Source organism: Pseudomarimonas arenosa, assembly GCF_014841215.1.
Taxonomy (GTDB): Bacteria; Pseudomonadota; Gammaproteobacteria; order Xanthomonadales; family Xanthomonadaceae; genus Pseudomarimonas; species Pseudomarimonas arenosa.
In genome coordinates this window covers 1-44653 of record NZ_JACYTR010000038.1, presented here as the reverse complement: position 1 = coordinate 44653, position 44653 = coordinate 1, and the positions used below count along the sequence as shown (strand labels likewise).

At 63.5% G+C, this 44653-nt stretch carries 37 protein-coding genes; 21 read left to right on the top strand and 16 right to left on the bottom strand.

The genetic code is table 11. The features are described from left to right. Positions 1–195, bottom strand: a 195-nt coding sequence (locus tag IFO71_RS15025) for a transposase (RefSeq protein WP_192030471.1), incomplete at its 3' end; no start/stop codon positions are given. A gap of 37 nt (positions 196–232) precedes the next feature. Between IFO71_RS15025 and IFO71_RS15020 the strand changes: the two genes are divergently transcribed. Continuing rightward, the gene (locus IFO71_RS15020) at positions 233–697 is read left to right on the top strand and encodes a DUF11 domain-containing protein (RefSeq protein ID WP_192030474.1); all 465 of its coding nucleotides are present in this window, start codon (positions 233–235) and stop codon (positions 695–697) included. Positions 698–736: 39 nt separating this feature from the next. On the opposite strand, the gene thrC is transcribed toward IFO71_RS15020, so the two are convergent. From thrC to thrA, 3 genes are read right to left on the bottom strand one after another with little or no spacing between them, the layout of a single operon-like run. Next, complete coding sequence (gene thrC / locus IFO71_RS15015; RefSeq protein WP_192030470.1) at positions 737–2032, bottom strand: threonine synthase; 1296 nt, start codon at positions 2030–2032, stop codon at positions 737–739. A gap of 56 nt (positions 2033–2088) precedes the next feature. Next, on the bottom strand, positions 2089–3030 hold the full coding sequence (locus IFO71_RS15010; RefSeq protein WP_192030469.1) for a homoserine kinase: 942 nt from the start codon (positions 3028–3030) through the stop codon (positions 2089–2091). Positions 3031–3050: 20 nt separating this feature from the next. Beyond that, the gene (thrA, locus tag IFO71_RS15005) at positions 3051–5543 is read right to left on the bottom strand and encodes a bifunctional aspartate kinase/homoserine dehydrogenase I (RefSeq protein ID WP_192030468.1); all 2493 of its coding nucleotides are present in this window, start codon (positions 5541–5543) and stop codon (positions 3051–3053) included. Positions 5544–6014: 471 nt separating this feature from the next. Here thrA and trmL point away from each other — a divergent pair, with 471 nt between their 5' ends. Then, positions 6015–6476, top strand: a complete 462-nt coding sequence (gene trmL, locus IFO71_RS15000) for a tRNA (uridine(34)/cytosine(34)/5-carboxymethylaminomethyluridine(34)-2'-O)-methyltransferase TrmL (protein ID WP_192030467.1) — start codon at positions 6015–6017, stop codon at positions 6474–6476. Between the two features lie 9 nt (positions 6477–6485). Here the strand turns inward: trmL and IFO71_RS14995 are convergent, their stop codons facing one another. From IFO71_RS14995 to speE, 4 genes are all read right to left on the bottom strand, one after another. After that, positions 6486–7508 carry an NAD(P)H-dependent glycerol-3-phosphate dehydrogenase gene (locus IFO71_RS14995; protein WP_192030466.1) on the bottom strand — a complete coding sequence of 341 codons (1023 nt, stop codon included), beginning with the start codon at positions 7506–7508 and terminating at the stop codon, positions 6486–6488. A gap of 2 nt (positions 7509–7510) precedes the next feature. Continuing rightward, entirely contained in the window at positions 7511–8017 is a 507-nt protein-coding gene (secB, locus tag IFO71_RS14990) for a protein-export chaperone SecB (RefSeq protein ID WP_192030465.1), read from the bottom strand. Between the two features lie 88 nt (positions 8018–8105). Next, entirely contained in the window at positions 8106–8543 is a 438-nt protein-coding gene (locus IFO71_RS14985) for a rhodanese-like domain-containing protein (RefSeq protein ID WP_192030464.1), read from the bottom strand. Between the two features lie 63 nt (positions 8544–8606). Next, a complete protein-coding gene (gene speE, locus IFO71_RS14980; RefSeq protein ID WP_192030463.1) occupies positions 8607–9461 on the bottom strand; it encodes a polyamine aminopropyltransferase in 855 nt (284 codons plus the stop codon). Positions 9462–9622: 161 nt separating this feature from the next. Here speE and speA point away from each other — a divergent pair, with 161 nt between their 5' ends. The 5 genes from speA to IFO71_RS14955 all read left to right on the top strand — a co-directional run bounded on the left by speA (position 9623) and on the right by IFO71_RS14955 (position 17494). After that, positions 9623–11509: a biosynthetic arginine decarboxylase gene (speA, locus tag IFO71_RS14975; protein WP_192030462.1), complete on the top strand. Its 1887-nt coding sequence runs from the start codon at positions 9623–9625 to the stop codon at positions 11507–11509. A gap of 238 nt (positions 11510–11747) precedes the next feature. Then, positions 11748–14495, top strand: coding sequence for a bifunctional diguanylate cyclase/phosphodiesterase (locus IFO71_RS14970; RefSeq protein WP_192030461.1), 2748 nt, complete (start codon positions 11748–11750; stop codon positions 14493–14495). Beyond that, entirely contained in the window at positions 14492–14935 is a 444-nt protein-coding gene (locus IFO71_RS14965; protein WP_192030460.1) for a hypothetical protein, read from the top strand. The genes IFO71_RS14970 and IFO71_RS14965 overlap by 4 nt, the downstream gene beginning before the upstream one ends. A gap of 212 nt (positions 14936–15147) precedes the next feature. Beyond that, positions 15148–16020, top strand: a complete 873-nt coding sequence (locus IFO71_RS14960; protein ID WP_192030459.1) for an NAD(P)-dependent oxidoreductase — start codon at positions 15148–15150, stop codon at positions 16018–16020. 163 nt (positions 16021–16183) lie between these two features. Next, complete coding sequence (locus IFO71_RS14955) at positions 16184–17494, top strand: PQQ-dependent sugar dehydrogenase (protein ID WP_225444681.1); 1311 nt, start codon at positions 16184–16186, stop codon at positions 17492–17494. Between the two features lie 291 nt (positions 17495–17785). Here IFO71_RS14955 and IFO71_RS14950 read toward each other — a convergent pair whose 3' ends face one another. After that, positions 17786–18373, bottom strand: a complete 588-nt coding sequence (locus tag IFO71_RS14950; RefSeq protein ID WP_192030458.1) for an SPOR domain-containing protein — start codon at positions 18371–18373, stop codon at positions 17786–17788. Continuing rightward, complete coding sequence (argS, locus tag IFO71_RS14945; RefSeq protein ID WP_192030457.1) at positions 18373–20133, bottom strand: arginine--tRNA ligase; 1761 nt, start codon at positions 20131–20133, stop codon at positions 18373–18375. The genes IFO71_RS14950 and argS overlap by 1 nt, the downstream gene beginning before the upstream one ends. A 372-nt stretch (positions 20134–20505) precedes the next feature. Here argS and IFO71_RS14940 point away from each other — a divergent pair, with 372 nt between their 5' ends. The 8 genes from IFO71_RS14940 (at position 20506) to IFO71_RS14905 (ending at position 30779) form a co-directional block, all read left to right on the top strand. Further along, positions 20506–21288, top strand: a complete 783-nt coding sequence (locus IFO71_RS14940; protein WP_192030456.1) for a DUF3450 family protein — start codon at positions 20506–20508, stop codon at positions 21286–21288. Continuing rightward, a complete protein-coding gene (locus tag IFO71_RS14935; protein WP_192030455.1) occupies positions 21288–22709 on the top strand; it encodes a MotA/TolQ/ExbB proton channel family protein in 1422 nt (473 codons plus the stop codon). Before IFO71_RS14940 ends, IFO71_RS14935 begins: the two co-directional genes overlap by 1 nt. A 33-nt stretch (positions 22710–22742) precedes the next feature. Then, entirely contained in the window at positions 22743–23360 is a 618-nt protein-coding gene (locus tag IFO71_RS14930; protein WP_225444680.1) for a MotA/TolQ/ExbB proton channel family protein, read from the top strand. A gap of 4 nt (positions 23361–23364) precedes the next feature. After that, entirely contained in the window at positions 23365–23778 is a 414-nt protein-coding gene (locus IFO71_RS14925) for an ExbD/TolR family protein (protein WP_192030454.1), read from the top strand. Between the two features lie 3 nt (positions 23779–23781). Beyond that, a complete protein-coding gene (locus IFO71_RS14920; RefSeq protein WP_192030453.1) occupies positions 23782–24414 on the top strand; it encodes an energy transducer TonB in 633 nt (210 codons plus the stop codon). Further along, complete coding sequence (locus IFO71_RS14915) at positions 24411–25556, top strand: tetratricopeptide repeat protein (RefSeq protein WP_192030452.1); 1146 nt, start codon at positions 24411–24413, stop codon at positions 25554–25556. The genes IFO71_RS14920 and IFO71_RS14915 overlap by 4 nt, the downstream gene beginning before the upstream one ends. A 23-nt stretch (positions 25557–25579) precedes the next feature. After that, positions 25580–28672: a TonB-dependent receptor domain-containing protein gene (locus tag IFO71_RS14910; protein WP_192030451.1), complete on the top strand. Its 3093-nt coding sequence runs from the start codon at positions 25580–25582 to the stop codon at positions 28670–28672. 406 nt (positions 28673–29078) lie between these two features. After that, positions 29079–30779, top strand: coding sequence for a hypothetical protein (locus IFO71_RS14905; protein WP_192030450.1), 1701 nt, complete (start codon positions 29079–29081; stop codon positions 30777–30779). Between the two features lie 117 nt (positions 30780–30896). Here the strand turns inward: IFO71_RS14905 and IFO71_RS14900 are convergent, their stop codons facing one another. Then, positions 30897–31949 carry a hypothetical protein gene (locus IFO71_RS14900; RefSeq protein ID WP_225444679.1) on the bottom strand — a complete coding sequence of 351 codons (1053 nt, stop codon included), beginning with the start codon at positions 31947–31949 and terminating at the stop codon, positions 30897–30899. A 70-nt stretch (positions 31950–32019) separates the two neighbouring features. Further along, positions 32020–32685 (bottom strand): RadC family protein, encoded by a 666-nt coding sequence (gene radC, locus IFO71_RS14895; protein ID WP_192030448.1) that lies wholly within the window; start codon positions 32683–32685, stop codon positions 32020–32022. A 117-nt stretch (positions 32686–32802) separates the two neighbouring features. Between radC and coaBC the strand changes: the two genes are divergently transcribed. Genes coaBC through IFO71_RS14880 form a run of 3 tightly spaced genes read left to right on the top strand, consistent with a single transcriptional unit; the run spans position 32803 to position 36838 of the window. Then, positions 32803–34017 carry a bifunctional phosphopantothenoylcysteine decarboxylase/phosphopantothenate--cysteine ligase CoaBC gene (gene coaBC, locus IFO71_RS14890; protein ID WP_192030447.1) on the top strand — a complete coding sequence of 405 codons (1215 nt, stop codon included), beginning with the start codon at positions 32803–32805 and terminating at the stop codon, positions 34015–34017. Continuing rightward, the gene (gene dut, locus IFO71_RS14885) at positions 34014–34472 is read left to right on the top strand and encodes a dUTP diphosphatase (protein ID WP_192030446.1); all 459 of its coding nucleotides are present in this window, start codon (positions 34014–34016) and stop codon (positions 34470–34472) included. The genes coaBC and dut overlap by 4 nt, the downstream gene beginning before the upstream one ends. 50 nt (positions 34473–34522) lie before the next feature. Then, positions 34523–36838 (top strand): phosphomannomutase/phosphoglucomutase, encoded by a 2316-nt coding sequence (locus IFO71_RS14880; RefSeq protein ID WP_192030445.1) that lies wholly within the window; start codon positions 34523–34525, stop codon positions 36836–36838. A 123-nt stretch (positions 36839–36961) separates the two neighbouring features. Here the strand turns inward: IFO71_RS14880 and IFO71_RS14875 are convergent, their stop codons facing one another. Both IFO71_RS14875 and pyrE read right to left on the bottom strand, forming a co-directional pair. Then, complete coding sequence (locus IFO71_RS14875) at positions 36962–37588, bottom strand: DUF4124 domain-containing protein (RefSeq protein WP_192030444.1); 627 nt, start codon at positions 37586–37588, stop codon at positions 36962–36964. A gap of 35 nt (positions 37589–37623) precedes the next feature. After that, a complete protein-coding gene (gene pyrE, locus IFO71_RS14870; protein ID WP_192030443.1) occupies positions 37624–38283 on the bottom strand; it encodes an orotate phosphoribosyltransferase in 660 nt (219 codons plus the stop codon). A 223-nt stretch (positions 38284–38506) separates the two neighbouring features. On the opposite strand from pyrE, the gene IFO71_RS14865 reads away from it, so the two are divergent. Both IFO71_RS14865 and IFO71_RS14860 read left to right on the top strand, forming a co-directional pair. Next, on the top strand, positions 38507–39274 hold the full coding sequence (locus IFO71_RS14865) for an exodeoxyribonuclease III (RefSeq protein WP_192030442.1): 768 nt from the start codon (positions 38507–38509) through the stop codon (positions 39272–39274). Next, on the top strand, positions 39264–40595 hold the full coding sequence (locus tag IFO71_RS14860; protein WP_192030441.1) for an AmpG family muropeptide MFS transporter: 1332 nt from the start codon (positions 39264–39266) through the stop codon (positions 40593–40595). The genes IFO71_RS14865 and IFO71_RS14860 overlap by 11 nt, the downstream gene beginning before the upstream one ends. On the opposite strand, the gene IFO71_RS14855 is transcribed toward IFO71_RS14860, so the two are convergent. Both IFO71_RS14855 and IFO71_RS14850 read right to left on the bottom strand, forming a co-directional pair. Then, positions 40583–41719 (bottom strand): anhydro-N-acetylmuramic acid kinase, encoded by a 1137-nt coding sequence (locus IFO71_RS14855; RefSeq protein ID WP_425502901.1) that lies wholly within the window; start codon positions 41717–41719, stop codon positions 40583–40585. The genes IFO71_RS14860 and IFO71_RS14855 overlap by 13 nt on opposite strands. After that, positions 41697–43046, bottom strand: a complete 1350-nt coding sequence (locus IFO71_RS14850; RefSeq protein WP_192030439.1) for a peptidoglycan DD-metalloendopeptidase family protein — start codon at positions 43044–43046, stop codon at positions 41697–41699. Before IFO71_RS14850 ends, IFO71_RS14855 begins: the two co-directional genes overlap by 23 nt. A 166-nt stretch (positions 43047–43212) precedes the next feature. On the opposite strand from IFO71_RS14850, the gene tyrS reads away from it, so the two are divergent. Continuing rightward, positions 43213–44424 (top strand): tyrosine--tRNA ligase, encoded by a 1212-nt coding sequence (gene tyrS, locus IFO71_RS14845; protein WP_192030438.1) that lies wholly within the window; start codon positions 43213–43215, stop codon positions 44422–44424. Positions 44425–44653 lie beyond the last annotated feature (229 nt).

The window sequence follows — 44653 nt, the reverse complement described above, 5'->3', positions numbered from 1 at the left end:
CCGCACCCGATTCGGATCACGATCGTCTGGCAAACACTTGGCGGCCGCCGCCAGCAACCCTAGGCGCCGCTCGACCTGTCGCAACAGCAGCGCACCGCCCGCATCCGAGCTGATATCGCCACCGTCAAACTCGGCCTCGATCCTGGCGCGGCCAAGATGCCCAAAAAGTTCGCCTTGAACGGTACACTCTGTCATGACGGCGTGGTCCTTGTTATTCAGCGTAGACAACTGAATCTTAAGGGAAAACCACGCCGTCACTCATTCTTCTGATGAAATATCCGGGATAGCTCGTCTGCAGCCGACCGCCAAGCAGCTCAGCGCGGCCCTAAAGGGCGGGGCCAGCCAGGCCCGCTACCTGATCGAAGTAACCAACTATGGGCCGGATGACGTTGCCGATCTGCTGCTCAGTGCGCCACTACCGACAGGGTTGAACAGCGTGTTGTGGAGCTGCGCCGCGCCCAGCCCGTGTCGCCCCGGCAACGGCATTGATGCGGTCTCGACGCGCTTTGATCTGTCCGCCAGTGAAAGCGCAACGATTGAGCTGTTGGCGGAAATCGATAGCAGTCAGCGCTTCGTGGAGATCTCTGCCAATGCGACCCTGCCGGCCGGGGTCAACCTGATCAGCACCGGTGAGGAGCGCCGCGTACTGATCGAGCCGATCAGCGCCGAGGCGGTGTATCGCAGCAGTTTTGAATAAGGGCGGCGTTCAGCCATCGCGCCGCTGCGGCGCGATGGCCTAGCCGAGCTGCACTAGTCGCTGACGCAGCTCAGCGTACTCCGCCGCCAGCGGTTCGGCCTGGGCCGGCCGGCGCAGCAGTTCATCCAGCGCCGCCGGCACCGCTACCGGGTGGCCGATGCAGGGTTCGACCACGCTGTCGAACTTGGCCGGGTGGGCGGTGGCGACGGCGATATAGCTGCGCTGATCGCCGGCCTGCTGGCGACGCTGGATCAACGCCAGAGCAGCGGCGGTGTGCGGACAAACGATATGGCCGTAGCGTGATTCGGCGGTGGCCATGATCTGACGCAGTTCGCCATCGTTGACGCTGGCTGCGCTGACCTGCTGGGTGAGATCGCTATGCTGAGGAAACAGCGCGCGCAGTCGCTCAAGGTTGCTCGGCGCGCCGACGTCCATGGCATTGGCCAAGGTCTGCACCGAGGGGCGCGGTTGGTAGTCGCCGCTGTCCAGGAACTCGGGCAGCACCCGATTGGCATTGGTAGCCAGCAGGATGTCGCCGATCGGCAGGCCAAGCTTGCGCGCCAGCACGCAGGCCAGGGCATTGCCCAGGTTGCCGGTGGGAATGACGAAGTTGGCCAGCGACTGGTAGATCTGTTCCCAGCGCAGAGCTGCCGCCGCGTAGTAGCTCATCTGCGGTAACAGCCGGCCCAAACTGATCGAGTTGGCCGAAGACAGCGGCACCTGCTGGCGCAAGTCGGTATCGGCAAAGGCCTGCTTGACCATCGCCTGGCAATCGTCAAAGGTGCCGGCCACCTTAAAGGTGTGCACGTTGTCGCCGAAGGCCGCCAGTTGATGTGCCTGACGTGGCGAAACCTTGCCATCGGGATACAGCACCACCACGCGGAAACCGGGGCGACGATGGAATGCGGCGGCCACGGCTCCGCCGGTATCGCCGCTGGTGGCGACCAGAATCGTCAGGGTGGGGGCGTTCGGCCGCAGCAGGCGAGCGAAACAGGCGGCTAAGAAGCGCGCGGCAAAGTCCTTGAACGCGGCAGTGGGGCCGTGGAACAGCTCGAGCAGGAATACGTGCGGATCACGGCTGGGCACCACCGGCGCTGGCAGGTCCAGTGCCTCCCGGCAGATATCACCTAGGGCTGATTCCAGCTGGTCGCCAGCAAAGAACGGCTGCAGCAGTCGCTCGGCCGCTTGCGGCACCGACATCGGCTCGTTCCAGGCCAGGCTGGCGGCCGGCCACTCGGCCGGCAGGTACAGACCGCCGTCAGGGGCCAGCCCTTGGGTCAGTGCTTCAGACAGTGAAACGGCGGGCGACTGATGGCGCGTGCTGACGAATTGCATAGACCCTTAACCAAGAGAATGATCGACGCTGGAGGGCGCTGTCGTCGCTCTGCGTGCTAGTGGGCAACGCTGAGCAGCTTGGCGCCTGGTGTTTCGACCGGGCCGACCAATAGATCGGCCTTGAGATCGGCCACGGCGAAAGCCTCTACCATAGCGCGGCCGACCCGCTCTGCGCTCGCTTTGCCCCAGCACCAGGCAAAAACGCTGGGGCCGGCGCCGGAGATCGACGCGCCCAGGGCGCCCGCTTCGAGCGCGGCCTGCTTCACGCCGGCAAAGCCCGGGATCAATGGTGCTCGGCGCGGCTCGACCAGGACATCGTTGAGCCCGGCAGCGATCAGTTCGCGCTCGCCCCGCGCCACGCCGGTAAGAAACAGCGCCAGATGACCGCTTTGCTGCACGAATTCACCCAGCTCGTAAGCGCCTTTCAGCGCGGCTCGGGCGGCGCGGGTCTCGACCACGCAGTGTGGATGGGCGTGGGCACAGTACAGCTCGGCCTGCACCGGCAGTTTGATCGGCGCGCGCTCGCCCACCGCCAGCACCAGACCGCCGAGTAGCATCGGGGCGACGTTGTCGCCATGTCGGCTGCCGCTGGCCACGGCCTCGCCGCTCAGGGCCATCGGGTAAAGCTCGGCAAGCGGCAGCGGCTGGCGCAGCAGCCCATTGGCGGCGACCAGGGCCGCCACGGCCGAGGCCGCCGAGCCGCCCATGCCGGAGCCGAACGGGATGCCCTTGTGGATCTCGATCTCAAAGCCTTCAGCGCAGCCCAGCGAGTCACGCAGAGCGATCAGGGCGGCGCCGGCGGTATTGCTGGCGGCATCCAGCGGCAGCTCACGGTCGGCGCCATGGATTGCCGAAATCCGCACTTCGGGCGCGTCGATCAGGCGTACGTGCACCCGATCACCGGCGCCGCTCAGCGCATGGCCAAGAATATCGAAGCCGATGCCGACGTTGCCGACACTGGCCGGGGCGAAGGCGATAGCTGAGCGATGGGCAAACATGCTGCTAAGTCCGGCAGGGCTCAAAAGCGTGCCCCCAAGGCCTGGGCGATGCGCAGCAAATCGGCAAACACGCCGGCGGCGGTGACATCCGGGCCGGCGCCGGGACCCTGCACCACCATCGGGTTGTCGCGGTAACGGGTGGTGGTGAACTGCACCACATTGTCGGTCGGCTTGAGATGGGCGAAGGCGTGATTGTTGGGCAGCTCGACCAGGCCGACACTGGCGCCGCTATCATCGACCTTGGCAACAAAGCGCAGTACCTTGCCGCGCTCGCGGGCGCCGCCGATGCGTTCATTCAAGGTCTCATCCAGCTCGCTGATACGACCGAGGAACTCCTCGCGCGACAGGCTGGCCAATGACTCCGGCACCAGACCGACCAGATTGACATCCTGCAGTTCAATGTCCTTGCCCCACTCACGGGCCAGGATCACCAATTTGCGGGCGACATCGAGACCAGACAGATCGTCACGCGGATCAGGTTCGGTAAAGCCGCGCGCCCGCGCATCCAGAACCAGCTCGGAGAACGGCGTGCTGCCATCGAAGTTGTTGAACAGGTAGCTAAGGGTGCCGCTGAAAATGCCTTCGATGGCCAGGATCTGGTCGCCGGTATCGATCAGGTCACGCAGTGTGCCGATCACCGGCAGACCCGCGCCCACCGTGGCCTCATAGCGCCAATGGGCGCGCTTGCAGGCGTCGCGGGTAGCGCGGTACTGCGGCAAGGGCGCGCTGCCGGCCTGCTTGTTCGGGGTGACGATATGAATTCCGGCGGCCAGCCAGTCGGCGTAGTGTGCGGCGACCTCGGCGCTGGCCGAACAGTCGATGATCATCGCATGCGGCAGATGCGAGGCACGGATGTGCTGCGCGAAGGCCTCGAGATTCAACGGTTCGGCTGCTTCCAGGTACTGCTCGCGCCACTGGTGCCACTCAACACGGCGTTCCGCCAGATGCATGCGCGTGCTGCCGGCAATGCCGCGCAGGCGCAGATCGAGCTGGTTTTGCGCCAAGAGCCGGTCAGCCGATGCAGCGAGTTGTTCAAGCAGAGCGGAACCGACCTGGCCCGGGCCGATCACGCCGACGCTGATGGTTTGCGGCGACAGCCAGAATCCCGAGTGCACCGCACGCAGGGCGCGGGTGGCATCGGCCTCCTTGATCGCTACCGAGATATTGCGCTCGGAGCCGCCTTGCGCAATCGCCCGCACATTGACTTCGGCATGCGCCAGACCGGCGAACAGGCGCGCGGCGACACCAGGGTGCCCGGCCATGCCATCACCGACCGCGGCCAGCACGGCGACGCCGGCTTCGGCCTCGATCGACTGCACCAGGCCGGCGCTGAGCTCGCGGGCAAACGCCTCGCGCAGCACGTCAACGGCGCGCGCCGACTCGCTGGCCTTGACCGCGCAACAGATCGAGTGCTCGGAGCTGGCCTGGGAAATCATCACCACCGACACATTGGCCCCGCGCAGCGCACCGAACACGCGCTCGGCGGTGCCGGGCACGCCGATCATGCCAGTGCCCTCGACCTGCACCAGGGCCAGGGCCGGGGCGATGGTCAGACCCTTGACCGGCCCTTGTTCCTGCGCCGGGTCATGCTCCGGACCGATCCGCGTGCCGGCGACCTCAGGCTTGAAGGTATTGCGCACCCAAACCGGGATGCCGGCTTCCAGCACCGGGCTCATGGTGCCCGGGTGCACCACCTTGGCGCCGAAATAGGCCAGCTCGAAAGCCTCGTCATAACTCATTCGCGGTAGCAGCACGGCATCCGGCACCAGGCGCGGATCGGCGCTGAGCACGCCGTCGACATCGGTCCAGATATGCAGCTCGGCCGCTTCGAACAGGCGGGCGAAGATCGCTCCGGAGTAATCGCTGCCATTGCGACCGAGGGTGGTCGGCCGGCCATCGCGGGTGCGGGCGACGAAGCCGGTGACGATGATGATCGATTCACTATGCGACTCGCGCCAGCTCAGCAGTCGCTGCTGACTGCTTTTCCACTCCACCGCCATACCCAGCTGACCGGGCTCGACCACCAACACCTCGCGTGCATCGAGCCAGGTGGCTGAATGGCCGCGTTCGCGCAGCAGGGCAGCCAGCATCTGCGCCGACCACACTTCGCCCAGGCCCTGCACGTAGTCGAGCAGATCGGCCGAGGGGTGGCCGAGCAGGTTGACTGAGCGCAGCAGGGCGGCCAGATCGACCCAGTCGCGCTCCATGTCCGCCAGCGCCTGACTGCTCTGCACCCCGAGCAGGGTGGCAGCGGTCTTGCGATGGCGGTTGATCAGATCATCGAGATCGGCGCGGGCGCGCTCGGCATCCTGGCTGGCCACATGCACCAGACCGATCAGCGCATCGGTCACCCCTTGCATGGCCGATACCACGGTCATCTGCATGGTCTCTCCGCGCGCAATCAACACGTCGGCGACATGGGCGATGCGTTGGGCATCGGCCAGGCTGGAACCACCAAACTTATGCGCGATGTAACGGGCAGAGGCAGACACGGCAGCGGACTCGAGAGACAAAGGGTTCCCGAGTGTGCCTCAAATGCCGCGGTGCAGCATAGCGATTGGTGATGAGGAGATAGTGCTCTCGGTCTGCAAGCGCCGTCCGACCCCCGGCCCTGTCCCTCTCGTACTTCGAGAGGGAGTTTTCACGATGTATTTAAAGATCGGCTCCCTAACCCCACCCCGACCCTCCCCGAACATCGGGGAGGGAGTTCCGGGGCACCCGCCGGCGCGCGAAAACCAGTGCGAATCGATCTACCCAGGAACCTCGCTATGCGAGGCCCCTGGGCAGGCAAAGATCGGCTCCCCAACCCCTCCGACGCCAAGGGGGAGGGGCTAAGCTTGCCCCGAATCACCAATCACCAATCACCAATCACCAATCACCAATCACCAATCACCAATCACCAATCACCAATCACCAATCACCAATCACCAATCACCAATCACCAATCACCAATCACCAATCACCAATCACCAACACGGCTCTCCATGCACGTCATTCTTTACCAGCCCGAAATTCCGCCCAATACCGGCAATGTGATCAGGTTATGCGCCAATACCGGGGCCGAGCTGCATTTGATCCGGCCGTTGGGCTTTGAGCTTGAGCATGCCAAGCTGCGTCGCGCGGGGCTCGACTACCACGAGTTTGCCCGACTGCAGGTACACGATTCGCTGGATGACTGCCTCGCCGGGATTGCCGGTTCGCGGCTGTTTGCCCTGTCCACGCGCGGTCGCCAGCGCTACGACGAGGTGCAGTTTCGCGACAGTGATGCCTTTCTGTTCGGCCCAGAGACCCGTGGTCTGCCGCAGGCGCTGCTGGATGGTTTGCCGGCCGAGCAGCGATTGCGTCTGCCGATGCGGCCGGACAACCGTAGCCTCAATCTGTCGAATTCAGTCGCCGTGCTGGTCTACGAGGCCTGGCGTCAGCAGGGATTTGCCGGCGCCGGCTAAACGATATGTTCAGGCGCCAAACAAACCGGCCGGATACTCGGGCTTCTGCTCGCGTGAGAGCAGGAGTTTAAGGCCTTCCTGCGGGGTGATCTCGCCGTGCAGTACCCGTGCCACCAGGGCACAGATCGGTAGTTCGAGCTCATGGCGGGCGGCCAATCGAGCCACTTCGTCGGCGGTCTGAATCGACTCTACGACCTGGCCGATCGCGGCAACGGCCTGTTCGATTGACTTGCCTTTTCCGAGGGCCAGGCCGAGTCGCCGATTGCGCGACAGGTCGCCGGTGCAGGTCAGTACCAGATCACCAAGCCCGGCCAGGCCCATCAGGGTTTCGGCGCGGCCGCCGAGCGCCTGATTCAGCCTTAGCATTTCGTTCAGCCCTCGGGTGATCAGGCCGGCGCGAGCATTGAGGCCAAGCTCCATGCCGTCGGCAATGCCGGTGGCGACCGCCAGCACGTTCTTCATTGCGCCACCCAGCTCAGCGCCCAGCATGTCCGAGCCGGTGTAAACGCGGAAGGTCGGCCCGTGCAGGGCGTCTGCCACGCTTTGCGAAAACGCTGCGTGTTCGCCGTGCACAGTGACCGCGGTCGGCAGGCCCTGGGTGACTTCTCGGGCAAACGAGGGTCCGGTGACCACGGCCAGCGGAGTGTCATGGCCGAGCAGGGCTTCGGCGACCTCGTGCAGGAATCGACCCGAGCCGAGCTCAAAACCCTTGGTGGCCCAGGCCAGTCCGGCGCCGGGCCGGCGGTGCGGCGTCATCTCGGCCAGCACCGACGGGAAAGCATGGCTGGGCACCACGGCCAACAGCAGATCGCTGTTGGCGGTGACTTCTTCCAGCTGATCACTGAACTGCAGGTTGGCCGGCAGCTCGAGATCGGGCAGATAGCGCGTATTGCGATGCGTATCGCGCATCGTGCGGATCTGCTCGGCATCACGTCCCCACAGGGTGGTGACGTGGCCGTTGCGCGCCGCTTGTGCGGCCAGCGCAGTGCCCCAGGAACCGGCGCCGAAGACGCCCACCCGGAGCGCGTTCATGATCAGGCGTTGCCCTGGGTCGGGGCGTCAGCGATGGACGGCTGGCCCTGCTCGGCACGACGACGCATCTGTTCGGCGTACAGCTGCTCGAAATTGATCGGCTGCAGGAAGTACGGCGGGAAGCCGCCGTTCTGCACCAGGTCGCTGATCATCTGGCGGGCGTAGGGGAACAACACATTCGGGCAGTAGGTGCCGAGCACCGCTTCCAGGGTGCGCTGATCGAAGCCGGCCAGACCGAAGATGCCGGCCTGATGCACTTCGGCCAGATAGGCAGTCTTTTCGCCCACGGTGCAGGTCAGGGTCACGGTGAGCACGACTTCATAGACGTTCTCACCGATGTTGGCGACCTTCTGCGCCATGTTCAGCTGCAGCTGCGACTGACTCTCTTCAGAGAAGATCTGCGGGGCGCTCGGCGCTTCGAACGAAGCGTCCTTGACGTAGATCTTCTGCAGGGCGATCTGGGCATTGGCCTGCGGCGCAGCGGCGCCGTTGCCGGTTTGGTCAGTCATGAAGCTCTCCAAGAATGAATGAAAACTAAGTCGTGCCCCGATGCATGCGGGCGGCGTGCCGGCAATTCAAGGCCCGGCTGCCGAACGGTCAAGCCTTGCCTTTGGCCAGCGGCAGCTCGGCCTGCTGCCAGGCAGCGATGCCGCCGTCGAGCCAGAACACCTTGCCGAAACCGGCCTTGACCAGCTTCTTGGCAGCGCCGCCGGCGGTCATGCCGGTGCGGCAGACCAGGGCCACCGGTGCATCCTTGGCCTTGGCCAACAGCTTGCTCTCCGGATCGAACTGACTCAAGGCGATGTGCTTGGAGCCAACGATATGCCCTTTCTCATAGTCGTTCAGCGAGCTGACGTCGACCACCAAGGCGTCTTCGCGGTTGATCAGTCGGGTTAGCTCGGCCGGGCTGATGGCCTGATAGCCACGGGTGAAACGGCTGAACTCATTGACGATCAGGGCAACGCCGATGCCGACGAACAGCACGCTGAGCAGCATGTTGTTGGCCAGGAATTGGGTGAACTCTTCGGAGAACATGTGACGCACTCATGACTCGGCCGGGTGGCCGGGAAAGCTCGGCGGCATCAGCCGCCACCGCGGTTATTCGCCCAACGCTTCGCGCAGGAACTCCGGCAGGATCATCGCTGCCTTGTGGATGTCGGCACTGTAGTAACGGGTAGCGAACGGCTTGGAATAGGCGCCGCGCTCGCGGAACCCTGACAGATCGGCGCCCTTGCGTGCCATGGTGCAACTCCACCAGCCGGTGGGGTAGGCCGGCTGCGGGAACGGAATGGTCCGCACTGCGGCAAACCCGACCTGCCGCATCAACTGGCGCATCGATTTGATCAGGGCCAGCTGGGTCAGCGGCGGCTCGCTCTGCTGCACCAGGATGCCGCCCGGCCGCAGGGCCTTGTAACAGGTCTGGTAGAAGGCTTCGTTGAACAGGCCTTCTGCCGGGCCGACCGGGTCGGTCGAGTCGACGATGATCACGTCGATGCTCTCAGCAGCAGCGTCGCGCATGTAGGCAATGCCGTCGTCGAACAGCAACTGGGCACGCGGATCGTTGTTCGCCTCGCACAGCTCCGGGAAGTACTGCTCGGCCATGCGGGTGACCCGCTCATCGATCTCGACCTGCACCGCAGACTCGACCTCACGATGGCGCAGCACTTCACGCAAGGTGCCGCAGTCGCCGCCGCCGATCACCACCACCCGCTTGGGGTTGCTGTGACTGAACAGCGCCGGGTGCGCCATCATCTCGTGATAGAGGAAGTTGTCGCGGCTGGTCAGCATGATGCAGCCGTCAAGCACCATCAGGTTGCCCCAGTCGGTGGTTTCCCAGATCTCGATCTTCTGAAAAGCCGACTGTTCTTCGTGCAGTTTCTTGGTCACGCGGAAACCGATCGAAGAACCGGAGTAATCGACCTGCTCGTTGAACCAGGAAGGGGCGTTAGTCATTAGCGGTGGCTGACAGACATCTAAGGGGCGGCAATTGTACCCGAAGCCGGGCCGCTGCCGGTTACCGATTCGCATTGGCAACCGGCAACCGGCCGGGAGCGCTGCGATTCTGCCGCAGGGGCGTACAATGCGCCCCCGCATTTCCTGGACGGAGCCACGCCATGAGCGCCTGGACAATCGATCGCGCCCGCCGTACCTACAGCGTGCCGCATTGGAGCGACGGCTACTTCGATATCGATGAGCAGGGCCGGGCCGTGGCGCAGCCGCTGGCCGAGGCCGGGCCGCGCATCGTGTTGGACGAGGTCATCGAGGTGGCCCGTGCCGAGGGACTGCGGCTGCCGATCCTGCTGCGTTTTTCCGACATCCTGGGTGATCGACTGCGGCGCCTGCAGGGCGCCTTTGCCGCCGCCATGGCCGAAGCCAACTACGCGGGCGGCTACACCGCGATCTATCCGATCAAGGTCAACCAGCACTACGGCGTTGCCGGTGAACTGGCCGCCGCCGGCGAAGTGGACAGTTTTGGCCTGGAGGCCGGCTCCAAGCCCGAGCTGATGGCCGTGCTGGGCCTGTCGCGCCCAGGTGGCGTGGTGATCTGCAACGGCTACAAGGATCGCGAATACGTGCGGCTGGCCCTGATCGGCCGCAAGCTCGGTCTGAACACCTTTATCGTCATCGAGAAGGCCTCGGAACTGGCCTCGGTAATCGAAGAGGCGCGCCGCCTGGGCGTTCGGCCCGGTTTGGGCGTGCGCATGCGACTGGCTTCGCTGGGTGCTGGCAAGTGGCAGAACTCCGGCGGCGACAAGGCCAAGTTCGGCCTGTCGCCGCGCCAGTTGCTCGATCTGATCGAGCGCCTCAAGCAGGAAGGCATGAGTGACTGCCTGCAGCTGCTGCATTTCCACATGGGCTCGCAGATTTCCAACGTACGCGACATCGCCAACGGCATGCGCGAGGCGACCCGTTATCTGGTCGAAGTCAGCCAGCTGGGCTGCCCGATCCGCTACATGGACGTCGGTGGCGGGCTCGGTGTGGACTACGAAGGCACCCGCTCGCGCGGCTACTGCTCGATCAACTACAGCATGGAGCAATACGCCAGCACCATCGTGCAGCCGCTGGCCGATGCCTGCGCCGAACACGGCATCACGCCGCCGCGCGTGCTGACCGAGTCAGGTCGGGCGATGACCGCGCATCACGCGGTGCTGGTGGCCAATGTCAGCGAGGTCGAGCCGGCACCGATGGGCGGCTTGCCGGCGCTGGCCGAGCACGAGTCCAGCGCACTGCGCCATCTGCGGCAGCTACACGCCGCGCTTGACGAGCGTGCCGCGGTGGAGCTGTTTCACGATGCCCAGCACTATCTGGCTGAAGCACAGGCGGCCTACGGCCTGGGGCAGCTGGACCTGGCTGAGCGCGCCCGCGTCGACGATGTGTTCTATGCCATCGCCCATGGCGTGCGTGCCCGCCTGAATGCCGAGGAAAAGAGTCATCGGCCGCTGATCGACGAACTCGACGAGCGTCTGGTCGACAAGTATTTCGTCAACTTCTCGGTGTTCGAGTCGGTGCCCGATGTCTGGGCGATCGATCAGGTGTTCCCCATCATGCCGATCCATCGGTTGAACGAAGCGCCTGATCGACGCGGCATTCTGGCCGATCTGACCTGCGATTCCGATGGTCAGATCGACAGCTATGTTGACAATGGCGAGCTCGATAGTGCCTTGCCGCTGCACCGACCCAAGCCCGGCGAGAGCTATCGCATAGGCTTTTTCATGGTCGGCGCCTACCAGGACACTTTGGGCGATATCCACAACCTGTTCGGTGACACCGCGGCGGTCAATGTGTCGGTCGACGGCTCGGGCTACAAGCTGACTCGCTCACGCCGAGGTGATACCTCGGACGTGATGCTCGACTATGTCGGCTATAGCCTCGAGAGTCTGCGTCAGCGCTATCAGTCCCTGGTGTCCGCCGGTGATCTGGCCGCCGACGAACAGGCCCAACTTCTGGCCGATTTGGAGCAGGGCTTGATCGGCTATACCTATCTGGAAGACAGCGCCTGACGGCCGGCCGGGACCGCGAGCGGACACCCGAGGCCAGGCGTTGGATGGCGGCAAGGCAGCCGCATCAGCGACCTGCTTGCCTCGGAATTGTGCATCGCTTTGCAGTTCAGAGGGCGCGATAGAAACAAAGTGTAGGCTGCTGTAGCGTACAGGCGGCGGGCGAAGGTTCCACGGTCTGGCGCCCATATTGAGGTTTCTCCGTTTCCTTGGCCGATCACTGAAAGGAAGGCCGCCTGACTTGAGCACGCCGAGCCCTGCCGCCTCCTCTGCGCCGACACCGCGCGCAGCCGCCGTGCCCGGCGGCCTTGCCCGCGCCGGCTGGCTGCGCTCGCCCACGCTGGCGGCTGCCGCCGTGTTGGCGCTGTCCCTGGCCATCATGCTGTCGGCGGCCATACCGTATCGGGAAGCTCTGCTGCGCGATCGACTCAGCTTTCTGCCAGCGGCGGCGGGTCGGGTCGGGCTGAGTGTGTTGAGTGAGCTGAAAGCGCTCGGTCAGGCCGCACGCTCGGTGCAGGTCGGTCTGGAGAATCACCCTGACATGACCCAGGCCGAGTTCGATCGCCTGGTTGATCAGCTCAAGGTGCGGCAGAATTTCGCCAGCGTGATGGCGGTCGCTTTTGCCCGCAAACAGGTCGATGAGTTCGGTCGCGATCATTACTACACCGAGTTGATCGCCCCCGAGGCTGGCAACGAACGCCTGCGCGGCCTGGATGTGATCAGCCAATCGAACAATCTTGAGGCGCTGGAACGTGCGCTTCGCTCCGACGAGCCGACCTTGTCGGCGCCATTTCGACTGGTGCAATACGGTCAGCGCGATCATCTGATCGACGGCATCGTGATGCGTCTGCCGGTGCTGGGTCGCAACAACGGCGAGATGACGACGGAGCATGGCTCCCTGGCGGTGTCGTTTCAGTTGTCGCGGCTGATTGACGGGGCCACCCGCCAGGCCGGCACCGAGCTGCCGTTCGAACTGCAGCTGTGGGTGGCCGACCAGGCGGGCCAGTTGAGCTCGGTGTACAGCAGCGCGGTGGCCGGCGTGACCGCTCACGGTGCCACCGATCTCGGCGAGTTCGCGCAGGCCCTGACCTTCGGCGGCGCCCATTGGCAGTTGCGCCTGATCCCGCTTCCCGGCGCAGTCGACGGCGTCGATCGCGCCCTGATCTGGTTCGTGGGGTTTGGACTGCTGGCTTCGTTTGGGTTCAGCGCCTTTGTCTGGGCCCAGGTTCGAACCCGGCGGCAGTCGGAGCGTCTGGCTGAGCGCATGTTTGCTTCGGCGCAGCAGTCCGAACAGCGCTTCAAGCAACTGAGCGAGCTGTTGCCGACCGCCACCCTGATGGCCGACGAGGCCGATGGCAGCATCGACTATGTCAATGTTGCCGGGCGCAACCTGCTGCGGATCGGTGCCGAGAATCAGTCGGTGGTCCTACACCAGCTGTTACCGCGCGGCGAGCCTGATCTCGCCGCATTGAGTGCCAGCGACATGGACCTGGTCGATGCGCTGAATCTGGACGCCGATGAGCATCGGGTAACCGTGCGTGCGCTCGACGGTCGCGATTTTGAGGCCAGCTGGCGTGAGACCCGTCTGCTGGTCGGCAACAAGACCATGCGCCTGGTGGTGATCGAAGACATCACCGAGCGCACCCAGCTGACCACTCAGTTGCGCTATCAGGCCACCCATGACTCGGTCACCGGCCTGTTTAACCGCCGCGAGTTCGATCGTCGTCTGCATCAGCGGGTGGAGCACAGTGCGGCCACCGGTCGAATCGAGGCCCTGCTGTATGTCGATCTCGATCAGTTCAAGCTGGTCAACGACACCTGCGGCCACCTTGCCGGCGATCAGTTGTTGGTCGATGTGGCGGCAACCCTGCGGCGCTGCGTCGGTGCCGACGGCTGGGTTGCCCGGCTCGGTGGCGATGAGTTCGGCATCATGATGCGCGCCGCCAGCGTGGCCGAAATCCGCTCCGCCGCCGAACGCGTGCGCGGTGCGATCGAGATGATGGATTTTCGCTGGGAAGAGCGGCGCTACGGTCTAACCGCCAGCATTGGCGCAGTGGCCATCGATGGTGGCCGCCACGTCGCCCCGCGCGAGTTGCTGGCCTTTGCGGATACCGCCTGCTATCTGGCCAAGGAGGCCGGGCGCAATCGGGTGGTGGTGCATGAGGAAAATCGCTCGTCTGCGCTGCGTCGACGCGCCGAGATGGATTGGATTCCGCGCATTCGTCAGGCCCTGGCCGAGGATCGGCTGCTGCTCTGTTACCAGGAGTTGCGCCCGTTGCGCGATGAAGACAAGCAACGCGGTGCACACTTTGAGTTGCTGGTGCGCTTGCGTGATGAGCAGGGCAACATCGTGCCTCCTGGCGCATTCATTCCGGCGGCGGAGCGCTTTGGCGTGATGCCGGAGATCGATCGGTGGGTGGTGAGCTATGCGCTGCGCCACTTCTCTCGTCTGCATCCGCAAGGCGACGATATCGGCATGTGTGCGATCAATCTGTCCGGCGCCACCATGAGCGACGAGAGCTTCCCGCAGTTTCTGCTGGAGCTGTTGAAGTCGGAGTCGGTGCGGCCGGAACGGCTGTGTTTCGAGATCACCGAGACCGCGGCAGTCACCCATTTTGATCGTGCCTGCGCGCTGATCCGCTCGCTGCAGGCACTCGGCTGCAAGGTGGCCTTGGATGACTTCGGTGCCGGCATGTCCTCCTTCGGGTATCTGAAGAACCTGCCGATCGACTATCTGAAGATCGATGGCAGCTTTATTCGCGAAATCGAAACCGATGCCATGAGTCAGTCGATCGTCCGCGCGGTGACCGAGATCGGTCACCGCTTCAAGACTCGGGTGGTGGCCGAGTTTGTGCCCGGCCCTTCGGCCTGCGATGTGCTGAGTGACATCGGTGTCGATTTTGCCCAGGGATTCGCCATCCATGTGCCGCATGAAGTGGTGCTCGACCGAGCCCCGGAGTCGCATCGTGAGACGACCCGCCCGCAGTGACGGCTAGTGCGCATCAACGCTGGTTCAAACTCGCTTCGGCTTGGCTGATCGTGCTGGCCGGCGCCTTGCTCGTGCTGGTCGCTCAGGTGTTGCGGCGCTGGGAGGATCTGGTGTTGCCGGCCCTGGGCCTGGTCGAGGATCAGCTCAACCGTGATCAGGCGGTCGCGCTGGCGCTGGATTTGCTGCATGGCATGGCCCTGGCTTCGCCCCTGTTGCTGTTCGTGTTCGGCACCTCGCAATGGATCCTGGCCAAGGAAGCCGATCTGCGCACCTTGCGCCGGCACGCACTGCGCAATGCCCTGTTGCTGGGGCTGTCGGCCTGGCCGATCGGCAGTGCCGGGCCGCTGTGGCTGGGTCTGGCCTTTGCCACCGCGGCTGGCTTGTACGCGTTTTCCGCCTATGCACCACGCGGCCGCTCGATGTTCTCCGGTCAACACTGACTGCACAGCATAACGGATCGTTTCGCCTTCATTGATCTGGCAGGCGGCTGAGGCGCTCGTCGCCGCCTGATATCGCGCACCAAGGGCGGCGTGCTCGGAAAGTGAACACGCACGTGTATGATTTCCGGCAAAAGGGGCACGGCTGTGCCGCGACTGTTTTCGCTGATCACCTCCGGCCAGGAGGTCTCGGCAACCTGCCAGGTTGAACAACAATGAATGAGCCTCAGCCGCCGCGATGCGGCTTTATCGGACTCGGCGCGATGGGAGCGCCGATGGCGGGACACTTGCAAAAGGCCGGCCTGTTGCGTGTGGTCGCAAACCGCAGTCAACACAAGGCCGAGCAGTTTGCCGCCGAACACGCTGTTGCCGCGGCACATGCGCCGGCAGACTTTGCCGAGTGCGATCTGGTGTTGCTCTGCGTCGGCATCGATCAGGATGTGCTGGACAATGTCGAGCAGCTGGCTGCCGTGCTGCGACCGGGCAGTGTGGTGGTCGATCACAGTACGGTGGCAATGCAGACCGCGACGCGCGCTGCCGAGCGCCTCGGGCAACGCGGGATCGGCTTCGTCGATGCGCCGGTGTCGGGCGGCGTCGAAGGTGCGCGCAACGGGAAACTGTCCGTGATGGCCGGCGGAGAACTGCAGGATCTTGCGGTGGCGCGGCCCGCCCTCGCGTGCTACGCAGCGCGAATCAGTCATATGGGTGCAGTAGGCGCCGGACAGGCGACCAAAGCGGTCAATCAGATTCTGGTCGCCGGTATCAATGAGGCGGTGTGCGAGGGGCTGGCGTTCGCTGAGAAGCTGGGCTTGCAGCCCGAGACCTTGCTGCCCACCTTGATGGCCGGGGCGGCGTCGAACTGGTTTCTCGACAAGCGCGGTGTCACCATGCTGAACAACCAGTTTGCGCCTGGCTTCAAGTGCGCGCACATGGCCAAGGATCTGCGCATCGTGCGCTCGATGGCGCAGCAGGCCGGCATCGAACACCCGGCGATTGATCTGGCCTTGGCCGACTATGAGCGTCTTGAGCGCGATGGCCTGGGCGATGCCGATACATCCGCGCTGATCACCTTGAAGCGCCCGCGCTGAGGTCGTCTGATGATTGCACCGGCCGATTGAAGTTGGAGTTGCGGGTGCTCGTCGTCGGCATTCGATGCCTTCGGATTGTCGGCGCAATGCGAAGAGCGGGCGGTGCGAATCTCAGGCACGGACGCGCTAGTCTGGGATTTCGGCCAGCACTGAGGTGAAAGGCATGCGCAACAGATTTGCATCGGCAGCGATGGTCATACTGGGTTTGAGCGTGGGCGGCGCTGCAGTGCAGGCCGGCGAAGTGACGCCCGACCTGCGCCTGGAGACCGTGGTCAGCGGGTTCGTGCTGCCGGTGGCGGTGCGCAATGCCGGCGATTCCCGCCTGTTCGTGGTGGAACAGAATGGGCGCATTCGCGTCGTCTCCGGCGGCACTGTTCTCGCCACGCCGTTTCTCGATTTCACCGCCAACGCGCCGGCCACCGGATTCACTGGACAATCGAGTGCCAGCGAGCGCGGCCTGCTCGGCCTGGCCTTTGCTCCCGATTACGCCACCTCCGGCTTGTTCTACGTCAACTACACCGATGGCCAGGGCGATACGGTAATCGCCCGCTATCAGGTCAGTGGTGACCCGGATGTGGCCAATCCGGCCTCGGCGGCGATCGTGTTGCGCATCGACCAGGACTTCACCAATCACAATGGCGGCGATCTGCACTTCGGGCCCGACGGTTATCTGTACATCGGCATGGGCGATGGTGGCAGCAGCAACGATCCCTGCAATCGCGGACAGACCCTGCTCACCGCTAGTCTCAACAATGCCGGCAGCTGCGCCGTGGATGCCGGCTTCCTTGGCAATGGTGGGCAAAGCGAGTCGCGCGCCCTGCTAGGCAAGTTGCTGCGCATCGATGTCAGCACGGCCGGTAGTGAAACCGAACGTTGTGGGCTGGCCACCGGCAGTGTTGGCTACAGCATTCCGCTCGACAACCCCTACGCCGGTACTGATGGCGTGTGCGACGAGGTGTTCGCCAGTGGGTTGCGCAACCCCTGGCGCTTCAGCTTCGATCGCCTCACCGGCGATATCTGGATTGCCGACGTCGGTCAGGGCGCGCGCGAAGAAGTCGACGTGTTGCCCGCGGGGCAGGTCGGCCTGAATTTTGGCTGGCGCTGTCGCGAGGGCTTTCTGGCCACCGGCCTTTCCGGCTGTGGCTCGCCGCCGCCGTTTACCGATCCGGTGCTCGATTACGACCGCAGTTTCGGTCAGTCGATTACCGGTGGCTATCGCTATCGTGGCCCACAGCAGCCGCTGGATGGGGTGTACTTCTTTGCCGACTTCGCGTCGGGTCTGCACATGGCGGCGATTGAACGCAGCAGCGGTTACCAACGAGTGGATTGGCGCGACAGTGGCGGCAACTTCTCCAGCTTCGGCGAAGACCAGGACGGTGAGCTATACGTACTGAACTATGGCGCCGGCAGCCTGCAGCGGCTGGTTACCGATACCCGCTTTCGCGGCGACTTCGAGTCAGAGTCGGCGTTCTAGCCCGGATATTTCATGAGGGGGCGCCGAAAGACACCGCCAGCACAGACAATGCGATTAGCGCCTTTAGCCGTCGCCATTCCGACCAAAGCGGTGCGCTGAGCCGGGATCCAGTTTGGTCGTCTGCGACCCATCTCAGGCTGCTGAGACTCATCACAGCAGCCTGATTTCGCGGCGCTGAAAATCTCCAGAGCCTGCCCCGGACTTGATCCGGGGATGGAGGTCGCAGCGGCCTGATGGGGTGGGCATGTCGCCCACCGTCCGTGCGCCCAACCTGCCTTGCGCGGGCTTCCGTCAGCGCTGGCCCGGTTCGCGGATCGCAATCGATTGAATGCCGTTCTGCACCAGGGAGGCCTTGGCGGTTTCCAGCTCACGCAGATTGGCGAACGGGCCAAGCATCACCCGGTGCACGGTCTGGCCGGTCTGGGTGGTGGTCGGTTCGATCTTGGCCACCAGGCCGGAAAACGCGATCGCCGCTTTCACCTCATCAGCACGGCGCGGGTCACTGAAGGCACCGGCCTGCAGCATCAGGCGTTCATCCGACTTGAGCTCCGATTTGGGCGGCTCTTCCTTTGCCTTGGCGCTCAGCTCGGCGTCCGGGATCACCACCTCACGCCCCGGCAGCACAGTGTAAAAGTCGTATTTCGGCTTGGCCGGTGTGCTGGGTTGCTGTGCGACCGGCGGTTCCGGGGTCTTCGGCGCGGTCGCCTTGGGGTCGGGCACCGGCTTCAGCACCTTGTCCAGCAAGCCGTCGCCGTGCAGCACATAGGCAGCCAGCCCAACGCCTAGCAGCAGGCCGACGCCGAGCAGGGCCCAGCCCGGAATCCGCCGCCCGCCGCCGCCGTGGCGGCGGGCTTGGGGCTTGCCACGTTTGGCTGCCATTACATGCTCTCCGGCGCCGAAACGCCGAGCAGCTTGAGGCCGTTGGCGATGACTTGTCGCACCGCCACGCACAGGCCCAGACGGGCATTGCGCAGCTCTTCTTCCGGCACCAGGATCGGCGTGCCGTTGTAATACGAGTGGAAGGCTGCAGCCAGTTCGCGCAGGTAGTTGGCTACAATCTGCGGGCCGCGCTGCTCCGCCGATGCCTGCACGATCTCCGGGAAGCGCATCAGCTCATCGAGCAGAGTGTGCTCGGCGTCCTCGGTCAGGCGCGCGCGGGCGGCGTCGGAGGCGGTGCGGTTGTACGACCAGTGTTTCTCCACCAGCTGACGGAAGATGGCGCAGATCCGCGCGTGGGCATATTGGATGTAATAGACCGGATTGTCATTGGAATGGCTCTTGGCCAGCTCCAGATCGAAATCCAGGTGCTGATCATTGCTGCGCATGACATAGAAGAAGCGCGCGGCATCCGAGCCGACTTCGTCGCGCAGTTCGCGCAAGGTGACGAAACTGCCGGCACGGGTCGACATCTGCACCCGCTCGGCGCCGCGGAACAGGATGGCGAACTGCACCAGGCGGATTTCGATTTTCTCCGGATCCAGACCCAGACCCTGCGCGGCCGCCTTCAGGCGCGCGATATAGCCGTGGTGATCGGCGCCGAAAATATAGATGGCGCGCTCGAAGCCACGTTCGAACTTCGACAACAGGTAGCCAAGATCGGAGGCGAAATAGGTGGTAACGCCGTTTTCGCGCCGCACCACGCGGTCCTTGTCATCGCCGAAATCGGTGGCGCGGAACCACAGGGCGCCTTCACGCTCGTACAGATGACCCTTTTCCTGCAGTGTCTGAATGGCTCGCTCGACATAGCCGTCGGTCATCAGTGAACGTTCGGAAAAGAAGTTGTCGTGATGGACGCCGAACTGGCCAAGATCCTCACGGATGTCGTTCAGGCACCAGCTGAGGCCGGCGTCGAACACCTTGCGATACTCGGCCTCGCCGAGCAGGGTCTTGGCGCGGGCGATCAGAGCATCGACATGCAGTTCCTTGTCACCGCCTTCACTCTCATCGGCAGGCAAGCCTTCGCTGATCTCAAAGCCTTGCCGGCGCAGGGCATCGCCTTCCTTGGCACGCAGCGCGCGTGCCACTTCGACCACATAGTCACCCTTGTAGCCGTTGTCCGGAAAGCGCAGATTGACGCCGCACAGTTCGTGGTAACGCAGCCACACGCTGACCGCCAGGATGTCCATTTGCCGACCGGCATCGTTGACGTAGTACTCGCGCTGCACCTGATAACCGGCAGCCTCGAGCAGGCTGGCCACCGAGGCGCCGTAGGCTGCGCCGCGGCCATGGCCGACATGCAGCGGGCCATTCGGATTGGCCGAGACAAACTCCACCGTGATCGATTCTTTCGACCCTTCCGGCGCGAAGCCGTAGGTCTCGCCCAGTTCGTGCACCAGACGCAGAGTGGCCAGCTTGCAGCCCTGATTGAGGCGGAAGTTGATGAAGCCGGGGCCGGCGATCTCGGCCGCGGTGACGTGCTGTGACTCGGGCAGAGTGGCGACGATGGCCTCGGCCAGCTCGCGTGGTTTCATGCCGACCCGCTTGGCCATCAGCATGGCGATATTGCTGGCGTAATCACCGTGCTCGCGCGAGCGGGTGCGCTCGATCACGAACTCAGGTTCGCCCTCAAAGCTCAGTCGGTTGGCCCGGCGCAGATCGAGCAGGGCCTGCAGCACGAGTTCGCGCAGATGGTCTTTCACAGCGAAAATCTCAGGGGAAAGCCGGCAATTGTAACGTGGCCGCCTCGGCTGGTTGCTAAATTCGCTTATTGCCCATCGGGTACCGCGCTGGTCTCGGCAAGCTCGGGCTAGTCACACTGGAAATCAATCACTTGCGTTCTTGCTTTCCGAGCGCGCCAACCTTGGCGCGCACTATCACGCTGCTGAAAGAAATATCAGCAGCCTGCTAGGCGCGGCCCGGCCGGGGCTTGGGTGACGCGCGAAACGTGAAGGTCGTTGCGACACTTTTGTCATGCAGTTGCAATATTTGGGCAACTGGCTTGTCACAGAAGCGACATACAGTGCCAGCGGCGTGGGTCGACCTCATTGATCCCGCCAAGCTGGAGTTCTGCGATGTCTAACCCCTCTTACCTCAGTCGCAATGCCGTTCGGGCGTTGCCGATCGCCTTGTTGGTGGCCTGTGGCCCGCTGCTGGCAGCGCCGAACGATGCCGGTCTGGCTGAGCGCCTGATCGCGCTGCGCGGCGAAGTGGAACAACTGAACAGCGAGTTGGAGCTGCAACGCGATGAACAGCGCGCAGTGCTCAGCGGGCTGGCGGCGCAGAAAGCCGAGCTGAACGCCAGCGTCGACCGGCAGAAGCTGGCCGCTCGCGACGCCGAAACCAAATTGCTCGCCGCCCAGGAGGCCGCCACTCAGGCCGGTGCCAGCGGCGACGCTCTGCAGCCAGTGTTGCTGCAGGCGATAGACGGGCTGCAACAACAGATTCGCGCCGGCCTGCCGTTCAAGATCGACGAGCGCAGTGCCGATCTCGATGCACTGCGCACCGATCTGCAGAACGGCAGCCTGCTGGCAGCGCGTGGCGCCAACCGGCTGTGGGCCTTCTTCGAAGATGAGTTCCGCTTGACCCGCGAAAACGCCTTGCACAACCAGACCATCGAGGTCGAGGGCGAGCGGGTGTTGGCCGAAGTGGCCAAGATCGGCGCGATGGCCTTGTACTTCCGCACGCCTGACGGTCGCTACGGACAAGCCGTGCGCAGTGCCGAGCGTTGGCAGTTTGTGCTCGCTACCGAGGCTGAGCACAACGCGCGCATCGCCCAGCTGTTCGATGCCTTGCGCAAACAGATTCGCCAGGGCTACTTCGAATTGCCGGTCCTGGCTGCGGCAGGAGGCAAGTGATGAACAGCGTTCGATTGCGACACACCGTTCTCGGCCTGAGCTTGCTTGCGCTGAATGCCCCGGGCCTGGCACAGAACGCCGCGCCGCCCGCACAAGCCAGTGTCCCGGCCGCGGCTGAACAGCCCGCAGCGGCGTCGCCGAAGGTGTCGGTGGACGATGCCTACAAGCGCGAGTTCGCCTTCCTCGAAGCGCAGAAGCGTGAATTGCAGGCCCGTCTGGCCGAGGTGAAGCGCCAGTTCGAGCAGGATCGCAGCCGCTTGGAAGCTGAAGTTCAGCGCTTGGAAAGCGATGCACTGGCGGCGCAGTCGCGTGCCGAGTCGATGAGCTCGGAACTGATCAAGGTTGATCAGCAGGCGCAGGTCAATGCCGACAACAGTGATTTGCTGCAGGCCACCTACGAGCAGGCCCGTGCCACCTTGGAGTCGCAGGGCAGTGATCAGGTCAGTGGCGACGCCTTTGCTGCTCAGTCCGATCCGCAGAAGTTGAACACCCTGTTCAGTGCTGCCAGCGACAGCCTGCAGGCCCTGCGCCAGCTGCGCAGCGAGCCGGGCAGCTTCTTTCTCGCCGACGGTAGCGAAGTGCAGGGAACCCTGATCCGCTACGGCAACGTGGCCACCTTTGGCGTCAGCGAGACGGCCGCTGGCGCCCTGGCGCCGGCCGGTGGTGGTCGCTTCCGCCTGTGGAATGCACCGCAGAGCGAAGAAACTGCACGCGCTCTGGCGGCCAACCAGCAGCCACTACTGCTGCGCGCATTCCTGTATGAGAACTCCAATCAGGCAGTGTCTGAGCCCGAGGCCAAGACCATCTGGGGCGAAGTGGCCAAGGGCGGTTTGATCGGCACGATCATTCTCTGCCTCGGCGCACTGGCGATGGTACTGGTGGTGTTGCGCGCCTTCTTCTTGCAGGGTGCCGGTGCCAGCATCGCCAACATTCTCGACGCGGTCACGCCCGCTGTGCAGGCGCGCAAGGTCGACGATGCGATTGCCGGCGCCAAGCGCTTCAAGGGCTCGGCGGCGCGTGTGGTGACGGCAGCACTGCGCAATGCTGATCGCGAGCGCGAGCATCTGGAAGACATCGTGTCGGAGTCGATCCTGCACGAATCCACTCATTTGTCGCGCTTTGGCAATGTCATCACCATGATCGCTGCGGTGGCGCCCTTGCTTGGCCTGCTGGGCACGGTGACCGGCATGATCCAGACCTTTGACGTCATTACCGAGTTCGGCACCTCCGATCCGAAGCTGCTGTCCGGTGGTATCGCCACTGCGCTGGTGACCACCGAGCTTGGCCTGGTGGTTGCGATTCCCTGCCTGTTGGCCGGCGGTCTGCTGGCCGGTTGGGCGGATCGCATCAAGGACGATATGGAAAAGGCCGCACTGCGGGTGATCAATCTTTACCAGGACGTCCGCTCAGGCGCCGCTTGAGCGATCCGTTAGCGCCCTTCGACGGTTCTTGCCATGAGCGCAGCGCCCGACAGTGTTCTCGACGCCATCAGTGGCTATATGGCCGCTGGCGGCTACGTCATGCCGCCCCTGCTGTTGGTGACGGTGGTGCTGTGGTACGCGCTGGGCGCGCGCTGGGTGATTCTGCGTCGCGGCAGCAAGAAGAATGTGCGAGTGTTGCTGCGTCGTTACGCCGAAGGTCGCGCCAAGGCCCCGGATGGCATTGTCGATCAGGCCATCGTCCAAGGCCTGCGTCTGGCACGCAGCGGCCGCGCGCCGCTGCGGCGCTATCTCGACGATGCGTTCGCCGAGTACCACGGCGATATCAAGCGTTATGCGCGCACCATCACCGTGATGGTCGCCATCGCGCCCCTGCTCGGCCTGCTCGGTACCGTGGCCGGCATGATCGAAACCTTCAACTCATTGGGCGATATGAGCCTGTTTTCGCAGTCCGGCGGCATTGCCGGTGGCATTGCCACGGCCTTGTTCACCACCCAGATGGGGCTGGTGGTGGCAGTGCCCGGTGTGATCTGCAAGTCACTGCTCGATCGCCGGCAGCACAAAATTGAAGTGGATCTGGCGCAGATCAAGGATCTGCTGATCGCCGGGCCTCATTCTGCCCAGGAGTCATAACCCTATGTTGCGCCGTCAAGCAAAAACCAGCAACGAGACTGCGGTCGATCTCACGCCGATGATCGACATGACCTTCATCCTGCTGATCTTCTTCATGGTCTCGACCACCTTCGTCAAGGATATGAAGGTGGAGATCAATCGTCCCAGCGCGAAGACACAAACGGTGGCCTCGACCAAGGCGGTGCGCCTGTATATCGACCGTACTGGCGAAACCTATCTTGAAGGAGAGTCGATTCGCACCTGGGTGATCCAGAGTCGCGTGCGTGACCTGTTGAAGGGCATGACGCAGAAATCGGTCCTGGTGGTCACCGATTCCAATGTGCCGGCGCAGAAACTGATCGATGTGGTCGATGCTGCCCGCGCCGCTGGCGCCGACGATGTCGGCGTGGCCACCGTGCCGGAAGCCGGTGAGGGCTGAACGATGAGCGCGCGCCTGCAGCCGCGATTGATCGGTTCGGCCAGCGCTGCGCTCGGCGTGGTGATGGTGCTCGGCTTGATCTTCTTCATGAATCGGCCGCTCAATGTGAATCGCGATGATCAGGGCGGTGGCGCCAGCAGCATCGAAGTGGTGAAGAAGGAGAAGCCGCCGCAGCAGGAAACCGTGCGCAAGCGCGAGCCGCCCAAGCGACGACCGGCGCGCAGTGCGCCCGCGCCCTTGGTGGGATTGGATGGCGGACTATCCGGCCTGGATTTTGGTCTGCCAGGCTTTGACGCCAGCGAGCTTGATCTCGGTAAGGGCCTGCTGGGCGACAGTGGCGATGTGGTGATGACCGACGACAGCGTGGATGTGCCGCCGCGGCCGATCCTGCAAGCGCCGATGACCTACCCCGCGCGAGCCAAGGCCAGTGGCGTCACCGGCTACGTGGTGTTGAGCGTGTTGATTGGCCCGACCGGTCAGGTCGAGAAGGTCAAGGTTCTGGAGGCGCAACCGTCCGGCGTGTTTGATGACGTGGCGGTGGCCGGCGTGCAGGGCTGGAAATTCGAGCCGGCCAGCTACAAGGGCGAGAACGTGCGCGTATGGGCCAAACAGCGCGTGAGGTTCGATCTGTCATGAGTAGGTTGAACCTTCTGCTATGGGTGCTCCTGCTGGGCGCCAGCTCCAGTTGGGCAGCCGAGGTGATCGACGAAGTCGACTACGTCGAACTGGCGGCGCTGCTGGCGCGTGATGGTGAAAGTCAGAAAGCGGCCGACGCCTTGGCCAAGGTTGATCTTGCCGCCGAAGGTGTGGACCTTGCCAAGTACCACACCGTGGCCGGCCTGGTGGCGCTCGACCTCAAGCAGCTGGCGCAGGCGGTAGAGTCGTTTGCCGCCGCGATCAGCGCCGGCCAGGTCGATCCGCTGATCCACCTGTATCGGGCGCAGGCACTGTTTGGCCTGGAGCGCTATGACGAGGTGATCAAGGCCATCGATGCCGCGGGCGATGCGGTGTCGGGCCTTTCCGGCGCCTGGCTGATGCGCGCCCACGCCAACTGGATGCTGGATCGCAAGCAGGCGGCGATGGACACCTTGGCCGAGGCCGCGCAGCGCTTCCCGGCTAACACCTCGTTTCAGCGCCGACAGGTGTTCTATCTGATCGAGGCCGGCCTGTATCAGCAGGCCGCCGATCTGGGGCGCGATTACCTGCAACGCGTCGAAGGCAAGCCGGAAGATTTTGTGGCCATCGGCACCGCGCTGCGTCGGGCGCGAAGTTTCGATGAGGCCTTGGGTTTTCTTGAGCAGGCGCGGCTGCAACACCCGCAGGATGATGCGATCAGCAAGGCCTTGGCGCAGACCTGGCTGGAAAAAGGCAACGCTTACGCGGCGGCGGAGATATTGGCCGAGGTGGCTGAGCGAGAGCGCAGTCTGTTCGCCGAATCGGCCGAGCTGTTTCGGCGCGCGGGGCATCCGATGCGTGCCTTGATGTTGAACGCCCGCGTCGAGGACAGCGAGCGCAAACTCAAGCAGCGCGTTGGCATCCTGGTCGAACTGAAGCGCTTCGAGCAGGTAGCCGGCATGGAATCCGAGCTGTATCGCGCAGGTCTGCTCGCTGATGAAGATCTGCGTTATGCCCTGGCCTACGCCTTCTTCCGCGGCGGCAACTTTGAGGCGGTCGAGCGCCACCTCAGCGCCTTGACCCGTTCCGATTTGTTCCGCAAGGCCACCGAACTGCGCCGCCTGATGCAGGATTGCAGCGGCCAACGCTGGACCTGCGGCTAATGCTTCGTCTTCAGACTGTGTCCATGAACCGCCCAGCACTCGCGCTCGCCGCACTGACCCTGGCTACTCGACTGGCCTTCGCCGCCGAGCCGGCCGACCTGTCGTTGTATCTGTTCGATCAGGACCGGCCGGTGGGCGAGGTCGAGGTGCTGATCGATGGACAGCCCATCGGACAGACCAGTGGTGATGGCGCGCTGCACCTGCAGCTGCCGGCTGGCGCACATCGCTTGCAGCTGCTGCGCAATGGCGAACAGGTACTGCAGCTTGAACTTCAGTTAAGTGAAGAGGAAAACGCACGTCTGATTGCCACCTTGCTGCCGGGCGCCGAGCCAGCGGTCAGCATCGAAAGTTCGCATCGTCGCGGCAGTGAGTCGATCAACACGGCAAAGCCGCAGGACAGCGGTCCGCCCGGCAAGCTCAGCGGGCGCATCATCAACAGTGATGACGGCAAGCCGGTGGCAGGGGCGCGGGTCTATATCAGCGGCACGCCATTGGATATCAGCACCGATGCCGAGGGGCGCTTTGAGGTCGAGATCGCTAGCGGCGCCTATTCGATCTCGGTGATTGCTGCCAACTTTGCCACCATGACCCTGGATGGCATTGCCATCAGCAGCAACGAAACCACGCAGCGGGCCATTGAGCTGACGCCGGCAGGGTTTGAGCTGCCCGAATTCGTTGTCCTTGAGCCCTTTGTCGAAGGCTCGCTGGCAGCATTCGTCGAAGAAAAGCGCACATCGTCAGCGGTGGCGGACATTCTCGGTGCCGAGCAGATTTCCCGTGCCGGCGATTCCGATGCGGCCGGCGCCTTGAAGCGCGTCACCGGCCTGACCTTGGTCGATGGCAAGTTCGTCTACGTGCGCGGTCTGGGCGAGCGATACTCCTCGGTATTGCTGAATGGTGCCCAGGTGCCATCGCCCGATCCGACCCGCCGAGTGGTGCCGCTCGATCTTTTCCCAACCGATGTGCTAAGTGGCATCGTGGTGCAGAAGACCTACTCGGCCGAAATGCCGGGTGAGTTTGGCGGCGGCACCATCCAGATGCGCACCCGTGGCGTGCCCGAGTCCTTCCTTCTGCGCTTTCAGGGCACGCTTGGCTATGCCGATGGCACCACCGGCGAGCTTGGGCTGCGCTCGGCTGGCGGCGGCCGCGATTGGCTGGGCCGCGATGACGGTTATCGTGCTGCACCGGATGGCCTGCTGGTCGCCTCATTGCCTTCGCGTGGATCGGAAGAGCTGCGTGACCTGAGCCGGCAAATGGCTGCCAAGGGCATGGATATCGGCGCCAAGAAGGTGGGTCCGGATACCGGATTTGCTTTCTCGGTCGGCGATGATTTCCGCTTTGCCGACGGTGATTTCAGTCTGGGCTACATCGGATCCACACGCTACTCGCAGAGCTTTGACCTGCGTAGCGAACAGCGCGCCGAGTTTGCCGTGCTGGGGGACGGAAGTCTGGTGCCGCAGCAGCGATTCCAGCGCGAAAAGGCCGAGCGCGCGGTCGACACCGGCGCCTTCCTGGCGGTCGGAAGTGAGATCGGCGAGCACCATCGCCTGGTCGCTTCGGTGATGCAGTTCCGCCAGACGCAAGGCGAGGATCGCATCGATGAAGGCCTGCGCGGCTCGGGCAGTCTTGAGCGCGCGTTCAGCAGCGAATGGATCGAGAATCAGCTGCTCACCCGGCAGGTTGGCGGCGAACACTCGCTACCGAGCTTACTTGGCATCAAGCTGGATTGGCAGTACACCAGCTCGCGTGCCAATCGCGACCTGCCGTTCGGCAAGTCCTATGTCTACAGCTTCGATGAAGATCAGCAGGACTTCGTCTACACCAATAGTTTCCCCGCGCAGTTCCGCTATGAGCTACTGGAAGACCTGGTCGATGAGTCGCAGCTGGGCGTCCAGGTTCCCTGGGAGTGGTCCGAGGCTCGTGGCGTCACGCTGCGCACAGGAGGCAGTCAGCTGGAACGAGAGCGCGACTCGGCGATCTTCCGCTATCGTTTCCGCTCGCTGGTCAGGCCGCCCAGCGAGCCCTTGCCGATTGATCAGATCATCAACCCTGGCAGCATCGACGCGGGTCAGTTCGTGGTCGAGAGTGCGCGTCAGGCAACCGACTTCTACACCGCCGCGCAGACCCTCGATGCCTACTACCTGGCGGCCGATTTTCGTTGGGACGATTGGCGCCTGGACCTTGGCTCGCGGCATGAAGACAACGACCAGCAGGTGGTGACGCTGAACCCCTTCCTGCCGAACGCGCAGCCGATCATTGGTGCCATCCAGCAGTCAAATGATCTGCCCTTTCTGGCCCTGACCTGGGCCTACTCGGAAGCCGCTCAGCTGCGCTTTGGCTACAGCGAAACGGTGTCGCGGCCGGATTTCCGTGAGCTGTCGCGGGCGCCGTTCACTGATCCGCTGCTGGATATCACCGTGCTCGGCAACCCGAATCTGCAGCAGGCCGATATCAAGAGCTACGACCTGCGCTGGGAGTACTACTTTTCGCCGATCGAAAGCGTTTCGGTGGCGCTGTTCCGCAAGGAGTTCAGCAATCCGATCGAGCTGGTGCGCACCCCGGCCTCAGGCGATCTGTTGGAGCTGCGCAACGCAGCCGAGGCGCAGAACCAGGGCATCGAGATCGACTGGTATCGAAGTTTCGCTCCGCTCGGCAGTGCGAACTGGCTGCCGGCGAGCTGGCGCAAGGCGGTGCCGTTCGAGGACATCTATCTGGGCTTCAACTACGCCTACATCGATTCAGAAATCGATCTCGGGGCCAACGCCGGCATCCAGACCTCAGCGCAGCGTCCGTTGCAGGGGCAGTCGCCTTACGTTGGCAACCTCAGCCTGTCCTACCTGCCCGAGGACGGTGGTGTCGAAGCGACCCTGCTGTACAACGTGTTCGGCGAGCGCATCAGCAAGGTCGGCGAGAGCGGCGTGCCCGACGAGTATGAGCAGCCGTTTCACCAGCTCGACTTCACCCTGAGCAAGCAGCTCCCCTGGTACGGCTGGAAGACCAAGTTGCGGCTGCGCAATCTGCTCGACCCTGAGGTTGAGTTCACCCAGGGCAGTGAGGTGTCGCGCAGCTACAAGAAAGGCCGTGAGATCGCTCTCAGCGTCGAGTGGAAATTCTGATCGGGCGTCGGCGCCTCTCGCGCGTTGCACGCTGCTTCTGAACATCAAGGTGCGTTGCGTGCCGCCTGCGCTGTCGCCAGCGTCACTTGAATGTAATATTCACCCGGCAACTTGAAGTTTGAACATCCTGTTCAACTTCAAGCCCCGGGAGTTCGGTGCGGCCCGGACTCGCGAGCGCTTCGCAGGGCTTTCGGCGCCGCTCGCGAGCAGCCCTTCCGTGGGCGGCTTCATTGATTCGGCCAATTGAGAACTTCAATTGGCCGGATCCATAACTTGCAGGCCGTTCCGCGCAATCAAGGCGCCGTGTCATCGGACTGACACAAAACAGCAAAGGTTCTGCAAACCGCGGCTCTTACCTTGTCCGCTCGGCGTTGCGCCGCTGTCTCCCCTGTCAATCGAGGTTGTTATGTCCAAGTTCCGTAAGTCGCTGCTCGCGCTCGCCTGCACGACCGCCCTGGTGGGTACTGCGTCCGCCAATCACATCAATGAATCGTTCGATGGCGCCTGGACCGGCCCGGTAGGCACGAACAAGGGCATGATGGTTGACTACATCCCAGCCGCCAACCTGTTCTTTTTCACGTTCTTTACCTACGACGCCGAAGGCAACCAACTGTGGTTGACCGGTTCGTTTCCGACCGTGGCTGGCCAGTTCGACTACACCGGCGTGCCAGTGTCCGTAGTCACCGGTGGGCAATTTGCTGCGCCGGGAGCGCCGGTGTTTGATCAGGTCGGCACCGTCGATCTGGCGATCTCCTGTGGCGCCATAGAAATGGCGTTTGATGCCGCTGACTCCGGCCTGTCGGACTTCGGCCTGAGTCTGGCTCCCAGCCTCAACGTGGACTCGTTGACCTCCAGCCAGTGCAACATGCCGGTCAGCACTTGCCCGGCCGGCACCAGCGCCAACGGCAATGACTGCGACCTGCCGAGCAGCATCAGCAACGACCTGTTCTTGCCGGCCGGCAAGAAGTACATCGTCAATGGTCAGGTCAGCGTCGAATCCGGCGGCCGCCTGATCATCGCGCCGGGCGTGACCGTGCAGGGCGCGGACGATGACTCTGTGCCGAACTTCGTTGCGGTGAAGGCCGGCGGCCAAATCTACGCTGAAGGCACCGCCGAGCAGCCGATCACCTTTACTGGCCCGCGTCCTGAAGTGGGTTCGTGGTCGGGCCTGGTGATCGCCGGCAACTCAACCTGCAACGATGCCGCGGCTGGCCAGCCCTGCACCTTCGAAGCGGTGCCGGAAATCACCTACGGCGGCACCCAGCTCGACGACAACTCGGGTTCGCTGCGTTACGTGCGCATTCTCTGGGCCGGCTTCGCCGTGCGTCAGAACGAAGAGCTGAATGCACTGACCCTGCTTGGCGTCGGCAACGGCACCAAGATCGAATATGTGCAGACCGATGGGGGCAAGGACGACGGTTTCGAGTTCTTCGGCGGTTCGGTCAACGCCCGCTACCTGGTTTGCTCGAACATGGGTGATGACTGCCTCGATTTTGATCAGGGCTACAGTGGCAACATCCAGCATGCGTTGGTCTTCCAGGGCGAGAACACCGACATCGGTTCGGATTCCAACGGCATCGAGTCGGACAATGATTCGAGCAACAACGACAAAGAGCCGCGTACCCGCCCCACCATTGCCAACCTGACCCTGGTTGGCAGCGCCAATGGCAACGAAGGCATGCGTCTGCGCCGCGGCACCGGCGGCAACTACTACGGCGTCGTGGTCACCGGCTTCAAAGACCGCTGCTTGAACCTGGACAGTGCCGGCACCTTTGCGCTGGGCACGGCCACCGCACAGGGCGAAGAGCTGTCGATTAGCAACTCCTTCGTGGGTAGCTGCACCGGCGGCCAGTTCGAAGACAGCGCCGGTTCGGCCGACCCCGATCCGCTGCCGTACCTGGTCAGCGCCTGGTACAACGCCGGCACCGGCAATCGCGCCGGCGACCCGGACCTGAGCGGGTTCCTGCCGAATGCCAGCTCGCCGCTGCTGACCGGCGGTGCCACGCCGAACGATCCGTGGTTCATTCCGACCACCTACGTTGGCGCCTTCGCCGGCCCGCGTGACAACTGGACCCAGGGCTGGACCGCCAACCTGCCGGGTCAGTGATCTGAGTTAGCTCCAGCAGAGCTTGAAACGGCCCGCCACGCTCTCGGCGGGCCGTTTCTTTTTCGCGATTCGGGATTCGGCAAGTGGCAAGTGCTGCTCGACGGGCGAGCAGGCCAGTCAGCCAGCCAGCGATAGCGCTGAAAAGGCTTCCACCACCTGCTGGCCGTTGGTCGCGGGCTGCTGCTTGAAGCGGTCGCGCACCGAGGCCGATACCCGACGCAGTCGCTCGGCATTCTGCTCCTTGGTCGGTGCGAATGCGGCGCGGCCGATGTCGGAACAGAATTTGTGCAGCTCAAAGAAATAGCGCTCCTGGCCGTCGCTCAGAAAGCCCACACAGGGTTGGCCTGAATCGACCTTGTCCAGTGAGCGGCCGCTGCGCATTTCACGCTCCTGGCACAGCCGGGTGGCGCTTTCCGCCAGCCAGGGGAAGGCCTCGCCGACGTTGGCGGTGTCCAGGTCGGAGGCCACCTGGGTGAGCTCCAGGGCACGCACCGCATCATCATCGTCGCGCCAACCCGGCAGCTCTCGATCAAGCAGTGCATCCAATGCCGGCGCCAGCGCCCCGGCTGTGGTCACCACCTCGGCGGTGTTGAATTCGCCGGGGGGCGGGGTCGGGCGAGGGTCAAAGGTCGAGCCGGCAATCATCATTTCCAGCGCGATATACAATGCCCGGTCGCGCTGACTGTCGAAACCGCACAGGGCCAGAATCCGCCGTGTTTCGCAAATACTGGCAGCTTCGTTATTGCCGATCGGATGGCTGAAGTCGACGAGCTCGCGTTGCCGCAGATCATGGCAGGTGGCGAACAGCGACAGGGCCAGCCAGGCATCCAGCGGCAGCGCATCGAGGCCGGCGCTGTCCATCAGCCGGCCGAGTCGGCCGTCGAGGATCTCCATCGCGTGATTTTCGTTGTGGTAGTGATGGAAATCATCACCCCAGCTGCCATGGCGCATGCCGAACCGCGCCAGGCTGAGTTTCAGAGCGCCCTCGACCTGTTCGATCTTGTGCTGTGCCTCGGCGCCAAAATGCGCCAGCAGTCGGGCCCTTCGTCGCGCCAGGAATTGCAGCACGTCAGGACGGCACTCGGACAGCAGCCGGTGCGCGGTTGGCAGATCGGCGATCGCGCGCTCGACGCCGTCAGCGGGAAAGACATTGTTAAGTCGCAGCATCACGCCTGCGTTGGCTCCTGGCCGGACCCGATCCGCCCTGTCGGCCCGCAGTATACGTCTCAGCGCGCCGCCGCTACAGCCAGCCGCGTTCAGCCAGTGACAAAGGGGGGCCGTCGCCGATGATGAAGTGATCCAGCAGGCGGACGTCGATCAGCCCCAACGCCTGCTTCAGGCGCTCGGTCAGCAGCTGATCGGCGCGGCTCGGCTCGGCCACGCCGCTCGGGTGATTGTGGCCGACCAGCAGGGCGGCCGCGTTGTGCTGCAGACAGCGCCGGACAATCTCGCGTGGATGCACTTCCGCGCCGTCGATCCCACCCTGTGCCAGCTCTTCGAACGCGATCAGTCGGTGCCGGGTGTCAAGAAAGGCGGCGGCGAACACTTCGTTGGTGCGGTCGCGCAGGCGGCAGCGAAACAGCTCACCGGCATCGCGCGGCGAGCTGAGTCCCTCGCCGCGACTGAGCTTCTCTTGCCAATGGCGACTGCCCAGCTCCAGTCCAGCCAACAAACGGCAGCGTGCCACCGGGCCGATGCCACGGCCCTCCTTCTGCAGTCGTTCGAGCAGAGGGCGTAGTCCTCCGGCCTCGCCAATCAGGCGCCGGCCCACCGCTACCGCATCTTCGCCGCGGCCGCCGGAGCCGAGGAAGATCGCCAGCAATTCGGCGTCAGACAGCCGGCTGGCGCCGCAGCGCAGCAGTTTCTCTCTCGGCCGTTCATCCGCCGGCCACTGTTTGATAGTCATCGGGCTGCCTTGTCATGCGATCCATGGCGAGTTTGCTCCTCGTCATGGCGGCGAATAAGCAGTCTTTTGTGGCGCTTCGGGTAAGATTTCCTCTCGTTGAGGACAGGGAGATGCGCGATGGCCGAGAACCAGCCCGGCAAACGGATCCTGCTGGGTGTGGCGGGAGGCATTGCGGCCTACAAGTCATTGGACCTGGTGCGTCGCCTGCGCGAGCGGGGGTGCGAGGTGCAGGTAGTGATGACCGAAGCGGCGACGCAGTTTGTCACCCCCTTGAGTTTCCAGGCCTTGTCGGGTCATCCGGTGCGGCAATCGGCCTGGGATCAAGCGGCAGAAGCGGCCATGGGGCATATCGAGTTGGCGCGCTGGGCGGATTTGATCGTCATCGCGCCGGCCACCGCCGACCTGATCGCCCGTCTGGCCGCGGGGATGGGCGATGACCTGCTGACGACGCTGACCCTGGCATCGGCAGCGCCTCTGTGCCTGGCCCCGGCGATGAATCAGCAGATGTGGGCCCACCCGGCGGTGCAGGCCAACCTCAGTACCTTGCGCGGTCGTGGCGCCCGCATCATAGGCCCGGCGGCCGGTGTGCAGGCCTGTGGCGACATTGGCCTGGGGCGCATGCTGGAGCCGCTGGAGATTGTCGGAGCGATCTTTCCGAGTCCGGAGTTGCAGGACCTGGCCGGCAAGCTGGCCGGCGCTCGTGTGCTGATGACGGCCGGCCCGACTCTGGAAGACATCGATCCAGTGCGCTATGTCGGCAATCGCAGCTCTGGAAAAATGGGCTTTGCCTTGGCCGCGGCGGCGGTGGCGGCCGGTGCCGAAGTCACCCTCGTGGCGGGGCCGGTGCAGCTGGCAACCCCGGCCGGTGTGCGTCGCCTGGATGTGCGCTCCGCGCTGGAAATGCATCAGGCGGTGTTCCGTGAGCTGCCCGGGCAGGATATCTACATTGGTGCGGCGGCGGTGGCCGATTACCGGCCGGCCGAGCCGATGAACTGCAAGCGCAAGAAGAGCGGTGACGAGTGGCAGCTGCGCCTGACGCTCAACCCCGACATCCTGGCCGACGTGGCGGCACGTGACGATCGGCCTTTCGTTGTCGGGTTTGCCGCCGAGACCAACGACGTGGAGAAACACGCCCGCGACAAGCTGCAGCGCAAGCGCCTGGACATGATCGCTGCCAATCAGGTCGGGTTGCCGCATTGCGGCTTCGAGTCATGCGACAACGCTTTGTCGGTGTTCTGGCCAGGCGGCGGCGAGGACATCGGCTTGGGCGACAAGCAAACGGTGGCCCGACGGCTGCTGCAACTGATTGCTGAGCAATGGAGTGCTAGATGAGTTCGCCAGTGGAACTGAAGATCCTCGACGCGCGCCTGGGCGCCGAGTTTCCATTGCCCGCCTACGCCACCCGCGCCAGTGCCGGCATGGATCTTCGCGCCATGCTGGATGCGCCCCTGCAGCTCGCGCCCGGGCAGGCCAGTCTGGTGCCGTCGGGCGTTGCCATCCACATCGGCGACGCCGAACTGTGCGCGGTGATCCTGCCGCGTTCCGGGCTCGGACATAACAAGGGTTTGGTTTTGGGCAATCTGGTCGGTCTGATTGACGCCGATTACCAGGGACCATTGCAGATCAGCCTGTGGAACCGCAGCGCAGAGCCGATTACCATCCAGCCGGGGGATCGCGTTGCACAGTTGGTGTTCTTGCCCGTTGCGCGGGCAACACTGGCCCTTGTCGACGAGTTCGTCACCAGCGAACGCGGAACCGGTGGTTTCGGCCATACCGGTGTGCGTTAGCTGATTACCTGAAGTTCAACAAGGCGGATCCAACTGTTATGCGTGACCTGATGGCAAAGCTAGGCCTTGAAGGCAATCCAGTGCGGGGCGCGGCCTATCTGTTGGCCCTGCTGGCTGTGTTGGCGGGCCTGTTTTTTGCCTGGAGCGGCCTCGATCGCATGAGCCGCGGGCCGGTCAGCGTCGACATCATCGGCGAGCGCGATCGGCTGGCGGCCGCCCTGAGCACGCACCTGAGCCATCAGCGTGAGCAATTCGAGCGGGCCGCTACCGACCCTTACTTTCGCGCCGACGTAGAGGCCGGGGCTCTCGAAGACGCGGCCAAGCGACTGCAGGAAGCCTGGCCAACGGTCCAATCCGCTGCGGTATACCCGGGGCGGTTGGAAGTCATCATGGAACAATATCCCGACCTCGGGTTTGGTCGCCTGGCTGTGTTGGGCGCTGGATTGACCGAATCCGGCGTTGCCATCGGCCCCACCGGCAAGAGCGGCGCCCTCGGACTGGGCTTGGCCTGGGCCATCCGCGACGGCAATCGCGCCCTGGCCCTGGTCTACGCCGAGGTGCCCTTCGCTGGCCTGGCCGATCCGATTCGTGCGGTGGAAATCGGTGCTGGCCTGATCGAGCTGCGTTGGGACAGCGAAGTCGTGGTCAGTCACGGCGACTCCGCTATTCGCAATGTGGCGCAGGCGACCCAGGTTTCGAATTCGAATTTCAAACTGGCCTCGGCGATGCCAACCAGCCTGATTGGCGCCACTCCGATGGTGGCGGTGGGGCTGGGCGGTGTGGCGTTCATTGCCGCGGTGCTGCTGTGGGGAGCGGGGCGTCGCTATGGGTCGAGAGCGGTTGAGCGGGCGCCGCAGGAGCCCACCTTTGACGAGACGCTGCGGGCCGAAAGTGCAGTGGCAGCACCCGAAGCACAGCGCGCTGCCGCTGCCAGCAAGAACGGTGCCGGCGCCAAGGCAAAAGACAGCGCCAAGCCGAAGTCGGCGCCGGTGGCCGTCGACCGCAGCATCTTCCGCGCCTACGACATCCGCGGCGTGCTCGGCAAGACACTCGACACCAGTGTCGCTCGACTGATCGGCCAGTCCATCGGCAGCGCGATGCAGGACCAGGGCTTGCGCGAAATCGTGGTGGGCCGCGACGGTCGTCTGTCGGGTCCGGATCTGTCGGCCGCCTTGATAGAAGGCTTGCGGGCTGCGGGCTGCGATGTGATCGATATCGGTCAGGCCGCCACGCCTGTGGTGTATTTCGCCAGCTATCACCTGCAAACCGGCTCCTGCGTGGCAGTGACGGGCAGCCACAATCCGCCCGACTACAACGGCTTCAAGATCGTGATCGGTGGAGAGACCCTGTCCGGCGCGGCGATTACCGATCTGTACGACCGAATTGCCGATGATCGTCTGAGGGGCGATGGCAAGGGTGGCCTGCAGTCGATGGATGTCAGTCGCGACTACATCGATCGGATCTCGTCTGACGTGCAGCTCGAGCGCCGCATGCGCGTGGTGATCGACTGTGGCAACGGCGTGCCGGGGGCGATTGCGCCGGAAGTGCTGGAGTCGATTGGCTGCGAAGTCGAATGTCTGTATTGCGATGTCGATGGTGAGTTTCCCAATCACCACCCTGACCCCAGTGATCCGAACAACCTGCGTGACCTGATTACCGCCGTCCAGCGGACGGGCGCCGAACTGGGTATGGCCTTTGATGGGGACGGTGATCGGCTTGGCGTGGTGACCAGTAGCGGCAAGATCATCTTCCCCGATCGATTGCTGATGCTGTTCGCTCAGGACGTACTGAGCCGCAATCCCGGTGCCGCAGTGATTTATGATGTTAAGTGCAGCGGGCACCTGTCCGGACAGATCTTGCGTCACGGCGGTAGCCCGGTGATGTGGAAGACCGGACACTCACTGATCAAGGCGAAGATGCGCGAGACCGGTGCCGAGTTGGCCGGTGAGATGAGCGGGCACTTTTTCTTCCGCGAACGCTGGTTCGGGTTCGACGACGGCATCTACTCAGCGGCTCGTCTACTGGAGATTCTCGCCGCCGATGATCGTGAGCCGCAGGAGATCTTCGAAGAACTGCCCGATAGCGTGGCCACACCGGAGATCAAGGTCGACATGGAAGAGGGCGAACACTATGCCTTCATGGACCAATTCCGTGAGCGCGCGCAATTCGATGGTGCCAAGATCTTCACCATCGACGGCGTGCGTGCCGATTGGCCGGACGGCTGGGGCCTGGTCCGCTGCTCGAACACCACTCCCTGTTTGGTGCTCCGTTTCGAGGCCGACAACGAGCAGGCGCTGGCACGCATCCAGGCGGCGTTCCGGGCTGAAATCGAAGCCACTCGGCCGGGGATTGATCTGCCGTTCTGACAGGCGGGCGGCAAGGCGCAAGGCGGCAGGTGCGTCCGCTAAACGCCCTTGCACGCGAATCAAGCAGCTCTGGTCCCGGGCAGCACGGCTGGCGACACCGGGCGGCCCCGTTGGTGCGAGAGACTATTCGGCGCGGCTTTCCAGCAGCGCGACGTAGCGTTGCTTGGTGGCTTCGAATTCTGTCGCCAACAGAGCCTTTTCATCCACACGCTTCTGCAGAAACTCGCGTTGTTGCCCGACTTGCGTCTTGGCCAGCTGGATCGAATTCTGGATGGTGACCGGCACCGGTTTGCCCTGGCGCTCCAGCGAGGCAGCGTGCTGCAGCAGTTCGGCCAGACTCTTTTCCTGGCTGTTGATACCAATCTGTGCTGACTCGATGCTCTGATCGATCAGGGCAAAGCGTTCCGCGTAGGCCTTGTCCAGCTGTTCGACGCTGCCGTAGGAACTGAGCAGCACCGAGTCGGCCTGTTCTTTCTCGGCTTGCTGCTTGGCGGCCAGCGCCTCAGCTTCGAGCTGCTTGCGCTGTGCCTCCAGCTCGGCCGGCGTCAGTGCGCGGTCGACTTCGCCAACCTTCAAGCCGCTCTTGTTCAGCTCGTCGCGGGCGTTTTCAACCGCGTCCGGTGGCACATGATCGCTGTAATGAACCTTGCCGTCCTTGTCGGTCCAGCGGTATAGCTTCTGTGCATGCACATCGGCTGACACGCCGGCCAATGCCAGGGTCACCGCGAGGGTGAGAATTGACGCCTTCATCTCGGCCTCCGGTCGGTTGTCAGATCGCCCAGCACTCACTGCGCTACGCCGAACTGGGCACGATAGGCCAGCAACGCCGGGCGAATTCCCGCAAGCTGCGGCTGTTGTTCAGTATAAGCCAGCAGGTCCTGCAGGCGAGCGACGGCGATCACGGGAATTCCTTGCTCCAGACTCAGCTCTTGTGCCGCAGAGCGTTCAGTTGTGCCGCGTTCCTGACGGTCAAGGGCAATCAGTAGTCCGCACACCTCTGCGCCGGCATTGCGGATCAAGCCCACCGCTTCGCGCACTGCCGTTCCTGCCGTGATCACGTCATCGACGATCAGCACCTTGCCTTTCAGCGGTGCACCGATCAGCTGACCGCCTTCGCCATGGTGCTTCGGTTCTTTGCGGTTGAAGCAAAGCGCCACGTCCGAGCCGCGCCGGGCCAGCTCCACCGCCACCGCGGTGGCCAGCGGGATGCCCTTGTAGGCTGGTCCAAACAGCATGTCGTAGTGCAGTCCACTGTCTTCCAGGGCGTCGACATAACACGCGGCGAGGGCGGCCAAGCTGGCGCCGCTGGTGAACTGCCCGGCGTTGAAGAAATACGGCGATTGCCGGCCGGACTTCAGGGTGAATTCGCCGAAACGCAGCGCCTGACACTGTTCGGCCAAGCGTAGGAACGTTTGCTGGTAAGAAGAATTGATGGTTTCGTTCATGACTTCGGTAGAAGCGAGCCGGTGGCGCAAGCTTAGCAGGCGGCCATCAGCAGGCTTCCAGAAACCATCGGCGTGAGCGCCAGGATGCGGTGTTCGGGTGAAGCTCTCTGCGCTTAGACCGGCGCTGTCAGCCTTAGGCCGCCCGCGGCGCGCTGTTCGCCATTGCCCTTGGTGCGCGAAAGCTTCACCCTAGCGCCTCGCTCGCTGCTCTCGGAATGCAAGGATGCGGATCTGTTCTTTCAACGCCAATGGATTGCGTTCGGCCGCCAGCAAGGGTTTCTTTGATTGGTTTGCCGAACAAGACATCGATCTGCTCTGCGTGCAGGAAACCAAGGCCCGCACCGAGCAACTGCAGGACCCGATGTTCTGTCCGCCCGGTTATCAGCGATTTTTCCGTGATGCCCAGAGCAAGCGTGGCTACAGCGGTGTTGCCATCTATGCTCGCCAGCCGCCTGATCAGGTTCTGGATACCCTGGGTTGGGAGCCGTTCGATCAGGAAGGTCGCTACATCGAAGCGCGGTTCGGCCAGCTCAGCGTGGTCTCGCTATACCTGCCGTCCGGCTCGTCGGGCGACGAGCGGCAGAACTTTAAATTCGAAGTAATGAACTGGATTCGGCCCTTGTTCGACCAATGGCTCGCCAGCGGGCGAGACTATGTGCTGTGTGGCGATTGGAACATCGTGCACACCGAACGCGATATCAAGAACTGGAAGTCGAACCAGAAAAACTCCGGCTGTCTGCCGGAGGAGCGCGCCTGGCTGGCCAATCTGCTCGATAGCGGCTGGGTCGACAGCTATCGCAAGCTTCGGCCAGATGGGCAGGACTACACTTGGTGGTCGCAGCGCGGAGCTGCGCGGGCCAAGGATGTCGGCTGGCGCATCGATTATCAGATTGTCAGCCCGCGACTGGCCGAAAGGCTGAGCGATTGCGCGATCGCAGCTGAGCCCAAGCTGTCGGACCACGCGCCGTTTACGGTGAGCTATGTCGACTGAACGATCTCCGGGCTGGAAGCTGGTTCTCAACGCCCTGGGCCAACCCAAGGTCGCGGTGATGCTGGCTTTCGGATTCGCCGCCGGTCTGCCCTTCATGTTGGTCGGGAACACGCTGGGCTACTGGTTGCGCGAAGCTGAGATCGATCTGGCGACCATCGGATTCCTATCCTGGGCCGGTTTGGCCTACTCGGCCAAGATGCTCTGGGCGCCGATCGTCGACAAGACCGACATACCGTGGCTGGGGCGACGTCTTGGACGCCGCCGCGGCTGGATCGTGCTGGCCCAGGTCCTGGTTGCCGTCGGTCTGCTGGGGATGGCTTGGCTGCAGCCGCAGGGCGGACTGATCGCATTTGCCGTGCTGGCGGTGATCGCGGCCTTTGCATCGGCCACTCAGGACATCGTGATTGACGCCTGGCGCATCGAAAGTGCGCAATCGAGCGAAGAGCTGGCCTTGTTGAGCACCGCCTATCAACTCGGTTATCGCACCGCCTTGCTGCTGACCGATGCCCTGATCCTGGTGTTGGCCGCCTATCTGAGCTGGTCGGTGTCCTACGCGCTGATGGCCGCCCTGATGGCGATCGGCCTGATTGCGGCGTTGAAGGCGCGCGAACCGGGCGGCATTGATGCGCACCGCGGTGAGCCGATGCTATGGACTCGCCGCGGTTTGTTCGATGCCTTGATCGGCCCGTTCGTTGCCTTCTTCCGCCGCCACCGCCAATGGGCACTGCTGATGCTCGCCACGATCAGCCTGTATCGGCTGGCCGACTTCGTGATGGGGCCGATGGCCAATCCAATGTATGCCGACCTTGGGTTCCACAAGGAGGTGGTCGGTTCGATCCGTGGCAGCGCTGGTCTGATTGCCACCCTGGTGGGCACCGCCGCCGCGGGATTGCTGGCGGTGCGACTGGGCTTCATCAAGACACTGTTGATTGGCGCTGTCCTCGGGCCGGCCTCGAATCTGGCCTATGCCTGGCTTGCCCTCAGTGGTGTCGACCTCGCCGTTTTCACGGCGGCCATGGTCATCGACAATTTCTCCGCCGGTTTCGCCGGCATCGCGTTGATTGCCTACATGTCGAGTTTGACCAGCATTGGCTACACCGCCACCCAGTACGCCTTGCTGAGTTCGTTCTATGCCCTGATCGGCAAGGTCGGCAAGGGTTTCTCTGGGGCGGTGGTTGAATGGCTGGCGCAGGGACGCAGCCTGTTCGAAGCCTATGCCCTGTTCTTTGTCGGCACCGCCCTGATCGGGATTCCCGCCGTGCTGGCCTGCGTCGCCCTGGTTTGGCAGCGGCCGCCTGAGGTACCCGCTCAGGCCGGGTAGACCGCTCCCAGCACGCGCGGGCCGCGGGCGCCGGTCACTGAAGGCAAGTTGCCGGCACGGCCCTCGACCGTTGCCTGGGCCAACCAGGCAAAGCCGATCGCTTCGACAAAGTCAGGGTCAATGCCATGCGCCGCAGTGGACTCCACCTGCAATTGCGGTAGTCGCATGGCCAAACGCTGCATCAGCACTGGGTTGCGCACGCCGCCGCCGCAGGCGATCAAGCGCTGGCAACTGGGTTGCTGGCGTTGCAGTGCTTCGGCAATCGACTCGACGCTGAGCTGCAGTAAGGTCGCCAGGGCGTCTTCGGCGCTGATCTGGGTCAGCTGCGGCGCACGATCAAGAGCCCAATTCAGATGGAACTGGTCGCGCCCACTGCTCTTTGGCGCGGCACGTTCGAACCAGGGATCGGCCATCAGGACGCGCAGTGTCTGGGGCTCGGGTTGGCCCCGTTGCGCCCGTTCGCCACCCAGGTCCGCCGAGGTTTGCCACGTGCGTTGACACCAGGCATCCATCAGCGCGTTGGCTGGCCCGGTGTCGAATCCCTGCACCGGTGCATTGGTACTCAACAAGGTCAGATTGGCAATTCCTCCCAGATTGAGCACGGCGCGATCTTCGTCGCTGGAACCGAGCAGGGCGGCATGCAGCACCGGTAGCAGCGGGGCGCCTTGTCCCCCAGCGGCCATGTCGCGTCGGCGGAAATCGGCTACCACCGGAAGGCGGCAACGCTCGGCAATCAGATTGGGGTCGCCAATCTGCAGGCTGAAAGGAAATGGCGGCTGCGGCCGATGTCGCAAGGTCTGACCATGTGAGCCGATGGCCGCCACCGACACCTGCTGCTGTTGCGCTGCGGCCAGTATGCTTTCGGCAGCTTCGGCGAAAGCCAGCCCGACACGGTGATCCAGTTCGGCGAACTCGGACAGCTTCAGCGATACATCGCTCTGGCCGCATCGCACCAATTGCCCCTGCAATTCAGCCGGATAGGCAAACGTTCTGGCGGCCAGTACCTCAGGTTCGGGTTTGAACCTGACGAGTACCGCATCGATGCCATCGGCACTGGTGCCTGAGATCAGGCCGATCCATGCCGCCTGGCTGTGCATGCGTCTAGCGTGTGGCCACGCGCTGATTGCTTTCGCGCAGGGCCAGTTGCGCCACCAGCGGCTCGGTCTGCAAACGGAATCGACCGAATTCGCTCGCCGGCAAAGGCTGTGGTTTGGGCAGGGTGACCTTCAGCGGGTCACGATGTACGCCGCCCACACGGAACTCATAGTGAAGGTGTGGGCCGCTGGCCAGTCCGGTCATCCCGACATAGCCAATCACGTCGCCCTGCCGGACCCGTTGGCCAGTCCGATACTGGCCAAATTTCGACATGTGACCATAGAGGGTGGTGATGTTGTCGCCGTGCTGCACGATGACAGTGCGGCCGTAGCCGTTCTTCCAGCCGGCGAACTGAATCTTGCCCTCGCCAGCCGACATGATCGGTGTGCCGGTGCCGGCGGCGTAGTCGACGCCACGGTGTGCTCGGGTACGCCCCAGGATCGGATGCTTGCGTGCCGAACTGAAGCGTGAGCTGATCCGCGCGAACTCAATCGGCATGCGCAGGAAGCTCTTCTTGGTCGGCCGGCCCTCACCGTCGTAGTACTCGCTGCGGCCATCGGCAAATACGTAGCGGAAGACCTGAAAACGGCGGCCCTGATTGACGAAGGTGGCAGCCAGGATGTCGCCCGAGCGCAGTCGCTCGCCGTCACGCCAGACCTCCTCGTAAACCACGTGGAACTCGTCGCCGACACGCAAATCCTGGGCGAAGTCGATGTCGTAACCGAACACCTTGGCCAGCTCGAGAATCGATGCCGTACTCATGCCGGCCGATTCGGCCGCATTGTAGAGAGAGTCTTGAATGCTTCCCGAAGCCATCAGCACCCGATGTTCCAGCGGTCGGCTTTGCACGCTCTCGCTGATGCTCTGATCGTCTGCCAAACGAAGCACCACTCGGGTGGCCTCGTCCTTGGAAAATCTCAAGGCATGCAGCACACCATCGGCGATTTCGAAGTCGAACTGATCGCCGGGCCGAATACGCGACAAGGCCTGCTTGGCGCCCGGATGCTCCAACAACCGGTGCAGCAATTGGCGCGACAGGCTCAGCGACTCGAATACCGAAGCCATGGTTTGACCGGGCTTGACCACCACCGATTGCCACGTGGTTGGTGCAGCGGCTGCGGCTCGCAGGGTACGAATCGGCTGCGGCAAGTCGAGTGACTGCTGCAGCCAGCTCGAGGAAACGCCGGAAGCGATCGCCTGCGGGCCGGTGGCCGAGAAGCCTGGGGCGATTGACAGCACGGCAGCGGCGGCGGTGGCGATCAATCCCGCTGATAGCCAATGCTCGCGCTGCCAACGACGGACTTGGGCCAGGCTGCTGGAAGTGATTTTCAGAGGCTTGGTGGCGGTTGCAGTCACACAGCAGTTCCGGCAAAAACTCGGGGTACGATAGTCGGCCTGAGAAGGTTCGGTCAAACCTTTGTTATTTCAGGCTTTTTTTGTCCGTCCATTTAACGTAAGGTTAACGCACGGGCGGCCAAGGGCCGCCTGATTTGTCTTTCCAGATAGCACACCAAGGTGGCCCGTGGCTGAGATCGATTTCGCATTGCAACTCATTGGCCGCGGTGCCGACGAGATTCTCAAGTTGGAAGAGCTGGAAGCGCGGCTCAAACTCGGTCGGCCACTGCGGATCAAGGCCGGCTTCGATCCCACCGCTCCCGATCTGCATATCGGCCATACCGTTCTATTGAACAAGATGCGCCAGTTCCAGGATCTGGGCCATGAAGTGATCTTCCTGATCGGCGACTTCACCGGCATGATCGGTGATCCGACCGGCAAGAACGCGACCCGCAAGCCACTCAGCCGGGAGCAAATCGCCGCCAATGCCGAAACCTATGCCGCCCAGGTGTTCAAGGTGCTGGATCGCGAAAAGACCGAGGTGCGCTTCAACTCGGAATGGTTCGGCCAGATGGACGCCGCCGGTATGATCAAGTTGGCGGCGCGGCACACGGTGGCTCGAATGCTGGAGCGCGACGATTTTTCCAAGCGCTTCGCTGGACAACAGCCGATCGCTATCCACGAATTCCTCTATCCGCTGGTTCAGGGCTGGGATTCGGTCGCCCTGAAGGTCGACGTCGAACTGGGTGGCACCGATCAGAAATTCAATCTGCTGATGGGCCGGGCGCTACAGGAAGCCGAGGGTCAGTCGCCGCAGATCGTCCTGACCATGCCGTTGCTGGAGGGCATTGACGGCGTCAACAAGATGAGCAAGTCACTCGGCAACTACATAGGTATCGCCGAGCCCGCTGTCGAAATCGTCAGCAAGACAATGAAAATCGACGATGCCCTGATGTGGCGATGGTACGAGTTGCTAAGTTTCGATGTATCGCTCGAGCGCCTCGCCGAGATGAAGCGCGAAGTTGATGCCGGGCAGCTCAATCCGCGCGATGCCAAGCTGCAATTGGCGCGAGAGCTGGCGGCGCGCTTCCAGGGCGCCGACGCTGCCGAAGTGGCCGTTGCTGGCTGGCTGGCCGTAGTCAAGGGGCAGGGCAGTGCCGACAGGCTGCCGCTGGATGATGTCGCTGTGCCCGCTGAAGGGTTGCGCATTGCCGCCCTGCTGGCGCGATCCGGACTGGTTGGCAGCAATAGCGAAGGGAATCGAAAGGTTAAGGAACGCGCGGTGCGGTTCGATGGCGAAGTAGTTGAAGACCCGCAGCGTGAATTCCTTCCGGGTATCGAAGGCGTGCTTCAGGTCGGCAAGCGTACCTTCAAGCGAATCCGACTAATTTCCGAATAACCCCTTTTCAACGTCGGCACACCTGTGCATAATGGGCGGCTCCGCTGGACGCGTCGCCGTCTACGGGCCGGGAAGAAAAGTTCGAAAAAAGATGTTGACGGACTTAGAAAACGGTGTAAGATGTGCGGCTCGGTTGGACGAAACGTTCGACGGAAAGCGAAGAGGCGCTGAGGCCGAATTCGCGAGATCTTTGACAGTGTGCGCAGGTGACTTGTGCGGGCGTCTGCGG

Coding starts and splice junctions, on each gene's coding strand:
- thrC (WP_192030470.1), bottom strand. CDS start 2,032: ATGCAATTCGTCAGCACGCGCCATCAGTCGCCCGCCGTTTCACTGTCT.
- IFO71_RS15010 (WP_192030469.1), bottom strand. CDS start 3,030: ATGTTTGCCCATCGCTCAGCTATCGCCTTCGCCCCGGCCAGTGTCGGC.
- trmL (WP_192030467.1), top strand. CDS start 6,015: ATGCACGTCATTCTTTACCAGCCCGAAATTCCGCCCAATACCGGCAAT.
- IFO71_RS14995 (WP_192030466.1), bottom strand. CDS start 7,508: ATGAACGCGCTCCGGGTGGGCGTCTTCGGCGCCGGTTCCTGGGGCACT.
- secB (WP_192030465.1), bottom strand. CDS start 8,017: ATGACTGACCAAACCGGCAACGGCGCCGCTGCGCCGCAGGCCAATGCC.
- IFO71_RS14985 (WP_192030464.1), bottom strand. CDS start 8,543: ATGTTCTCCGAAGAGTTCACCCAATTCCTGGCCAACAACATGCTGCTC.
- speE (WP_192030463.1), bottom strand. CDS start 9,461: ATGACTAACGCCCCTTCCTGGTTCAACGAGCAGGTCGATTACTCCGGT.
- speA (WP_192030462.1), top strand. CDS start 9,623: ATGAGCGCCTGGACAATCGATCGCGCCCGCCGTACCTACAGCGTGCCG.
- IFO71_RS14960 (WP_192030459.1), top strand. CDS start 15,148: ATGAATGAGCCTCAGCCGCCGCGATGCGGCTTTATCGGACTCGGCGCG.
- IFO71_RS14955 (WP_225444681.1), top strand. CDS start 16,184: ATGCGCAACAGATTTGCATCGGCAGCGATGGTCATACTGGGTTTGAGC.
- IFO71_RS14950 (WP_192030458.1), bottom strand. CDS start 18,373: ATGGCAGCCAAACGTGGCAAGCCCCAAGCCCGCCGCCACGGCGGCGGC.
- IFO71_RS14940 (WP_192030456.1), top strand. CDS start 20,506: ATGTCTAACCCCTCTTACCTCAGTCGCAATGCCGTTCGGGCGTTGCCG.
- IFO71_RS14935 (WP_192030455.1), top strand. CDS start 21,288: ATGAACAGCGTTCGATTGCGACACACCGTTCTCGGCCTGAGCTTGCTT.
- IFO71_RS14930 (WP_225444680.1), top strand. CDS start 22,743: ATGAGCGCAGCGCCCGACAGTGTTCTCGACGCCATCAGTGGCTATATG.
- IFO71_RS14925 (WP_192030454.1), top strand. CDS start 23,365: ATGTTGCGCCGTCAAGCAAAAACCAGCAACGAGACTGCGGTCGATCTC.
- IFO71_RS14920 (WP_192030453.1), top strand. CDS start 23,782: ATGAGCGCGCGCCTGCAGCCGCGATTGATCGGTTCGGCCAGCGCTGCG.
- IFO71_RS14915 (WP_192030452.1), top strand. CDS start 24,411: ATGAGTAGGTTGAACCTTCTGCTATGGGTGCTCCTGCTGGGCGCCAGC.
- IFO71_RS14910 (WP_192030451.1), top strand. CDS start 25,580: ATGAACCGCCCAGCACTCGCGCTCGCCGCACTGACCCTGGCTACTCGA.
- IFO71_RS14905 (WP_192030450.1), top strand. CDS start 29,079: ATGTCCAAGTTCCGTAAGTCGCTGCTCGCGCTCGCCTGCACGACCGCC.
- radC (WP_192030448.1), bottom strand. CDS start 32,685: ATGACTATCAAACAGTGGCCGGCGGATGAACGGCCGAGAGAGAAACTG.
- coaBC (WP_192030447.1), top strand. CDS start 32,803: ATGGCCGAGAACCAGCCCGGCAAACGGATCCTGCTGGGTGTGGCGGGA.
- dut (WP_192030446.1), top strand. CDS start 34,014: ATGAGTTCGCCAGTGGAACTGAAGATCCTCGACGCGCGCCTGGGCGCC.
- IFO71_RS14880 (WP_192030445.1), top strand. CDS start 34,523: ATGGCAAAGCTAGGCCTTGAAGGCAATCCAGTGCGGGGCGCGGCCTAT.
- IFO71_RS14875 (WP_192030444.1), bottom strand. CDS start 37,588: ATGAAGGCGTCAATTCTCACCCTCGCGGTGACCCTGGCATTGGCCGGC.
- pyrE (WP_192030443.1), bottom strand. CDS start 38,283: ATGAACGAAACCATCAATTCTTCTTACCAGCAAACGTTCCTACGCTTG.
- IFO71_RS14865 (WP_192030442.1), top strand. CDS start 38,507: ATGCGGATCTGTTCTTTCAACGCCAATGGATTGCGTTCGGCCGCCAGC.
- IFO71_RS14860 (WP_192030441.1), top strand. CDS start 39,264: ATGTCGACTGAACGATCTCCGGGCTGGAAGCTGGTTCTCAACGCCCTG.